Raw genomic sequence first — 45,679 nt, 5'->3', positions numbered from 1 at the left:
TCTCCGGAGCGCGCCGCGGCGCTGTGGGCGGGGGGGGGGGGGGGGGGGGCGGGCGCCCCCCGCGCCCCCCGGCCCGGGGGGGCCCCCCCGGGGGGGGGGCGGCGGGGGGGGGCCCCGCCGCTCACGTATGCGTTGGCCCATTCCACTGACGCCCCGCAGCTCCCGGGCCGGGCCCGGGAAGGCTCCTGGCGGTGCTGCCCCGACATGCGAAATCCCGTCCGGGTCAGGTGTTTGACGGCACGTGAGGCAAACCCATGGTCTCGGCCGACCCCGGGGCTTACCCTCGGGTTCTCCCGCACGGCCGCGGCCTGGCCGATTCGCGCTCCACCGGGCAGGCCCTGGCACACCACCGTCACACCGCCCCGACTCGGGCCGGCTTGAGGAGGCCGTTTTGCGAGGATCCGCACCGGAAGGCGCGCCGAGAACCCGCCACTTGGCGCTGCGCAGACCCGCCACCGCCGTCGCGGCGGCGGCGCTGCTGCTGCCACTGGTCTCGGCGGCCCCGTCCGCGGGCGCCGGGCAGCCCCCGTCCGCCGCGCTGCAACGCGCCTTCGACGACGCCGCCGCGCGCTACCACGTGCCGCGCAGCGTCCTGCTGGGCGTCTCGTACCTGGAGTCCCGCTGGGACGCGCACGGCGGCGCGCCCAGCGTCTCCGGGGGCTACGGCCCGATGCATCTGACCGACGCCCGGGCGGCCGTGGCGGGTGCGCCGGAGTTCAGTGCGGACGCCGAGGACGCGCGGGGCGATGCGGCCCGGCCGCGCCGGACGGAGCCGGCGGCGCGGCGGGCGGTGCTGCCCGCCGAACTCCCGGCCCGCTTGCGGACGTTGCCGCGGGCCGCGCGCCTGGCGAAGCTGCCGGCGGCGAAGCTGCGGACCGACCCGGCGGCGAACGTGCTGGGCGGCGCCGCGCTGCTGGCCGCCACCCAGCGCGAGCTGGGGCTGCCGGCCAGTGCCGACCCCGCCAAGTGGTACGCGGCGGTGGCCCGCTACGGCAGCGCGGACGACGCGGCGAGCGGCGCGGCCTTCGCCCGGGACGTCTTCGACGTGATGCGGCACGGGCAGGCCCGCACCACGGACGCGGGGCAGCGGGTCGCGCTGGCCGCCGCGCCCCGGCTGACCGCGGACGCCGCCCAGGAGAAACGTCTCGGCGGGGCCGCCGTGCGGCGCGCCTCGGCGCGCGGTTCCGGTGGGGCGCTGGAGTGCCCGTGGACGGTGGCCTGCGAGTCCTGGCCGGCGCCGTACGAGCAGTACGACAACGGGGCCAACTACGGCAACCACGACCTGGCCGACCGCCCCAAGGAGCAGCGGATCGACACCCTCGTGATCCACGACACCGAGGGCTCCTGGGAGACCACGCTCCGGCTGATCAAGGACCCCAAGTACGTCTCCTGGCACTACACCGTCCGCTCCTCGGACGGGCTGATCGCCCAGCACGTGCCCACCAAGGACGTGGCCTGGCACGCGGGCAACTGGTACGTCAACTCGCACTCGATCGGCATCGAGCACGAGGGGTTCCTCGCCGCGCCGGACGCCTGGTACACGGAGGCGATGTACCGCACGTCGGCGCGGCTGGTGAAGTACCTGGCGAAGAAGTACGACATCCCGTTGGACCGGCAGCACATCCTGGGCCACGACAACGTGCCGGGCACGATCCCGTCGACGATCCCGGGGATGCACACCGACCCCGGCCCGTATTGGGACTGGGCGCACTACTTCGCCCTGTTGGGCCGGCCGTTCAAGCGGACCGCGGGGTCGCACGGCGGGCTGGTCACCATCCGCCCGTCCTACGACGCCAACCGGCCGGTCTACACCGGCTGCGAGAAGGCGGGTGAGCCGTGCGCGGAGCACGGTTCCACGGCGGTGCGGCTGCACACCGCGCCCAGTGAGAGCGCGCCGCTGGTGCAGGACATCGGGCTGCACCCGGACGGATCGGCGACCACGACCGGGGTGAACGACACCGGGGCGCGGGCCTCTACGGGGCAGCGGTTCGCGGTGGCGGGCCGGTCCGGTGACTGGACGGCGATCTGGTACCTCGGGCAGGAGGCGTGGTTCCACAACCCGCGCTCGCACCCGACGGCGGTGAACGCCAAGGGTCTGGTCGCCACCCCGAAGGAGGGTCGATCGGAGATCCCGGTCTACGGGCGGGCCTATCCGGAGCTGTCGGCGTATCCGTCGCAGGTGCCGGTGCAGGCGGTGACCCCGCTGCCGTACAAGCTGCTCGCGGGCCAGAAGTACGCCGTCGGCGGGCGGGTGCGGTCGGACTACTTCTTCTCGCCGACCTTCGACATCACCAAGCACGCGGTGGTGCGGGGCGACGACGTCTACTACGAGATCCAGCTCGGGCACCGGGTCGGCTATGTGCGGGCGGCCGATGTGGAGGTGCACTCCTCGCGGTCGTAGCCCGGGAGGGCCGGGACGCGCACGCGCCCGGTGGTCGGCCGTGGGGCCGTCCGCCGGGCGCGGGTCCGTGCGCCGTCGGTCGTGCCGGGTCAGCCCTGCTGGAAGAGCTCCGCGGGCAGCGGCTTGAGCAGTGCGTAGAGGTCGTCGGTGATCGGGCGGTCCCAGCTGGCGATGGTGACCAGCACGCCGTCGCTGCGGTCGAACTGCACGCAGGAGATGCGGCTCTCGGAGCACTTGATGCGCTTGACGATCAGGAGGTTGTCCTGGTGCATCACGGGGGTGTCCTCGGTCTCCACGACCGTCACCGGCTCGTCGTTCTCAAGCGCCGCGAGGAGCTGGGCCACCTCGAAGGGGACCTGCCCCTCCTCGCACTCGCGCGCCGGCGAGCCCTCCGGGAGGTTGCCGATGATCATCGCCGGGCCGCGGCCGCCGAACAGGTCGTAGCGGAGGAACACGCCCTGGCAGCTCCCGTCGGGCGCGGGCAGCAGCCCGGCCCCGAGATTGCCGGGCCAGTCCCCCGGGTCCATGGCGAGTACGTCGAAGTCTGGACCGGCGGGCGTGGCTGCGCTGCGGCGACGGAGGAAGGACATGTCGCCATCGTACGTGGCCCGGCACGCCGGGCGGCGCGGACGTCGGGCCGGTGCGGGGGTGGTCATTCGGCGACGGTTCCGGTGGGGTCGGCCCCGTCCTGACGGCGGCGCCGGTGGTGGCGGGCGACCCGGGCGCGGTTGCCGCAGGACGGCTTGCACCACTCCTGGCGGGCGCGCTCCTTGACGAAGTAGCGCACGCAGCGCGGGGCCGGGCAGGCCCGCAACCGGTCGCGGTCCGGGCCGCCGAGGAAGGCGAGGGCGGCCCGGGCCAGGGTCGCGGTGAGCCGGTCGGCGGCGGGCGGGGTGCCGGTCGGGAGGTGGCGCAGGACGGGGGGTGCGTCGGGCTCCCAGGTGAGGCGGGGGGCGGTGGGGACCCGGGCCGCGGCGGCGTTGAGCCGGGCCAGTGCCGCGTCCTCGGGGAGCAGCCGGTGGGCGTCGGCGGGGCTGGGCGGGTTGGGGCGGATCGCGCGGGCGAACAGCGAGCGGACCGCGGCCCGGAGCTCGCGGACGGCGGTGAGCAGGGCCTCGTCCGCCGGGGGCGGGCCGTCGGCGGCGCAGTCCAGGGCGTCGGTCCGGTCGCGGAGCCAGGCGGCGAGGCCGGCGGTGTCGGCCAGGTCGTCGGCGACGCCGTCGTGTCCGTCGTGGCGGATGGTGACGGCGAGGTCCAGGGCGAGCCGCGTTGCGTCCATGAAGCTAATGGTACGGTCGCGCGCAACCATTAATCACCCGAGGGGGAAGCATGGCCGATCTCCGTCAACTGCTGCGCGACCTGCCGGTGTTCGGGGGCGAACTGCCCACCTTCGACACGGTCGCGACGCCCGACGATCCGGTGGAGCTGTTCACCGCGTGGCTGCTGGGCGCGATCCGGGCGCAGGTCCCCGAGCCGCACGCGATGACGGTCGCGACCGCCGACGCGGACGGCACCCCGTCCGCCCGGACCCTGATCCTCAAGGACATCGACGCGGCGGGCTGGCGCTTCGCCGCGCACGACGGCAGCGCCAAGGGCCGGGAGTTGACCGCCCGCCCGTACTGCGCGCTGGCCTTCTACTGGCAGCCCCTCGCCCGGCAGGTGCGGGTGCGCGGCCCGGTGGTGCGGGAGGACGCGGAGCGGTCCGCCGCGGACTTCCTGGCACGGAGCCCGGAGGCGCGCGCCGAGGCCCTGGTGGGCCGGCAGAGCCGGCCGCTCGCGTCGCTGGCGGAGCGGGACGCCGCGGTGGCCGATGCCGCTCAACGGCTGGCGCGCGAACCGGGGTTGGTGCCGCCCGAGTGGACGCTGCACACCGTGCGGGCGGAATCGGTGGAGTTCTGGCAGGGCTCCACGGACCGCAACCACACCCGGCTGCGCTACCGCCGCACCGACGGCACCTGGACGAAGGAACTGCTGTGGCCGTGACGGCCGCGCGCCTCAACTACTGGCGGGCGGGCCTTGGTTCGTTCCCCGAGGAGGTGTGGGAACGGCCGGACTGCGAGGTGCTGATCCTGGCCGACAACCGCCTCACGACGCTCCCGGCCGGGCTCGGTCGGCTGCGTCGGTTGCACACCCTCGACCTCGGCCACAACGCGCTCACCGCGCTCCCCGCCGAACTCGGTGCACTGTCCGGGAGCCTGACCCGCTACCTCTACGTCCACGACAACCGGCTCACCACCCTGCCGGACGCACTCTGCCGGCTGGACCGGCTGGGCTACCTCAACGCCGGGGACAATCCGCTGGGCCGACTGCCGGCCGGGCTCGGCGAGATGGTCGGGCTGGTCGAACTCCGGTTGCAGCGCATCGGGTTGACGGAGTTGCCGGCGTCGGTGGGGCAACTGTCCCGACTGCGGGAGCTGTGGCTGGGCGGCAATGCGCTGACCGGGCTGCCGGAGGGGGTCGCGGAGCTCGGCGCGCTGCGCGTCCTGGAGCTGCGGGACAACGCGCTGCCGCAGGTCCCCGGGGCGCTGCGCGGGTTGTGCCGGCTGCGCCGGCTGGACCTGCGCGGCAACCGGATCGGTGAACTGCCGTACTGGCTCGCCGCGTTGCCGTCCCTGGAGAAGCTGGACCTGCGGTGGAACGCGGTGGACGACGCGGCCGCGCCGGTCCGGGCCCTGCGGCAGCGGGGGTGCGTGGTGCTGACCTGACGGCCCGGCCCGCGCCGCGGCGGCGGGGGCCGGCGCCGGTGGCGACGCGTCGGCGGGGCTCAGGTCAGGTCGAACTCGCCCTCGCGGGCGCCGAGGACGAAGCCGCGCCACTCGGCGGGGGTGAAGATCAGCGCCGGTATCTCCGGGCTGCGGCCGTTACGCATCGCGATATAGCCCTCGACGAAGGCGATCTGGAGATCTCCGCCCACGCCCCGGGTGCTCGATTGCCACTCGGCGCGGGACAGGTCGAGTTCCGGCCTGGTCCCGCCCGCGAGCCGCTGGTCGGTGATGCTGTCGGCCACGTATCCGCTCCTCCCGATCGTCATCGGTGGCCAGGGTAACGACTGATCCCCGGGGCGGAACAGGGGACGTGCGACGGGTGCGGGACGTCAGGTGGTGGGGGCTTCGGCACCCACCAGCCACATGGAGAAGAACTGCGAGCCGCCCCCGTAGGCGTGGCCCAACGCCCGTCGGGCGCCGTCGACCTGGTGCTCGCCGGCCCGCCCGCGGACCTGGAGGGCGGCCTCGGCGAAGCGGAGCATGCCGGAGGCGCCGATGGGGTTGGTGGAGAGCACCCCGCCCGAGGGGTTGACGGGCAGGTCGCCGTCGAGCCCGGTGACCCCGGACTCGGTGAGCTTCCAGCCCTCACCCTCGGCGGCGAAGCCGAGGTTCTCCAGCCACATCGGCTCGTACCAGGAGAACGGGACGTACATCTCGACGGCGTCGATCTGGCGGCGCGGGTCGGTGATCCCGGCCTGCCGGTAGACGTCGGCGGCGCAGTCCTTGCCGGCCTGCGGGGAGACGAAGTCCTTGCCGGCGAAGAGGGTGGGCTCGCTCCGCATCGCCCCGCCGTGCACCCAGGCCGGCGGATGCGGGGCCCGGGCGGCGCCGGTGCGGTCGGTGAGGACCATGGCGCAGGCGCCGTCCGAGGAGGGGCAGGTCTCGGAGTAGCGGATCGGGTCCCAGAGCATCGGCGAGGACTGGACCTTCTCCAGGGTGAGGTCGTGCTCGTGGAGGTGGGCGTAGGGGTTCTTCAGGGCGTTGCGGCGGTCCTTGTAGGCGACGAGGGAGCCGACGGTGTCCGGGGCGCCGGTGCGCCGCATGTACGCGCGGACGTGCGGGGCGAAGAACCCGCCGGCGCCGGCCAGCAGCGGCTGTTGGAAGGGGATCGGGAGGGACAGGCCCCACATCGCGTTGGACTCGGACTGCTTCTCGAAGGCGAGGGTGAGGACCGTGCCGTGCACCCGGGCGGCGACGAGGTTGGTGGCGACCAGGGCGGTGGAGCCGCCGACCGAGCCGGCGGTGTGCACCCGGAGCATCGGCTTGCCGACGGCGCCGAGCGCGTCGGCGAGGTAGAGCTCCGGCATCATCACCCCCTCGAAGAAGTCGGGGGCCTTGCCGATCACCACCGCGTCGATGTCGGCCCAGCCCAACTCGGCGTCCTCCAGGGCCCGTTGGGCGGCCTCCCGGACCAGGCCGGCGATCGAGACGTCGCGCCGGGCGGCGACGTGCTTGGTCTGACCGACGCCGACGACGGCCACCGGCTCCTTCGCGGTCGCTGCGTTGCTCATCGCTCCCCCTCCAGGACGGCGACCAGGTTCTGTTGCAGGCACGGGCCGGAGGTGGCGTGCGCCAGGGCGCGGTCCGCCTCGCCGCGCTGGACGGCGGCGGCGGCCGCGCCGAGCCGGATCAGGCCGGCGGCCATCATGGGGTTGGCGGCCAGCGCGCCGCCGGACGGGTTGATCCGGACCGTGCTGCCGGGCGCGTCCAGCCGCAGCGCGCGACGCAGCACGACCTCCTGGGAGGTGAACGGGGCATGCAGCTCGGCGAGTTGGACGGGGGCGTCGAAGGCGCCGGCGTGTTCGGCGGCGAGCCGGGTGGAGGGCGAGTCGGTGAGGTCGCGGACGCCCAGGGCGTGCGCCTCGATGCGGTGGTCCAGGCCGCGGATCCAGGCGGGGCGGTCGGCCAGCCGGCGGGCGGTGTCGCCGGCGGCGAGGATCACCGCGGCGGCGCCGTCGACGACCGGCGGGCAGTCGCCGGTGCGCAGCGGCCCGACGACCTGCCGGCCGGGGGCGGCGTCCGGGCGGTCATCCCGGCTGCGCGCGCCGATCGCGGCCAGTTCGCGGGCGTCGGTGTGGCCGGCGTCGAGCAGCGCCTGGGCCTGGAGGGCGGCGAGCGCCACGGAGTCGGGCCAGAGCGGGGCGACGTAGTACGGGTCGAGTTGGCGGGTGAGGACCTCACGCAGGTCGCCGGGCGAGGACTTGCCGTACGCGTAGACCAGCGCGGTGTCGGCCTCGCCGGTGAGGATCTTGACCCAGGCTTCGTGGAGCGCCCAGGCGCCGTCCATCTCCACGTGGGACTCGGCGATCGGCGGCCAGGCGCCGACGCCGTCCAGCGCCATGGTGAACGAGAAGGCGCGTCCGGCGAGGTAGTCGGAGGAGCCGGAACAGGTGAAGTCGATGTCCCGGGCCTTCAGGCCGGTCTGCGCGAGGACGTCGTGCAGCACCGGCATCAGCATCTCGACCTCGGAGGTCTCGGCACTGTCCGGGGCGTGCGCGCTCTGTCCGAAGGCGACGACGGCGACCTCGCGCACCGGGCCGCGCACTGGCTCGGGCATCAGATCAGCTCCTTGTAGCTGTCGTAGTCGGCGTCGGGTTCGCCGGTGGGGCGGTAGTGGTCGGGGAATCGGGCGCCCTCGGTCCAGACGGGCTCGACCCGCAGCCCCATCCGCACCTGGTCGTAGGGGATGCCGCCGATCCGGGCGTGCAGCGCCAAGTCGGCACCGTCCAGGGCGATATGGGCGTAGACGTAGGGCACCTCGATGTCGAGGTTGCGCGCCTTGATGTTGACGATGCAGAAGGTGGTGACGGTGCCGCGGGGGCCGACCTCCACCTGTTCGCCGGTGGCGACCCCGCAGGTGGGGCAGGCGCCGCGGGGCGGGACGTAGACCTTGCGACAGGCCGGGCAGCGCTCCCCGAGGGTGCGCCGCTCGGCGAGCGCCTGGATGTACCGGGACTGGGCGTGTCCGGGCGCGTAGGTGTAGTCGAGCCGGGCCGGCGCGGTGATGCCGGTCACGGGCTCGTCGAACTGCCCGATGCGCGGGGCCGATTGCTGCCCGGCGTGCGGGACTGGTTGCTGCCCGTCGGCGGCCGCGCGCCCACCGCCTTCGGGAGTTCCCCCTGCGGGAACGTCTCCTACGGGAGCGCCTCCCTCGGGAGCGCCCCGGCCGGGATTCCCCCCGTCGGGAGTCCCCCTGCTGGGAGCTCCCCCGCCGGGATCCCCCTCCCCGGGAATACCACCCCGCCCGTCCACGTTGTGGCCCCGCAGGGGGCCCGCGCCACCCCTACGGGATCCGTTCGCCCCCTCCCTAGGTGCCCCGACCATCGCGTCGGTCACCTCACCCGCCGCCCCGTCCGCGGGCTCGAAGCAGGCGATGTCGGTGATCGCCCCGGTGCGTTCGGCGGCCCAGCGGATGCGGACCCGCATGCCGGTGCGCACGGCGTCCGGGCCGGGCGCGGCCAGGGCGTGCAACAGGGCGGTGTCGGCCCCGTCGAGCCGGACCAGGACCCAGGCGAAGGGGTCGGCCAGCGGCTGGCCGCGGCGCGGGGACGGGTTCCAGGCCCAGGTGGTGACGGTGCCGGTCGGGGCGACCTCGACCAGGTCGCGGAGCTCGTCGGCGGTGACCGGGTCGTACTCGACGGGCGGCACCACCACCCGGCCGTCGCGGGCCCGGACGCCGAGGACGGTGCGCTCGCGCAGCCCGGTGAGGAAGGCGCCGACGACCGGGCCGAGCGAGCGGGTGAAGGGGAATTCCACGACGAGCGGCGCGGTGAGGACCTCTGACATGGGGACTCCTCGATGGGGTGGGATCAGGCGCGCCGGAAGACCGGGGGGCGCTTCTCGGCGAAGGCGCGGGAGCCCTCCTTGGCGTCGGCGGTGTCGAAGATCGGCCAGCCGCGGGCGAGTTCGGCGGCGAGCCCGTCGGTCTCGGTCATCCCGGCGGTCTCGTAGACGGACGCCTTGACGGCCTCGACGGCGAGCGGACCGCAGGCGTTGATCCGCTCGGCGATCTCCAGCGCCTCCTCCAACGCGGTGCCGTCGGGGACGACATGGCCGATCAGGCCGATCCGGGCCGCCTCGGCCGCCGGGTAGGGCCGGCCGGTGAGCAGCATCTCCAGGGCGTGGGTGCGGGGGATCTGGCGGGGCAGTCGGACGGTGGAGCCGCCGATGGGGAACAGGCCGCGCCGGACCTCGTAGAGGCCGAAGGTGGCACCCTCGCCGGCGACCCGGATGTCGGTGCCCTGGAGGATCTCGGTGCCGCCGGCGACGCAGTGGCCCTCGACGGCGGCGATGACCGGTTTGCGCGGGCGGTGGTGACGCAGCATGGCCTTCCAGTGCAGATCCGGGTCGGCGCGCAGCCGCGCGCGGTACCCGTCGCCGGTCAGTCCGCCGCCGGCCAGCGCCTTGAGGTCCATGCCGGCGCAGAACGAGCCGCCGGCGCCGGTCAGCACGATCGACCGGATCCGGTCGTCGGCGTCGGCGGCGAGCCAGCCGTCGTACAGGCCGACCAGCATCGGCAGGGAGAGCGCGTTCCTGGCCTCCGGCCGGTTGAGGGTGAGCACCAGCGTCGCGCCGGTGCGCTCCACGGTGAGGTGTTCGGTGGCCGCATCCTCCGGCCGAGCCGGTGCGGTCGCGGCGTGTTCGGTCCCGCCCATTCGGTCCTCCCGTCTCACGACGTAGAACAGGTTGCAGTAGCCGGACGGCGAGTTCAAGGCTTTTCTGACGACCAGTCAGTTTTCTTGGTCCGGACCCCTTCCCTGCGTTCGGCTACGGCGCTCTAATGACCGCCGAGCCGACGCCGCCCGGTCTGGAGGAGCCATGGAGTACAACCTCGCCGACCTCTTCGAGTCGATCGTCGACACCGTCCCGGACCGCGAGGCGTTGGTATACCTTGACCATCCGGGCACCGGCGCCGAACGACGTTTGACCTACGCGGAGTTGGACCGGGCTGCCAACCGCCTGGCCCACCACCTCGCCGACCGCGGCATCGGCCCCGGCGACCACGTCGGACTGCACCTCTACAACGGCGTCGAGTACCTCCAGTCCGCCTACGCCTGCCTGAAGCTCCGTGCCGTGCCGGTGAACGTCAACTACCGCTATGTCGAGGAGGAGTTGGTCTACCTCTACCGAGACGCCGATCTGGTGGCGCTGGTCTTCGAAGCGGAGTTCACCGACCGGGTCGCGGGGGCGCTGCCGAAGGCGCCGAAGCTGCGGCACCTGGTACGGGTCGGCACCCCGCCCGCCGGCGCCGCCGAACCGGCGATCGCGCCGGTGCCACTGGCGGAGGCCGAGGCGGCCGGCTCCCCCGCCCGCGACTTCGGGCCGCGCTCCGCCGACGACCGCATCGTGATCTACACCGGCGGCACCACCGGCATGCCCAAGGGCGTGGTCTGGCGCCACGAGGACATCTTCTTCTCCGGGATGGGCGGCGGCGCACCGACCGGCGAACCGGTCGCCCGCCCACAGGAGTTGGCCGAGCGGGTGGCGGCCGGCGGCGAGGGCCTGGTGTTCTTCCCGACGCCGCCGCTGATGCACGGCACCTCGACGCTCACCGCGTTCATCGGCTTCCACTTCGGCCAGAAGGTCGTCGTGCACCGCAGGTTCGCGCCGGAGGAGGTGCTGCGCACCATCGAACGGGAGCGGGTCACCAGCGTCTCCCTGGTGGGTGACGCGATGCTGCGCCCCCTGGTGGACGCGCTCGCCGGCCCGCTCAAGGGGACCGACTGCTCGTCCCTGTTCAGCGTCAGCAGCTCGGGGGCGATCCTCTCCGACACCGTCCGCGCCCAGTTCGCCGCGCTGGTCCCGAACGCGTTGCTGCTGAACAACTTCGGCTCCTCGGAGTCCGGCTTCAACGGCACCGCCACCGACGACTCGGGCCCCGACAAGGGCTTCCGGCTGAACGTCAACTCCCGTACGGCGGTGGTCGATCCGGCCACCCACCGACCGGTCGCGCCCGGCGAGGTCGGCCGGCTGGCGCTCCGCGGCCATGTGCCGCTCGGCTACTACAACGACGCGGCGAAGACCGCGGAGACGTTCTTCGCGGCGGACGGGGACCGCTGGGTGCTGCTCGGCGACATGGCCACCGTCGGCGCGGACGGTGTGGTCACGGTGCTGGGTCGGGGCTCGCAGTGCATCAACTCCGGCGGGGAGAAGATCTATCCGGAGGAGGTGGAGCAGGCCCTGAAGGCGCATCCGGACGTCTATGACGCGCTGGTGGCCGGCGTCCCGGACGACCGCTGGGGCAGCCGGGTCGCCGCCGTCGTCCAACTCCGGCCGAACGCCGGCCCGTTGGACCTGGGCGGCATCCAGTCCCACTGCCGGACCCGGCTGGCCGGCTACAAGATCCCCCGTCAGGTCGTCTTCACCGACCGGATCCAGCGGTCACCGAGCGGCAAGGCGGACTACCGGTGGGCGAAGGCGGTGGCGGCGGGGGAAAGGGAGGCGTGAGGGGCAAGGGGCCCGAAGGGGACCATTTCCCCAACCAGCCGGCCCCGGCCGCCTGTCCACCCCCGCCCGTCTTCCTCACCGCCCGCCGCCCGCCGCCCGCCGCCCGCGTCGGCTATCCTCCGCACACCGACCGCAGCGAACGGGCCAACCCGGCCGCGTGCAGCAGGTCCAGCCGGCGCTCGTCGCCCACCCGCAGCGCGGCGAGCGCCAGCCGCGGCCCGCAGCCCGGCGCCGTACGGGCCCGCGGGGACGCGGCGACGGCCCGCACCAACTCCCCGTTGAGGCGGTTGATCTCCTGACGGACCCGGGCGAGATCCGGGCGGGTGGTGGGCGCGTGCGCGGGGTCCGCGCCCCAGCGGCGGTACAGCCCCCGCTGGACCAGCTTGTTCGCCTCGATCTGGTCCCGGAAGATCCGCACGGTCGCCTCCGGGTCGGCACCCGCCTCGCGGGCCTGCGCGGCCACCGCGGCCAGCACCTCCCGCTCCCGCGCCGGATCGTCGATCGGGCTGCCGGTGCCCCACTTCGCCGCGGCCACCAGGTCGGCGGTGGCCAGCCGTGCGGCGGAGAGGGCGGCCAGCGGCCGGAGGTGATCGGCCGGTGACGGCGCGGGCGCGGCGGCACGCACCGGGTCGGCGGCCGGCCGCGGTGCGGCGCCGGCGGGCACCGCGGCGGCGCTGCCGGACCCGACCCCGACCCCGGCGAACAACACCGCCGCGGCGCTCCCGGCGAGCAACGCACGGCGCATCGAGATGATCACCTGCACATCGAGCCTTCCGTCGAAACCGTTCACCGAACCCTCTGTCGCCTGTGCCGAACCGCGGCCGAGACGACCACCGCAGCCCTCAGGGAACCGCTCGTCGAGCCGTTCCTCCCGACGTCGAGCGTTCGTCGATCCGTGCACGAGCCGCTCGCGGAACCGCGTCCGCCGCCATCATGAACACTGGCCAGTCATACGGTAGTTGACCCACGTCAACCCCGCAGGAAGGACGTCACCGCCGCCAGGTACTCCCCCGGTCGCTCCTCGTGGACGAGGTGGCCGGCGCCCTCGACGGTGACCAGGCGGGCGTCGGGGATGGCGTCGGCCACCTCGACGAGGTGGCGTTGGGGGATGTGGCTGGTGGAACCGCCGGCGATCACCAGCGTGGGGGCGGTGATCGCAGAGAGGGACGCCCGCCAGTGCGGCGCGGGGGCGTTCCGCTCGGCGACGGCGGCGACCTTGGCCTGCCAGTCGAAGGCCGCGGGGCCGGGCGGCGGCGCGGGGACCCGCTGCGGCGGGTCGGCGGGGACCGGCGGGGCCGGTTCCTCGGCGATCAGGCGGGAGACCAGGGCGGGGCGGTGGGCGGCCAGCAGCAGGGCGGTGGTGCCGCCCAGCGAGTGGCCGATCAGCGCGACCGGGCCGAGGTCGAGCGCCTCGACGAAGCCGATCGCGTCGTCCCGCCAGCGCTCGAAGCCGTACTCCCCCGGCCAGTCGCTGCGGCCGTGCCCGCGCTGGTCGAGCGCGAAGACCCGGTGCGTGGTGGCCAGTCGGCCGACCACCCCGCGCCAGTCCTCACCGTCCTCGCCGAGGCTGTGCAGCAGGACCGCCGGGGGCGCGTCCGCCTCGCCCCACCCGCGGTACGCCAACCGAACGTCACCGACCTGCACCTTCCGTACGTCACCCATGCGCGAGAAGCTACCCGCGGGTCGTCCGCGGCACGCCCCTTGACGTGCCCGCCGCGCGCTGATTACTTGGTTCCGCAATCGCGGCTACCGAATGATCGGTAGGGAGACGAGGCGGTGAGATCCATGCCGGAAGCGGCGACGGACAGCGGGACGGGCGACGGGGTCTGCGGGACCGACTGGTGCGACGACGCGGAGCGGCTGTCGGCGGACGCCCTGCACGCGCTCCAACTCACCAGGCTTCGCGCCTCGTTGCAGCACGCCTACGACCACGTCCCCTTCTACCGGACGGCGTTCGACCGGGCCGGCATCCGGCCCGAGGACTGCCGCACGCCGGCGGACCTGGCCCGCTTCCCGTTCACGGTGAAGGACGACCTGCGGGCGCACTATCCGTTCGGCATGTTCGCGGTGCCGAAGGAGCGGGTGCGGCGGCTGCACGCCTCCAGCGGCACCACCGGGCGACCCACGGTCGTGGGCTACACCGAGCGGGACCTGTCGAACTGGGCGGATCTGGTGGCCCGTTCGATCCGTGCGGCGGGCGGCCGACCAGGCCACACCGTCCATGTCTCCTACGGATACGGGCTGTTCACGGGCGGGCTGGGGGCGCACTACGGCGCGGAGCGGCTCGGCTGCACCGTCGTCCCGGCCTCCGGCGGGATGACCAGCCGTCAGGTGCAGCTCATCCAGGACTTCCGCCCCGAGATCATCATGGTGACGCCGTCGTACCTGCTCACCCTGCTCGACGAGTTCGAGCGCCAGGGCATCGACCCCCGCACCACCTCGCTGAAGGTGGGGATCTTCGGCGCCGAGCCCTGGACGCAGGAGATGCGCCGGGAGATCGAGGAGCGGTTCGCCCTCGACGCGGTGGACATCTACGGACTGTCGGAGGTGATGGGGCCCGGCGTGGCGCAGGAGTGCGTGGAGACCAAGGACGGGCTGCACATCTGGGAGGACCACTTCTATCCGGAGGTGGTCGATCCGCTCACCGGCGAGGTGCTGCCGGACGGCGAGCACGGCGAGTTGGTCCTCACCTCGCTCACCAGGGAGGCCATGCCGGTCATCCGCTACCGCACCCGGGACCTGACCCGGCTGCTGCCCGGGACCGCCCGCCCGGCCTTCCGCCGGATGGAGAAGATCACCGGGCGCAGCGACGACATGATCATCCTGCGCGGGGTCAACCTCTTCCCCGCACAGGTCGAGGAGATCGTGCTGCGCACCCCCGGCGTCGCTCCCCACTTCCAGCTCCGGCTGACCCGCGAGGGCCGGCTGGACCGGCTGACCGTGCGCGCCGAGGCCCGGCCGGACGCCACCGCGGACGACCGCGCGGCCGCCGCCGACCGGATCGCCCGCGGCGTCAAGGACGGCATCGGGGTCACGGTCGCGGTGGAGATCGTCGATCCGGAGACGCTGGAGCGCTCGGTGGGGAAGTTCAAGCGGATCGTGGACGCCCGCGGGGACGGCTGACGGCGCCCCGAACCGTCGCCCCGGGCAGCTCTCCACCCCCCGGCCTTGCCGTTGCCGTCCGTCCCGCCCTACCGCCCGTCATCAGGCCGTCTTGGGCTCCCCCTTGAGCAGCGCGAAGGGCGCGCCGGCCGGGTCCATCACCATCGCCAGCCGGCCGATGCCGGCCGCGTCCATCGGCGCGATCAGCGGTGTGGCGCCGAGTTGGGTGGCGGTGTGGTACATCGCGTCGCAGTCGGTGACGCCGAAGTACGGGTGCCACTCCGACGTCGAGCCGGCGTCCAGATGCATCTGTTGGAGCTGGAGGATGCCGCCGTGCGCGGTGTCGTCCCCGCTGCCGGCGCCGGGCGCGGAGGCGACGCTGTAGAGCAACTCCCCGCCCATCGTCATGTCCTGGTAGGTCCAGGCGAACACGCTGCGGTAGAAGTCCTGGGCCGCGGCGGCGTCGGTGGTGTAGAGCTCCGTCCAACACAGGGTGTTCGGCTCCATGACCGCTTCCAGTCCCTTGACGTCGCCCGGCTGCCAGACCGCGAAGTCGGCGCCCGTCGGGTCGGTGAACGTGGCGAGCCGGCCGGCGGTGAAGACGTCCATCGGCGCGGTCCGGACCCGGCCGCCGGCCTGCTCCACCGCCTTGCTGGTGGCGTCCGCGTCCGCGGTGAGGAAGTACGGCGTCCAGGCCGGGCCGGCGCCCTCCTCCTGGCAGGGGCCGACCGCACCGACCGTCTTGCCGTCGAGTTGGAAGAAGCCGTAGCCGCCGGCTTCCGGGCCGGCCGACTGGAAGGTCCAGCCGAACAGCGCGGCGTAGAACGCCGCGGCGGCGTCGACGTCGGGGACGCCGAGGTCGAGCCAGTTCGGTGCGCCGGGGACGAAGCGGGTCGTCAACATGGGGTACTCCGATCACGTGCTGGTCAGTGCCGGTTCCCAGCATGGCAGCGGGCACTGACAGTCGCCCTCCGCGCGCCGCTCAGCGGGTGCCGAACCGCTCGCGCAGCGCCCGCTTGAGGACCTTGCCGCTGGCGTTGCGCGGCAGCGCGTCGACGAACACCACGCGCTTGGGCACCTTGAACGGCGCCAGGCGGGCCCGCGCCGCGGCGATCAGCTCCGCCTCCCCCACCGCGTCGCCCCCCGCCGCGCCGTCCCCGTCGCCGGTACGCCGGACCACCACCGCGGTCACCGCCTCGATCCACCGCTCGTCCGGCAGCCCGACGACCGCGACCTCGGCGACCTGCGGGTGCGCGTAGAGCACGTCCTCCACCTGGCGCGAGGCGACCAGCACGCCACCGGAGTTGATGACGTCCTTGACCCGGTCGACGACCGTGAAGTAGCCGGCCGCGTCCCGGACGGCCAGGTCCCCGGAGTGGAACCAGCCGTCCCGGAACGCCTCCGAGGTCTCCTCGGGCTTCTCCCAATAGCCCGTGCAGAGCTGCGGCGAGCGGTAGACCACCTCGCCCGGGGTGCCGTCGGGCACCTCCCGGCCGTCCCCGTCCACCACCCGCGCCTCGACGAACAGCACCGGGCGCCCGCAGGAGTCCATCCGCCCCTCGTGCTCGTCCGGTCCGAGGACGGTGGCCAACGGGCCGATCTCGCTCTGGCCGAAGCAGTTGTAGAAGGCGAGGTGCGGCAGCCGGGCGCGGAGCCGTTCCAGTACGGGCACCGGCATGATCGAGGCGCCGTAGTACGCCTTGCGCAGCCCGTCCAGGTCGCGGGTGCCGAAGCCGGGGTGGTTGGCGAGCCCGATCCAGACGGTCGGCGGGGCGAACAGGCTGTCCGCCAGGCCCGCTTCCACCAGTGCGAAGAGCCGCTCCGGAGCGGGCCCGTCCAGGAGGGTGTTCTCCGCCCCCACCGCCAGATAGGGCAGCAGGAAGACGTGCATCTGGGCGGAGTGGTAGAGCGGCAGCGAGTGGACCGGACGGTCGTCTTCCGTGAGGTCGAGGGCGACGATCGCGCTGGTGTACTCGTGCACCAGCGCCCGGTGGGTCATCATCGCTCCCTTGGGGAGGGCGGTGGTCCCGGAGGTGTAAAGGAGTTGGACGAGGGCGTCCTCGGCCGGCGCGGGCAGCGCCTCGCCGTCGGCCGGCTCGCGGTGCCGCGGCAGCCGCTCCAGCAGCCCGTCCGGCGCGCCGTGCAACGGGACGGCGCGCACCGCGTCCGGCAACCGGGGCGCCAGCGCGACGTCCGTGAGCACCAGGGTGCTGCCGGACTGCGTGAGCAGGTAGTCCAACTCCTCGCCGGTCAGGGCGTGGTTGACCGGGACGTGGACCAGGCCGGCGCGGGCGCAGGCCAGGAAGCCGATCAGGTAGGCGTCGGAGTTGTGCCCGTAGGAGGCGACCCGGTCCCCCGGGCGCAGCCCCTCGGCGCGCAGCAGTCGGGCGGCGGCGGTGACCGCGTCGTCCAGTTCGCGGTAGCTCCAACTCCGTTCGCCGTAGCGGACCGCCGTCCGTTCCGGCACCCGGCGCGCGCTGCGCCGCAGGATCCCGTCGACCGTGTTGCCGCGCGCGTCCCTCGCATCCGTCATGCGGCGATCCTGGGGCGCGCCCGGATGCCCGGTCAAGGCACCGCGCGCCGCCCGGTGGCCCGCGGCGGTCCGCAACGGCCCCGGCCGCCCCGGGGGTCACCGGCTCCCGGTCACACGGCCCGCTCCCGGCCCTCCCAATACGGGGCGCGCAGCCGGCGCTTGTAGAGCTTGCCGTTGGGGTCGCGGGGCATCGCGCTGGTGAAGTCGACCGAGCGGGGGCGTTTGTAGCCGGCCAGGTGGCGGGCGCAGTGGTCGAGGAGGGCGGCGGCCAGTTCCGGGCCGGGCCGGTGTCCCTCGGCGGGTTCGACGACCGCCTTGACCTCCTCGCCCCAGTCGTCGTGCGGGATGCCGAAGGCGGCGGCGTCGGCGACGGCGGGGTGGGCGAGCAGCGCCGACTCGATCTCGGCCGGGTAGATGTTGACCCCGCCGGAGATGATCATGTCGATCTTGCGGTCGCGGAGGAAGAGATAGCCGTCCTCGTCGAGGTAGCCGAGGTCGCCGACGGTGAAGAAGTCGCCGATGCGGTTCTTGCGGGTCTTGCCCTCGTCCTTGTGGTAGCTGAAGCCGCCGGTGGTCATCTTCATGTAGACGGTGCCGAGTTGGCCGGCCGGCAGGCGGTTGCCGTCGTCGTCGAAGACCGCCAGTTCGCTGATCGGCCAGGCCCGCCCGACCGTGCCGGGCTTCTTCAGCCAGTCCTCGGCGGTGGCGAACGCGCCGCCGCCCTCGCTGGCCGCGTAGTACTCCTCGACGCAGCCGCCCCACCAGTCGATCATGGCGCGTTTCACGTGGTCGGGGCAGGGCGCGGCGCCGTGGATGGCGTGCCGCATGGACGTCACGTCGTAGCGGCCGCGGACCTCTTCCGGGAGCGCGAGCAGGCGGTGGAACTGGGTGGGCACCATGTGCGTGTGGGTGCACCGGTGGCGCTCGATCAGCCGGAGCATCTCCTCGGGCGTCCACTTGTCCATCAGGACGACGCGGTGGCCGATGTGCAGGGCGGCGCCGGCGAATTGCAGGACCGCGGTGTGGTACAGCGGCGAGCAGACCAGGTGGACGTTGTCGTCGAACGGCCGGATGCCGAAGATGGCGAGGAAGCCGCCGAGGTAGGTCTCCTCGGGCGGTTTGCCGGGCAGCGGGCGGCGGATGCCGCGCGGGCGGCCGGTGGTGCCGGAGGTGTAGTTCATCACCCAGCCCAGGGTCCGGTCGGCCGGCGCCGACTCCGGTTGCCCGTCCAGGAGTTGGGCGTAGGGGCGAAATCCGGCCACAGTGCCGACCGCGTACCGCCGTTCCGCGGCCAGCCCCGCCTCGTCGGCCGCCTGCCGGGCCGCGTCGCCGAACCGCTCGTGGGCGATCAGCACCTTGGCCCCGGAGTCGGCGACGATCCAGGCGATCTCCGGGCCGACGAGGTGGTGGTTGACGGGGACGAGGTAGAGGCCGGCCTGGGCGGCGGCGAGGTGGGCGGTGAAGAACTCCACGCCGTTGGGGAGGACCACGGCGAAGGCGTCGCCGCGCTCCAGGCCGGCCGCGCGCAGCCCGTGGACCAGCCGGTTGGTGGCGGCGTGCAGCCGGCCGGCGGTCCACTCCTCGCCGTCTGGGGCGATCAGGACCGTCCGGTCGGGGTCGGCGGTGGCCTGGGCCCAGAAGCCGTTGGGGGTGTCGGTCATGGTCGGGTCCTCTCAGGCGTTGGCGGGTCGGCGGCTCAGGCGCGGCCGGCGATCCGGTCGATGCGGTCGACGGCCCGCTCGAAGCCGCGGGTGAGGTCGTCGAAGACGGCCCGCACGCTGCGTTCACTGGTCATCCGGCCGACGATCTGGCCGACCGGGGTGCCGAGCAGCGGCTCGACCTCGTGCCGCTGGATGCGGGAGTTGGCCTCGGCGACCAACAGGCCCTGGAGCGGCATCGGGAGGGTGCCGGGGCCCTCGGGGTCGTCCCAGGCGTCGGTCCAGGCGGTGCGGAGCTGTCGGGCGGGCTTGCCGGTCAGGGCGCGGGAGCGGACGGTGTCGCCGGGTCCGGCGGCGAGCAGCTTCGCGGTCAGCCGCCGGGAGTGCAGATCGGCCTCCTCGGTGGTGAGCCAGATCGAGCCGAGCCAGACGCCCTGGGCGCCCAGGGCGAGCCCGGCGGCGATCTGCTCGCCGGTGCCGATCCCGCCGGCGGCCAGCACCGGCAACGGGTCGACGGCCGCGACCACTTCGGGGGTGAGCACCATGGTGGCGATCTCCCCGGTGTGCCCGCCGGCCTCGTACCCCTGGGCCACCACGATGTCGATCCCGGCGGCCTTGTGGTGCCGGGCGTGCCGCGGGCTGCCGGCCAGCGCGGCGACCCGGACGCCGTGCGCGTGGGCGCGCTCGACGATGTCAGCCGGCGGGGAGCCCAGCGCGTTGGCGAGCAGCCGGATCGGGTAGTCGAAGGCGACGTCGAGCTGGGTGCGGGCCACCTGCTCCATCCACCCGGTGATCCGCCACCCGGACGGCTCCCCCGCCGGCAGCGGCGGCACGTCGTACTTGGCCAACACCTCCTCGACGTACCGGCGGTGCTCCGGCGGGATCATCGCCTCCACGTCGGCCTCGGTGACGCCCTCCACCTTCGTGGCGGGCATCACCACGTCCAGCCCGTAGGGCAGCCCGTCGGTGTGCTCCTGCATCCAGTCCAGATCGCGGGCCAGTTCACCGGGCGCGGTGTAGCGGACCGCGCCGAGCACCCCGAACCCGCCGGCCCGGGTGATCGCCGCGGCGACCGCCGGAAACGGCGTGAACCCGAAGACGGCGTGCTCGACTCCCAGCGCGTTGCTCAACTCCGTCTGCATGGGCGCAGGATGCCGCACCCCACCGCACGAGGGAAGAGACTTTCTGACGCTACGTCAGAATTCCGTGCGGGGCCGCGCCCCTCACCCCTCCTCCAGCACCGCCCTCGCCGCGTTGTGCCCCGGGATGCCGCTGACGCCACCGCCGCGGAGCGCGCCGGCGCCGCAGAGCAGGATGGCGGGGTGGTCGGTGGCGACGCCCCAACGGGCCGCGGGGGTGGCCGGCGTCTCGGAGTCGTCGGCGTACGGGAAGGCCAGCTCGCGGTGGAAGATGTTGCCGCCGGGCAGGCCGAGTTCGCGGTCGAGGTCGAGCGGGGTGCGGGCCTCGATGCAGGGGCGGCCGTCGGCGTCGTGGGCCAGGCAGTCGGCTAGCGGTTCGGCGAGGTGCGCGTCGAGTTGGGCGAGGGTGGCGGCCAACAGCCGGTCGCGGGTGGCGTCGTGGTCGGTGGCGAAGAGCCGGGCGGGGGCGTGCAGTCCGAAGAGGGTGAGCGTGTGGTAGCCCGCGCGGACCAGGTCGGCACCGAGGATGGAGGGGTCGGTCAGCGAGTGGCAGTAGATCTCCGAGGGCGGGGCGGCGGGCAGGTGGCCGGCCGCGGCCTCCCGGTGGGCGGTCTCCAACTGGCCGTAGCCCTCGGCGACGTGGAAGGTGCCGGAGAACGCCTCACGGGGGTCCACGTGCGGGTCGCGGAGCCGCGGCAGGCGGGTGAGCAGCATGTTGACCTTGAGCTGGGCGCCCTCGGCGGGCGGCGGCGCCTGCTCGCCGAGGAGCGCGGCCAGTTCCCGCGGGGCGGCGTTGACCAGCACCCGGCGGGCGCCGATCGGGCCGCCCTCGGCGGTGCTGACCTCCGCGGTCCGGCCGTCGGTGGCCAGCCCGGTGACCGGGCAGCCGGTGACGATCTCCGCGCCGGCCCGGCGGGCGGCGTCGGTGAGCGCGTCGGTGAGCGCGCCCATGCCGCCGAGCGGGACGTCCCAGTCGCCGGTGCCGCCGCCGATGACGTGGTAGAGGAAGCAGCGGTTCTGACGGAGCGTGGGGTCGTGGGCGGTGGCGAAGGTGCCGATCAGCCCGTCGGTGAGGACCACGCCGCGCACCAGGTCGTCGCGGAAGGTGGCCTCGATCAACTCGCCCAGGGGACGTGCGAAGAGGGCGTGCCAGGTGGCGTCGTCGTCGATCCGGGCGCGCAGCGCGGAGCGGGTGGGCAGCGGCTCGGTGAGGGTGGGGAAGACCCGCTCGGCGAGCCGGCGGGTGGTGCCGTAGAACTCCTGCCAGGCGGTGAACTCGCGGTCGGAGCCGGTCAGTTCGGCGAACGAGGCCCGGGTGCGGGCCTCCCCGCCGCCGACCAGCAGGCCGGCGGGGCGGCCGTCGCGCGCGGTCGGGGTGTAGGAGGAGACGGTGCGCTTGCGGACCGCGAAGCGCAACCCGAGGTCCTGCACGATCTTCGGCGGGAGCAGGCTGACGAGGTAGGAGTAGCGCGACAACCGGGCGTCCGTCCCGGCGAACGCCCGGGTGGAGACGGCGGCGCCGCCGGTGTGGTCCAGCCGCTCCAGGAGCAGCACGCTGCGGCCCGCGCGGGCGAGGTAGGCGGCGGCCACCAGTCCGTTGTGCCCGCCGCCGACGATGACGACGTCATAGGAAGTCCGTTCCGGCATGCCCCTTGGTAGCACGCGGGATCGATGGCCGCCAGGGAAGCGCCCGGGGGCAGCGGAATGAATCATCTGTTCCGATCGGTGCGGCTTCTTGACCAGCACGCACGGCGCTTCTAGCGTCCCGGCGTGCGCCGCCCTGGAACCGTTCACCCGGCCGTACACCACGGCCGCCCCACCCACCACGTGAGGTGACTCGTGTCCCATCCGTCGGCATCCCGTATCGGCCGCACCCTCACCGGACTCACCGCCGTCGCCGCCTGCTCGGCGGCGTTGCTCCCCACCACCGCCACCGCCGACCCCGTCCACGCCCCGGGCGCCCAACTCGCGTCCGGTTACCCCAATCTCGCCCCGACGCCCCCGATGGGCTGGAACAACTGGTCCTACTACCAATGCGGCGGCCTCAACGAGAAGGTGGTCCTGGACAACGCCCGGGCACTGGTGCGCAAGGGACTGGCGCACCAGGGCTACCGCACCGTCACTGTCGACGACTGCTGGATGACCAAGCAGCGCGGCCCCAAGGGCGAACTGGTCCCCGACCGGACGAAGTTCCCGCACGGCATGGGCTACGTCGGCCAGGAACTCCACAAGATGGGGCTGAAGTTCGGCATCTACGAGGACGTCGGCACGCTGACCTGCGGCAAGTACCCGGGCAGCCTGGGCCACTTCGCGCAGGACGCCCGACTGTTCGCGAGCTGGGGGGTGGACTATCTCAAGGCCGACGGCTGCAACGTGCCGGTCGCCAAGGGGCAGAGCAAGGAGCGGGCCTTCCACGACCTCTACGCACAGCAGAGCCGGGCGCTGCGGGCCACCGGGCGGCCGATCACCTTCTCCGTCTCCGCACCCGCCTACTTCCAGTTCTCCGGTGACGCGGTCTGGCACCGGGTCATCAAGTGGTCGGCGCAGTTGGGCAATCTGTGGCGGGGCGGCGCGGACATCGCGGTGCAGCAGAGCACCTCGGCCGCGAAGTGGAAGTCCATCCAGGGCAACTTCCGCTACAACGCCAACCTCGCCGACCTCCAGCGCCCCGGCCGCTGGAACGACCCCGACTTCCTGCTGGTCGGCGACCCGGGGCTGCCGCGGAACGAGATGCAGAGCCAGATGTCGCTGTGGGCGGTGATGGCCGCGCCGCTGATCTCCAGCACCGACCTCGGCAGGCTCTCCCCGCAGGCGCAGGCGATCCTCGGCAACCGCGAGGTGATCGCGGTCGACCAGGACCCGCTGGGCGTCCAGGGCCACATCGTGCAGCAGGACGGCGACGCGGCCGTGCTCAGCAAACCGCTGCGCAACGGCGATCGGGCGATCGCGCTGTTCAACGGGGGCAGCACCGCCCGCACGCTGTCCCTCACGGCGTCCTCGGCCGGCCTGCCGGCGGCGAGCTCCTACCGGCTGCGCGACCTGGTGACCGGCCGGAGCGGGCGGACCGCCCGGACCATCGTCGCCCGGGACGTCCCGCCGCACGCCACGGTCCTCTACCGGGTCCGGGCGGAACGCTGACCCCCGCACGGCCCCAACGGCCCGGCGCGTCCGGGCCGTTGGGGCCGTGCACTACCGCCGGCGTCCGGCGCGCTCCCGGCGCAGCACCGCGATCCGGCGGTAGAGGGCGGCCGCCTCGTCCGTGCGGCCCAGCCGCTCCAGGCACTGGGCCTCCTCTCCGCGGCTGGCCAGCGCGTCGAGATGGGCCGCGCCCAGGCTCCGTTCGCGGGCGTCGGCCACCGCGCGGTAGGCGTCCAGCGCCTCGGCCCAGCGGCCGAGCCGGCCCAGCGCCACGGCGACCTCCCGGCGGCTGGCGAGGGTGTCGGGGTGGTCGCCGCCCAGTACCCGGGCGCGGGCCGCGGCGACCTCACGGGCCTCGGCCAGCGCCTCCGTCCAGCGGTCCAGCCGCCCGTAGTTGACGCCCAGGCCGTGCCGGGTGCGCAGGGTCTCGGGGTCGTCGGGGCCCTGGGCGCGGGTCCGGGCGGCGATCAGCTCGCGGTAGTGGGCCAGCGCCTCCGCGCTGCGGCCGAGCCGGCCCAGGGCAACCCCGGTCTCGTAACGGGCGGCGAGGGTGTCGGGATGGTCGGGTCCGAGCGCGACGGCACGCCCCGCGGCCACCCCCTGGTAGGCCGTCAACGCCTCCGGCCACCGCCCCAACCGGCCGGCCACGCAGGCCAGTTCCCAACGGGTGGTGAGGGTGTCGGGGTGCTGGGCACCGAGCACCCGGGTACGCGCCTCGGCGACGTCCCGGGCGGCGCTCCGGCCCTCCTCCAGCCGGCCCAGTCGGCACAGGCCGACCGCGACGTGGTGGCGACAGCCGAGGGTGTCGGGGTGGTCGGGGCCGAGCAGCCGCTCCCGGCCGGCCAGCACCTCGCCGTAGCGCTCCTGCGCCTCGAAGTGGCGGCCGGCGCGGGCCAGCGCGTGGCCCAGCGCCAACCGCTCGGCCAGCGAGGCGAGCAGGGCGTGGTGGTCGACGGGCGGCGCGGGCCGGTCCGGGCCGAGGGCCGGCGACGCCTCGCCGCGCAGCGGGTCGCGGGCGACGGTCCAGGCGTCGGTGAGGATCGCGGCCGCGGTCTCCGCCAGGGTGCGGCGGGGCGGCCGGAGGCCGGCGGACGGGGCGCCGGCGGTGATCCCGCGGGCCCAGGACGGCAGCCGCGGGGCCGGGACCGTCAGGTCGTCCGGCTCGCGGTCGGTGCCGCGGTGGGCGCGCCGGTGGCGGGCGTCGGCGAGGCGCTTGGCCAGTTCGTCGGCGTCCCGGGGCCGGTCGTCCGGCTCCTTGGCGAGCAGGTCGAGGATGATCTGCTGGTACTCCTCGGGGAGGTCGGGCCGGACCGTGCGCGGCGGGGCGGGCGGGGTGTCCCGGTGGCCGACCAGCACCGCCCAGGCGTCGCCCTGGGCGAACGGCGGGGCGCCGGTGGCGATTTCGTAGAGCACGCAGCCGAGCGAGTACAGGTCGCTGCGGTGGTCGACGGTGCCGCCGCCGATCTGCTCGGGCGACATGTAGTGCGGGCTGCCCATGGCGACGCCGGAGCCGGTCAGCCGGGCGGTGAAGCCGATGTCGTGACCGAGGCGGGCGATACCGAAGTCACAGATTTTGACCGTGCCGTCGGCGATCCGCACGATGTTGGCCGGCTTCAGGTCGCGGTGCACCACGGCCTGTTCGTGGGTGTAGGCGAGCGCCGCGGCGATCTGCTCGGCGATCTCGACCAGGTCCGGGACGGGCAGCGGCTGACGCCGGTTGTCGTCCAGGAGTTGACTGAGGTTACGGCCGTTGAGCAGCTCCATGACGATGAAGAGGATGCCGTCGTCCTCGCCGAAGTCGTGCACGACGGTGATGCCGCGGTGCTGGAGCGCCGCGGCCACCCGGGCCTCGCGTCGGAAGCGCTCCCGCAGCACCCGTAGGAAGCCCGCTTCCTGGCGCTGTCCCATGGGCTTGAGGCACTTGACGGCGACCTGGCGGCCCAGCGCCTCGTCCCGGGCCCGCCACACCTCCCCCATTCCGCCGCGTCCGATGGTGTCGAGCAGCCGGTATCGCTCCCGGACGAGCCTGTGCTCCGCCATTCCTCTCGCCGCCCCCCGCTCCCACGTTCAGCCGCGTGGATCCCCCGGTGTGTCCTGCCCGTCCAGTATGGCGGCGGAGTCGCGCAGCTTGAAGGTTCCCGGCCGCGTGCCGGGCCCGAGCCTGGCCACGGCCCGTAGGACGTGTCGCGGCGGGAGCTGCCAACGGACGGTGGGCGGCACCGCCCGCAGCAGCCGGCCGGCGGTGCGCAGTCGGCGGGCGGCGGTGGCGGGCGGGGGCGCCGGCCGGCCGTACAGACGGTGCGCGTAGCCGGGCAGCGCCGCGTACGCCAGCCCCGTCACCGGCCGCCAGAGCAGGGCGCGGGCCGGGACGAGCGGGGCGGCGACCGGCGGGCGCCGCAGGAAGGCGTCGACCTGGCGTGCCTCGGGGGTGAGCGCCAACTGCGGCCGGACCCGGGCGAAGTAGGCGTCGAGCGCGGCCCGGTCGCCGGGGACGGTGTCCGGGTCGAGGCCGACGAGGCGGGCGGCGGTGCGCTGTTCGTCGAGGTAGCGGTCGGCCTGCCGGTCGGTGAGCGGGTAGCCGGAGCGGCGCAGCACCTGGAGGTAGGAGTCCACCTCGGCGCAGTGCACCCAGCGCAGCAGCTCCGGTTCGTCGATCCGGTAGCGGGCGCCGCCGGCCGGGTCGGTGGCGGTCAGCCGGCGGTGCCGGGCGCGGACCGCGGAGCCGGCCCGTTCGGCGGCGTCGGTGGTGCCGTAGCTGAGCGTGCCGACGAAGTCGGCGGTGCGCATCAGCCGGCCCCAGGCGTCGCGCCGGCCGCGCTCGTTCGGTTGGAAGGCGGCGGAGTTCTGCAGCACGCCGCGGACCGCGCGCGGGTGCAGCGCCTGGAGGTAGAGCGCCCGGACACCCGCGATCCACATCATCGGGTCGGCGTGCAGTTGCCAGGTCACCGAACGGGGACCGAACAGGCCGGGGTCGCCCGCCGTCACCGGGCCTCCCGTAAGCCGGTCACCGTCGCACCCGCGGCATGCCGAGGCCGATCCAGGAGATGATCTCGCGCTGGATCTCGTTGTTGCCGCCGCCGAAGGTGAAGATGACGGCGGAGCGGTAGCCGCGCTCCAGTTCGCCGCGGAGCACCGCGCCCGCCGAGCCCTCGGTGAACGGCCCGGTGGCGCCGGCCACTTCGAGCAGCCAGGCGTAGGCGTCCCGGCGGGCCTCGGAGCCGTAGACCTTGACCGCCGAGGCGTCCTGCGGGGTGAGCGTGCCGTTCTGGAGGGCGTCCACCATGCGCCAGTTGAGCAGCTTCATGGCCTCCAGCCGGGCGTGGGTGCGGGCCAGCCGGCCGCGCACCCAGCCGAGGTCGATGACCCGGCGGCCGTCGGTCAACTTGGTGCCGGCGGCCCACCGTTGGACGTCGTGGAACGCCCGGATGGCCATGGTGCCGTGCGCGGCGAGGGTGACGCGCTCGTGGTTGAGCTGGTTGGTGATGATCCGCCAGCCCTGGTTCTCCCGGCCGACGCGGCGGGAGGCGGGGACGGTGATGTTCTCGTAGTAGCTGGCGGTGGTGTCGTGCGAGGCAAGCGTGTTGATCACGGTGCAGGAGTAGCCGGGGTCGCTGGTGGGGACCAGGAGCATGGTGATGCCCTTGTGGGGCGGAACACCCTCCTCGACGGGGGCGGTGCGGACGGCAAGCCAGACCCAGTCGGCGGTGTCGCCGTTGGTGGTCCAGATCTTCTGGCCGTTGACGACGTAGCGCCCGCTCTCCTCGTCGCCCTCGCGCACCGCGCGGGTCCTGAGGGCCGCCAGGTCGGTGCCGGCGTCCGGTTCGCTGTAGCCGATGGCGAAGTCGAGCTCGCCGGAGAGGATCCGGGGCAGGAAGTACGCCTTCTGCTCGTCGGTGCCGAACCGCATCAGGGTCGGGCCGACGGTGTTCAGCGCCATGAGCGGCAGCGGCACCCCGGCCTGCGCGGCCTCGTCGAAGAAGATGAACTGCTCCATGGGGGTCAGCCCGCGCCCGCCGTACTCCTTGGGCCAGCCGACGCCCAGCCAGCCGTCGGCGCCGAGCCGGCGCACCGTCTCGCGGTAGAAGCGCTTCTGGGCGGCCGGGTCGGCGTACCGGACGTGGGCGTCGTCCGGCACCAACGCGCCGAAGTACGTGCGCAGTTCGGCGCGCAGCCGCTGCTGTTCCGGGGTGTATTCCAGGTGCACGGCCCCTCCACCAGTCGTCCGGTCCGGTCCTCCGGTCGTCGGGGCCGCCGACTCTCTGACGGCCCGTCGGATTCCGGGGTCGGGGGGCACAGTAGAACGCGTTCCAGTAATTCGGAAGGGCGGCGACCGTCCGGACGCCGGTGCGCGAAGGGCCCGGCGCGGCCCCGGACGGGCCTGCGCCGGGCCCGTTGCGGACCTCCGGCGGGCGGGCTCAGCCGGCGTGCTTGGCGGCGTCGCTCGGCTTGACGCGGTTGGGCCGACCGTCGTTGCAGTACTTGACGAAGCCGGTGTTCGCCACGTGCTTGGCCGAGATCCAGGTGCGCCGGCTCCCCCGGATCAGGTACCAGACGTCGTTGCCGCGGATGTTCTGGGCACGGACCTTGCAGACCAGGTAGACCCGGGTGCCGTTGCGGAAGTAGCCCTGCGACGCGGAGTCCGTGCTGGGGTACTCGCGCTCGTTCATCCCGCGGCCCGCGCTGACGGTGCCGTAGGCCGAGCCCGGACCGGTCTGCGGCCGGACGCCCTGGACCTGCGGCTGAAAGCTGTCGGCCTGCGGCTGGGGGATGTTGATCTGCGGCTGGGGCCCCCTGGGCTGGGGGTGGGGCTTCGCCTGGGCCGGAGCCGCTACGAGCAGCGTCGCCCCCAGAGCGACAGCCGTGGTGAGTGCGCCCGCACCGGCTGCGAGCTTCTTGCCTCGGGCCACGAGGTTGTCGGTCGTGGACATAGGGGTCTCCTGTTCTTGACGCGCAAAGGCTTGACGCGCAATGCCACCCATTGGCGCATTGCGGACATTACGCGCAAACCCCCCAAGAAATGTGGTGAAACGACGACTTGGCGGCCGATCGTGTGAGGCCGTGTGGGGCCGGTGGCCGAAGGAAATCACCCGTCCCCCGGCGCGCCGGTGCGGGCGGTCAACCCTCGGTACCCGCCTGGTGGATGCCGAAGACGGCGCCCTGCGGGTCGCGCACCATCGCGATCCGCGGCCCGTCCGGCACGTCCGTCGGCGCCATCAGCAGCGCGCCCCCGGACTCGGCGGCCCGCGCCGCCGTGCCGTCCACGGACTCGACCGCGAAGTACGGCAGCCAGTGCGGCCGGACGTCCTCCCGGTCGCGCGCCTCCACGGTGCTCATCCCGCCGAAGTCGGCGCCGCCGATGCCCCATTGGGCATAGGCGCCGTGGGATCTGACGGTCCATCCGAAGACCCGGGTGTAGAAGGAGACCGCGGACTCGGCGTCGCCGGTGGCCAGTTCCACCCAGCCGAGCGAGCCGGGCTCGTTGAGCAGCTCGGCGCCGGCGAAGGGGCCGGCCTGCCAGAGCGCGAAGGCCGCGCCCGCCGGATCGGCCAGCACCGCGAAGCGGCCGAGGTCGGGGACGTCCCGCGGGGGCACCAGAACCTTGCCGCCGGCGTCGGTGGCGGCCGCGGCCAGCGCCTCGGCGTCGCGGGTGGCGAACGTGACGGTCCAGGCGGTCTGTTGGCCGGGGGCGTAGAGCGGGGTCGCGGCGGCGACCCGGGCGTCGCCCGCGGAGAAGAGCGTGTAGCCCTCGGCCTCGGCACCCGAGGCGGTCGCGGCGTGCCAGCCGAAGACCTGGCGGTAGTACACCGCGGCCGAGGCCACGTCCGAGGTGCCCAGCTCCACCCAGCACGGGGCGCCGGGCGTGGGCTCGGTGATCTTCACGCGCTGCTCCGTCCCTCTGCGGCGGGGCCGGCGCGGCCCCGGTTCGTGCTGCCGATCGTCCGACGGCCGGATACCGCCCGCAAGCCGGCGACGGCGGGCGGGTCAGGACCCGTGCGGGTGCAGATGACGGCGGCGGAACAGGCGGTGGGTGGGGCGCGGGGCGTCCGGGGCGAGGGCGGCGTCCAGGTCGGCCGCGGCGGTCTGGGCGGCCGCCGCGGAGCGGGGGAAGAGGTCCGCCTCGTAGGCGCGGACCGCGTGGTCCGGGTCGGTCTGCCAGGTGTGCGCCTCGACCAGGTGCCGGGCGAGCTCGCAGCCGTCCTGGAGGGCCAGGTCGGCGCCCGGGCCGGAGAGCGGCGTCATCAGGTGGGCGGCGTCGCCCAGCAGCGTCAGGCCGAGGGCGTGCGGCCAGGTGTGCGGCACCGGCAGCGCGAACAGCGGGCGGTTGACGAACCCGTCGTCGCTGTCCCCGAGGAGGGCGCGCAGCCGGTCGTGCCAGCCGTCGAAGGCGGCCAGCAGGGCGGATCGGACCGCCTCGGTGTCGGTGGTGCGCACGCCGGCCGTCCGCGCCCAGTCCTCGGCGCCGCGGAAGGCCGCGTAGACCCGGACCCGGCCGTGGGCGTCGCGCCGGGCGATCAGCCCCTTGCCGCCGGACAGCGCCATCATGGTGCCGCGGCCGACCAGTTGGGCGGCGTCCGGGTGGCGCGCGTCGACGTCGTCGAGCCCGGTCTCGACGAAGGTGACGCCGGAGTAGTGCGGGGTGGCGTCGGACAGCCCCGGCCGGACCCGGGACCAGCTTCCGTCGGCGCCGATGACCAGGTCGAAGGTGGCGGTCTCGCCGTCGTCGAAGACCGCTTGGTGGCGGCCGCCGCCGCGCGGGTGCAGGGTCCGCAGGTAACGGCCCCAGCGGACGGTGCCGGGCGCGAGGGAGTCCACCAGGAGCCGGCGCAGGGCGCGCCGGGCGATCTCGGGGCGCTCCTGCGTCGTGCCGGGCTCCGGGGCTTCGCAGTGCAGCACCGCGCCGGTGTGGTCGAGCAGCCGCGCCTCCAGTCCGGCGGGGTGGGCCAGCGCCCGGAACTCCTGCTCCAGGCCGGCCGCGCGCAGCGCCGCCCGCCCGGTCGCCGCCCGGAGCTCCAGGGGGCCGTCCGGCACCGACCCGACCGGGCCGAGGTCCCGCTCGTAGACGGTGACCGGCACGCCGTGGCGCTGGAGCACCCGGGCGCAGACCAGCCCGCCCGGACCCGCCCCGATGATCGCGATGTGGAAGGTGCTGGCGGGCATGGCGCGGCGCTCCTAGGGTGCTCCTCGGTCCGCGGTCCGTCCCCGGTACCGGGACCGCCCTCGCTACCAGAGGAGCACAGCCGCCCCGAAAGTGCGATCGGGCCGGTGGGCGGGCCGGAAGGGTCCGGTGCGGGAGCCAATGCCGCAGGACCAACGAACCCTCCGACAAGGGCTGTTGACGCGGCCCGCCGTGGCGAGCACCCCGGGTGCCGTCGACCGGATCACGCGCGCGGCCCGGCGGCGGGGCGCCCCGCCGAGGAACACCGGAGGTGGTCGCCATGGCGGTCCTCACAGCGGTCGCCGCAAGGGTCGTCGCGGCGTCGACGGGGGCGTCGGGGATCCGGGGACGGGGCGGCGGCGAGTCGCGTCGCCACCGTCGACGGTGGCGGTGGCGGGCCGCGACGGCCGGTTCACGTCGGAGGGCGGCGGGCCCCGGACCGGCGGAGGATGGAACCACCAGGAGGGAGGGTCGCCAGGATGACGACGGAATGGACGGGCAACGGGCCGGCGCCCGTGCCGAGTACACCGCGACCGGTGCCCCGCGATCCGGGACCGCTCGACCCCGACCGGGAGCCGGCGGCGGAGCCCGAGCCGGAGCCCGGGGAGTCGCCCGGCACCCGGCCCGACGAGCACCCGACCCCCACGGAACCGCCCGACTGAAGACCTCCCGGCACCGACCGCGGCCGGGCCCGCCGGCCGTCCGGTTGCAGCGCCCGCACGCCCGGCGCAAGGTGGAGCCACTCCGGTTCCGGGCGCGCTCTCGACGCGCCGGTCGGCCGCCCGGGTACGCCGGGCCGACGTCGGGAGAAGACGGAAAATGTTGCTTCCGGACAAGTCCGTGCTCGCCTCGCTGCTGCGGCGCTACCGCGTCTGCGAACGGGTGGTGCTCGCCGATCCGCACGACCCGGTGGCCCGGCGGCAGTTGGAGGACCTGGCGTACACGCTGTGCGTGCTGATGGGCCGGCGGAACGTCCACGAGGCGATCATCGAGGGCGAGCGCTACCTCGCCGAGGGCCGGACCGTGCCCCGCACCGCCGAACGGCACCACGGCTAGGACCCGCCCGCTCCGCCCCGGCGGAGCGGTCCGGGAGGTGGGCGCGGGGCCGGCCTCCTAGCATGGAACGGCATCGCACCGCACCACGAAGGCGGCCCCCATGCGCCCCACCGCGAAGTTCTCCCTCAGCTTCGGCCTGGTCACGATCCCGGTGGCCGCGTACAACGCCACGGACAGCTCCGCCTCGGTCAGCTTCGTGCGGATCCACACCGCGGACGGCGGACGGGTCCGCAACCAGCCGGTCTGCTCCCTGGAGGGCACCGAGGTCTCCCCCGACGAGATCGGCCGCGGCTACCGCACCGAGGACGACACCGTCGTCCCGTTGACCGACGAGGACCTGGACGCGCTGCCGCTGCCCACGGCCAGGACCCTGACCATCCTCGCCTTCGTCGCCGGCGGCGACATCGACCCGCTCCAGCTCGGCAAGGGCTACTACCTCGGCGTCGACGGGCCCGCGGCGGCCAAGCCCTACGCCCTGCTGCGGGACGCCATGGAGCGGCACCAGCGGGTGGGGCTCGGCAAGATCGCGCTGCACGGGCGGGAGTCCCTGGCGATGATCCGGCCGATGGGCGACCTGCTGGTGATGCAGGTGCTGCTGTGGCCGCACCAGATCCGCCCGATGACCGGGGTGCTCCCGGAGCGGGAGGTGAAGGTCGCCGCCAACGAGGTGCGGGCCGCGGAGACGCTGATGGACTCGTTCGGCGAGCTGTCCGAGGAGGACGTGCACGACCACTACCGGGAGGCGCTGGAGGAGATCGTGGCGGCCAAACTGGCGCACCGCGAGCCGGAGTTCGAGGCCGGCGGGGAGCCGCCAGCGGGTCAGGTGATGGACCTGATGACCGCCCTCCAGGACAGCGTACGGGCCGCGAAGCGGGCGCGCGGCGAGACCGACGAGGAGGGCGGGGCGGGCGGCGGCTCCGGGCCGTCCGGCCGCTCCGCGACGAAGACCGCGGCCCGGAAGGCCACCGCCGGTCGCGCCGCCACGGGCCGCGGCCCGGCGAAGAAGGCGACCACCCCAGCGACCACCCCAGCGACCGCCACGAAGACGACCGCCGCGAAGCAGGCCGCCCCGAGGAAAGCGACCGCGAAGAGGGCGGCCACGGAGGGCGCTTCCACTGCGGGGCGGAAGGCGGCCGCCGACAGGGGTTCCGGGGCGAAGAAGACGGCGGGTGCGGCCCGGAAGACGACCGCCGGCCGCGGGCGGAAGGCGGGCTGAACCGCCCTCGTTCCCGGGCGTGCCGGTCAGCGGCAACCCGTGCCGCCCGCCGGCAGCACCCCGTCCAGCAGGAACGCGTCCACCCTCGCCAGCACGCACGGGTTGCCGGAGGTGTACGCGGCGTGCCCCTCGCCGTGGTACGTCAGCACCACGCTGCCGTTGCCCAGCGCCCGGGCCATGTGCGCGGCGCCGTCGTACGGTGTGGCGGGGTCGCCGGTGGTGGCGACGAGCAGGGCGGGCGGCGCGTCGTGGGCGGCCACCTCCCGGGCGGCGTCGTCGCCCGGGACCGGCCAGCCGTAGCAGTCCAGCAGGGTCGGGGCGATGTCGGGGCCGAACAGCGGGGACGCCTGGGTGAGTTCGCGCTGGGCGCGGGGGTAGTCGGCGGGGCCGTAGCGCTCGGAGGTGTCCCGGCAACTGATCGCCCGCAGGGCCAGTTGGTCCTGCGGCGGCATGTTCACCGTCGCGCTGCGCCCGGGGAGCGCGCCACCGTACGAGCCGCGCCCCTTCGCGCCGCTGCCGCCGCTACCGCCACTGCTGCCTCCGCTTCCGGTGCCGCTGAGTTGGAGGATCCCGGAGGCGTCGCCGGCGCGGAGTTGGGTCAGCGCGTCCCGGAGGGCGGGCCAACTGGCCCGACTGTAGAGGGACTCCCGCAGGGCGTAGACGTAGGCCGTCCCGTCGACCGTGGTGCCGTGCACCTGGAGCGGGCGGTCGGTCAACGTGTGGTACCAGTCGGTGAGTTGGCGCCGGGCGGCGTCGGGGTCGGCGCCGAGGGGGCAGCCCTTGATACGGACGCAGTCGGCGGCGAAGTCGTCGAGCACCCGCTGGAAGCCGCGGGCCTGGGCGACGGCGGTCTGCCAGGTGTTGGCGGTCGGGTCCTCGACGGCGTCCAGGACGAGCCGGCCGGCGTTGCGGGGGAAGGTGTGGGCGTAGACCGAGCCGAGCCGGGTGCCGTAGGAGAAGCCGAGGTAGTTGAGCCTGCGGTCGCCGACGGCGGAGCGCAGGAGGTCCATGTCGCGGGCGACGCTGACGGTGCCGACGTACGGCAGCAGCGCGCCGGAGTAGCGGCCGCACGCCTCGTTGATGCGGCGCTCGTTGGCGGCGAGGGCGTCCGCGCCGCTGCCGCCGACCGGCGTGTAGCCGGTGCCGCAGGAGATCGGGTCGGTGTGGCCGGTGCCGCGCGGGTCGAAGCTCACCAGGTCGTAGCGCTGCCCGAGGTGCGCGAAGGCATCGCTGTTGCTCATGAGGTAGTTGACGCCCGAATCGCCGGGGCCGCCGGGGTTGATGACCAGTGAGCCGAGCCGCTCTCCGGGGCCGGTCGCGGGCAGCCGGACCAGTTGGACGCGCAGGGTGCCGCGGTCCGGGTGGGCGTAGTCGAGCGGGACCTCCAGCCGGGCGCACTGGAACCGGTGGGCCGCGCCGGACGGTGGTGCGGAGCCGCCCGGGGACGCGGCGGTGTCGGGGAAGCCCGCGGGGCAGGTCTGCCAGTCGGGCCGCTGCGCGGCGAAGCGCGTGAGGTGGGGGCCGCCGTCGGACGGCCCCTGGGCGGCGGCCGGCAGCGGGGCCGGGACACCCACCAGGGCGCCGGTCAGCACGCTCGCCGCCAGCACCGCGAGGGTTCCGCGAACACCCGGCATACCCCGAGGGTAGGACCCCACCCCCGGGGCGGCGACCCGGCCGGGAACGGGCAGGGAACAGGCCGCGACCAGGCCGGGAGCGGGCCCAAGTCGCCGTTGAACACACCTCTCATCATTGAACACTTCGTTTACAACATTCCCTTGACAGCGGATGGTGTCGCCCCGCATCCTGACGCCATGTCATCGACGTCAGAGCAGTCAGCCTCGTCCACCGATCCCTTCACTCCCCCGGATCCCGGGCAGGCGCGGGCACATCGGGCCGCAGCCTCGCTGTTCCGGATCGCCGAGCGGCACGCCGGCAGCGACGAGCAGCGCCGGCGCCAGGTCCACCCGGCCGTGCTCGGTCCCCACGAGGCCGTCCGGCTGGTGTCGTTCCTGCTCAGCGGGGCGGCCCAACTCCACGACGGGGAGCCGGAGGTGGACCAGGCCGACGTGACCGCCGCGCTCAGCCTGGTGCCGCTGGTGCGCGGGGAGATGGACGAACTGGAGGCCGGGCTGCTCCAGATGGCGCGCGGGCGCGGGATGACCTGGCAGGAGATCTCCTTCGGCCTCGGGCTCGGCACCCCGCAGGCCGCCCGCCAGCGCTACGAGCGCCTGGTCGGCCGCACCGCCGACCCGTCGGCGGACTGAGCGGTGCCGGATCCACTGCCGGCGCTGCCCGCCGGCTACCAGGGCCGGCCGGCGAGCGCCGGCGACATCGACGCCCTGCACGCCCTGGTCACGGAGTGCGAACGCGCGCTGCACGGCCGGGCGCAGACCGACCCCGGCGGCATCGCGGCCGACCTCAACCGACCCGGCCTGATACCGGAGTGGGACACTCTGGTGGTCCACCGGGCGGGACGGCTGGCCGCCCGGGCCTGGGTGAACCGGCGGTCCGAGGTGGACGTGCATCCCGCGCACCGGGGCCGCGGGCTGGGGGCCGCGCTGCTGGACTGGACCGAGGCGCGGGCCCGGCGGGCGGGGAGCGAGGCGCTCGTGCAGACCGTGCCGGACGCCGACCGGCCCGCCGTGGCGCTGCTGCGCTCCCGCGACTACCAACCGCTGGTCACGGCTTGGGAGTTGACGTACGCGATGGCCGAGGAGCCGGCGGTCCCCGGGCCCCCGGCGGGCGTCACGGTCCGGCCGTTCGGCTCCGGGGACGCGCGGGCGGCGCACCGACTGGTCGAGGACGCGTTCGCCGAGTGGCAGCCGCGCCGCCGGTCCTACGAGGAGTGGGCCCGGCACACCGTCGACCGGCCGGCCTTCGCCGCCGACTGTTCGGCGGTGGCGCTGGTCGACGACCAACTGGTCGGCGCCGTCCTCGCGTTGGACCTGCCGGACGCGGACGGCGGCTATCTCGAACAGGTCGCCGTCCGCCGCGACCACCGCAACCGGGGCATCGCCCGGCTGCTGCTGCGCCAGGCGTTCCGCGCCTTCCACCGGCACGGCCGACGGAGCTGCGCGCTGTGGACCCACTCGGACACCGGCGCGCTCGACCTCTACCTACGGGTGGGCATGACGGTCAGTCAGAGCTCCACGGTCTTCCGGAAGGAGCTCGGGCGGAAGGGGCCGGTCCGGTAGGGGCTCGTGCCGTGGGCGCGCATCCGCACGGCGTCCGACGGGAGGCGCCGCGCGACCGCTGAGACGCGCCGCCACCCTCCCGTCGGCTACTCCGGCGGCGCGGTCGACTCCGCCCAACTGGGCAGCCACAGCTCGCCGTCGGGCCGCTTCGGGTGCAGTCCGGCGAGGTGGTCGCGGAGCGCGGCGAGCCCGGGATGCGGGTTGTCGGCGCGCCAGACCAGGGAGTGCGGGTACACCGGGATCGGGTCGCGCAACGGGATCCGCCGCAGATCGTGGCCGGCGGGCCAGACCAGCGGGGTCCGTTCGCCGAAGATGCTCACCAGCGTCGTGGAGTCCGCGATGGCGTCGAGGAGGGCCTCCACGCCGAAGTTGGGCCCGATGGTGTCGACGGTCAGGCCGAACGCGGCGGCGAGGTCGTCGTAGTAGGCGCCCCACTCCGTACCGGGGGCGTTGCCGGGCATCCAGATGCGGTGGCCCGTGAGGTCGGGCAGGGCGACCGACGGGGCGGTGGCGAACTCGTGGGCCGGCCCGACGCACAACTGGAGCGGCTCGTCGAACACCGGCACCGACCGGACGTCGTCGGGAAGTTGCCGGCCCGGCATGGTGACGGCCCGGAAGGCGGCGTCGATCGCCCCGCTGTGCACGGCGGCGACGGCCTCGTCGGCGTCGAAGAGCGTGACGACGTCGAGAGCCGTCCCCGGGTGGGCGCGGTGGAAGGCGCGCAGCAGTCCGGCCGGGGCGACCCGCCGGCCGATCACATCGACGCGCAGGGCGCGGCTGCCGGGCCGGACGGAGGCGGCGGCCCGCTCCTCGGCCCGGAGCAGGGCGCGGGCGTGCGGCAGGAACGCCTGCCCGTCGATGGTGAGGCCGGCGCCGCGCGCGGTGCGGGTGAACAGCCGCACCCCGAGCTCCGCCTCCAGGGCGCCGACGCGCTTGGAGACGGCCTGCTGGGTCAGCGAGAGGTCCACGGCGGCCTTCTGGAACTGGCCCGTCTCCGCGACCGCGACGAAGGTGCGCACGGCGTTGAGGTCCACGGCGCCCACCCTAGCGCCACAGCGGATGGTTGTGGCTCGTCGGGCCGTTGGTTGTTTGATCTGCCGGGCCGGTGCTCGCTTTGATGGCGGTCGTCAACGGGGCTCCCGGGCCGGACGGCGGCAAGTTGCGCGCATGTGCTGGTCAGATGGGTGTCGGGGCGGTGGTGGGCGGGGCGCGGAGCAGGTACCCCGTCCTCGTCGGTGCGCGGTGGCATGGCGACGGCATGCACAACGTGTGGTTGTTCACAAGATCGACATCGCCCCCGCTCCCCGTTGCGCAGACGGCCATCCCTGAGGCCCGCACCACGGTTCCGGCCGGGTGGGGCCGCCCACTCGTCCCGGAGGTGACGCAGTCGTGCCGGATTCCTTCGTGCATCTGCACAACCACACCGAATACTCGATGCTGGACGGCGCGCAGAAGCTGCGGCCGATGTTCGGCGAGGTCGCCCGGCAGGGGATGCCGGCGATCGCCATGAGCGACCACGGCAACATGTTCGGCGCCCACGAATTCCAGCAGGTCGCACGGGACTTCGAGGGGATCACGCCGATCATCGGCATCGAGGCGTATGTGGCGCCCTCCTCGCGGTTCGCCCGGAAGCAGGAGTTCTGGGGGCCGGGCGGCCGGCGCGCGGTGAGCGACGACGGCGAGGGGTCCAAGGACGTCTCCGGCGGCGGCCGCTTCACCCACATGACGATGTGGGCACGGGACGTTCAGGGGCTGCGGAACCTCTTCTGGCTCTCCACGCAGGCCAGTTACCAGGGCCAGTTCCCGGCCGGCAAGCCGCGGATGGACCGGGAGCTGATCGCGCAGCGGCCCGAGGGGATCATCGCCACCACCGGCTGCCCCTCGGGCGAGATCCAGACCCGGCTGCGGCTGGACCAGTACGCGGAGGCGAGGGCGGCCGCCGGCGCGTACCAGGAGGTCTTCGGGCGGGAGAACTACTTCCTGGAGCTGATGGACCACGGACTGGACATCGAGCGCACCGTCCGGGCCGATCTGCTGCGGCTGGCCCAGGAGTTGGCGATCCCGCTGCTGGCCACCAACGACGCGCACTACGTCACCGAGGACCAGGCCGACGCCCACGACAACCTGCTGTGCATCGGCGTCGGCAAGAACAAGAACGACCCGGGGCGCTTCCGCTTCAACGGCTCCGGCTACTACCTGAAGTCCGCCGCCGAGATGCGCCGCCTCTTCGCGGAGCTCCCGGAAGCCTGCGACAACACCCTGGCCGTCGCCGAGCGCATCGAGTCCTACGACGCGGTCTTCGACTACGCCGACGAGATGCCGCGCTTCCCGGACGTACCCGAGGGCGAGACCCAGGAGTCGTGGCTGCGCAAGGAGGTCCTCAAGGGGCTGGTGATGCGCTATGGCGAACCGGTCCCACGGAACGTGCTGGAGCGGTTCGAGACCGAGATGGCGGTCATCGGCCCGATGGGCTTCAGCGCGTACTTCCTGGTCGTGGCGGACATCTGCCGGCACGCCCGGGAGAACCGGATCCCGATCGGCCCGGGCCGCGGCTCGGCCACCGGCTCGCTGGTCGCCTACGCCACCCGCATCACCGAGCTGTGCCCCCTGGAGCACGGCCTGCTCTTCGAGCGCTTCCTGAACCCGGAGCGGATCAACCCCCCGGACGTCGACCTCGACTTCGACGACCGGCAGCGCGACCGGATGGTCCGCTACGTGACCGAGAAGTACGGCGACGCGTTCACCGCGCTGGTCAACACCTTCGGCAGGATCAAGGCCAAGAACGCGATCAAGGACTCCTCGCGCATCCTGGGCTTCCCCTACTCGCACGGCGAGCGGATCACCAAGGCGCTCCCGCCGGACCAGAACGGCACGTCCGCCCCGCTGGACGCGGTGTTCGACCCGTCCCACCCCAGGTACGCCGAGGCCGGCGCGATCCGGCAGCTCTACGAGGCCGAGGCGGAGGTGCGGCAGGTGATCGACACCGCCCGCGGGGTGGAGGGGCTGACCCGCGGCACCGGCGTGCACGCGGCCGCGGTGATCCTGTCCAAGACCCCGTTGACCGACCGCATCCCGCTGCACATGCGGGCCGCGGACGGCGCGCGGATCACCGGGTTCGACTACCCGTCGTGCGAGGCGATGGGCCTGATCAAGATGGACTTCCTGGGGCTGCGGAACCTCGGGGTCATCGACCACGCCATCGCGAACATCCGCGAGAACCGGGGCGTCGGGCTGGCCACCGTCGACCCCATGGACGGCGACCCGGCGACCGTGCTGATCCCGCTGGACGACGCCAGGACCTACCAACTGCTCGCCGAGGGCAACACGTTCGGCGTCTTCCAGCTCGACGGCGGCGGCATGCGGGCCCTGCTCAAGCTCATGGCCCCCACCCGCTTCGAGGACATCGCGGCGGCCAACGCCCTCTACCGTCCCGGCCCGATGGCCGCCAACGCGCACACCAACTACGCCCTGCGGCAGAACGGCAAGCAGGTCCCCACCCCGATCCACCCGGAGCTCAAGGAGGCCCTGGAGCCGATCCTGGGCTCCACCCACCACCTGCTCATCTTCCAGGAGCAGATCATGGCCATCGCCCGGCAGTTGGCCGGCTACACCCTGGGCGGGGCGGACATGCTGCGCCGCGCGATGGGTAAGAAGAAACCGGAGGTGCTGGCCGCGGAGTGGGAGAAGTTCCACGGCGGCATGCGGGACAACGGCTTCTCCGACGAGGCGATCCGGGCTCTGTGGGACGTGATGCTGCCCTTCTCCGGCTACGCCTTCAACAAGTCCCACACCGCCGGCTACGGCCTGGTCTCGTACTGGACCGCCTACCTCAAGGCCAACTACCCGGCCGAGTACATGGCCGCCCTGCTCACCTCGGTCGGCGACGACAAGGACAAGGCCGCCGTCTACCTCGCCGACGCCCGCAAGAACGGCGTCCGGGTCCTCCAGCCCGATGTGAACGCCTCCGTCGCGGAGTTCACCGCCGTCGGCGACGACGTGCGCTTCGGGCTGCGGTCCGTCCGCAACGTCGGCGACGGCGTCATCGACGCGATCGTCGAGGCCCGCCGCCGGAAGGGGAGGTTCACCTCGTTCTCCGACTTCCTGGCCAAGGTGGACCTGCCCGCGCTGAACAAGCGGGCCGTGGAGTCGCTGATCAAGGCGGGCGCCTTCGACTCGCTGGGCCACTCCCGCAAGGGCCTGACCGCCGTCCACGAGGACGCCGTCGACGCGGTCATCCCGGTGAAGAAGGCGGCCGGCTTCGGCCAGGACGACCTGTTCGCCGGCCTCGGCGGCGCGGGGGTAGACGGCCCCGCCTTCGGCCTGGACTTCCCCGTCGACGCGGCGGAGTGGCCGCGCCGCCAACTGCTCGCCACCGAGCGGGAGATGCTGGGCCTCTACGTCTCCGCCCACCCGCTGGACGGCGCCGAGCACCTCCTCGCCGCCGCCCGGGACTGCCCGGTCGCCGAACTGCTCGGCTCCGGCCGGACCACCGGCGACGTCCGACTGTCCGGGCTGATCACCGGCGTCCAGCGCAAGGTGACCAAACAGGGCAACGCCTGGGCCGTCGTCACCCTCGCGGACCGGGACGCCGCCGTCGAGGTGCTGTTCTTCCCCGCCTCCTACCCACTGGTGCAGCACGCGCTGGTCGAGGACACCGTCGTCACCGTCCAGGGCAGGATCGAGGACCGCGACGGCACCCTGAACGTCTTCGGCCGCGAACTGGGCGTCCTGGACGTCTCGTCGGCCGAGCACGGCGGGCGGCCGCCGGTGCGCCTGGCGTTCCCCGCGCACCGGATCAGCGAGCGCGGGGTGCGCGAGCTGCGGCGGATCCTCGGCGACCACCCGGGCGAGAGCCCGGTGCGGCTCAGCGTCCGCGGCGCCCGGCGGACCACCGTCTACGCGCTGGGCGCCACGGTGAACGCCGCCACGCTGGCCTCGGACGTGAAGGGCGCGTTCGGCGCCGAGGCGTGGGCGGGGCTGGCATGACGCCCGACACCGGCCGGCCGACGACCGTGACGCTGCGGCTGCCCGGCTCCGCTCCCCCGCCCTGCCCGCGCTGCCGCGCCCCGGTGCTGCTGGTGGCGCGCCATCCGCACTCCTGGCACAACCGGTCCGGGGCGCGCGTCGAGGGCCTGCGGGAGAGCGTGTTGTGCGGCGACTGCGACGCCGGGGACCCCGCGGCGGAGGGGTTGTTGGCGGTCGTGTCGGCGGTACTGGCGGAGGCCGGGGACGGCGCCGACGCGCCGGCCGCGGTCGCCTCCGAGGCGCTCGCCTCCGGCGCGTTCGCGGCGCACCTGGAGACCTGGCTGACGGCCGTGCGCCATCGGGCGCCGGACCCCGCCGCGTTGGCCGCGGAGGAGGCCCGGTGGCGGGCCGGAGAGCTCTAGGGCAAGGCGCCGGCCCGCCACCGCGCGACGGTGACGGGCCGGGGGGCGACGGCTGGCCGACGGGCCTAGGGCGCTTCTGACGGATCTCCGCGGCGTCGCGGCGTCTGGCACGCACGCACCAGACGCCGCTCCTTCCTCCACGGAGATCCGTCAGAAGCGCCCTAGCGGGGGTTGAAGACGACGCTGGCGAAGCGCGCGCCCGAGGGCGCCACCTTGCCCGGGGCGAGCTGCGTCTTCTGTCCCGTGCAGTGCTTGCCGGTGTAGACGGCCACCGGCTGCTTCAGCGCGTTGCGGGCCCCGCGGGCCTCCTGGCTCATGTCGAGGCACCGCTTGTCCGGCGGGTTCTGGAGCGAGTACGCCTTGCCGCCCGGTCCCAGCCAGGTGAACGTCCCGCTGGAGGCGAGCGCCGCGCCGGCGGGGAGGGCGAGGGTCAGGGCGAGCCCTCCGAGACCGACGGCTAGTGGACGGAACAGTCGCATGATGACGTGCCCTTCGTAGGAGGCGGGAACTACCGACGCCAGGACCAACGGCGGGCCGGCGGGAAGGAAACGGTTCGGCGGTCCGTTCAGGGGGCCGGTGCGGGGCCGTCCGTTTCGAGGGGGGCTCGCCCCACGGCACTCGGCGGCACGGCACGGCACGCCAGTGCGACGTCCGATTTCCGCCGGATTCCGGTGCCGGAAGGGAGCAGAGTGGGCCCCGAGACCAGAACCACTCCCGAGGGCCCGCCATGACCACGCACCGCACCGCGCACCACCGCCCCCCGGCCCGGCAGTCGGCCGCCGATCGGACACCGAGGAGGCACGGATGACCACCGACGCCGTCACCGACACCTCCGTCGACACCGCCGCCGACGCCGCCGTCGAGGGCGTCCGGCGGCGGGTGGCGGGGGCCGACTGGACCGCCGTGGCCCAGGAGTTGGACGAGCTCGGCTGCGCCCTCACCCCGCGGCTGCTCACGCCGGAGCAGTGCCGGGAGATCGCCGGCCTGTACGAGCGGACCGACGCCTTCCGCACGACGGTGGACATGGCCCGGTACCGCTTCGGCTCCGGCACCTACCGCTACTTCACCCACCAACTGCCGCCACTGGTAGCGGCGTTGCGCGCGGCCCTGTACCCGCCGCTGCTGGCCGTGGCCCGGGACTGGAGCGCGCGGCTGGACCGCCCGGCCCCCTGGCCCGACGACCTCGACGCCTGGCTGGCCGCGTGCCACGAGGCCGGGCAGGACCGCTCGGCGCAGATCCTGCTGCGCTACGAGCCGGGCGATTGGAACGCCCTGCACCGCGACGTCTTCGGGGAGATGGTCTTCCCCCTCCAGGTCGTCATCGGGCTGGACGCGTACGGCACGGACTACACCGGCGGCGAGTTCCTGCTCGTCGAGCAGCGCCCCCGGGCCCAGTCCCGGGGCACCACGGTGCCGCTGCCGCAGGGGCACGGGCTGGTGTTCACCACCCGGGACCGGCCGGTGCGCTCCAAGCGGGGCTGGTCCGCGGGCGCGATGCGGCACGGAGTGAGCACCCTGCGGTCGGGCCGCCGCCACGCGCTGGGCCTGGTCTTCCACGACGCGTCATGACGGCGGCACGCCAAAGCGGGTACCGGCTGGTGGGGGCCGACGGGCTGCCGTACTGCAGCCCGGTGCCCGGCACGCTCGGCGGGCACCGACGGGCCCGGCTGTACGGGCGGTTGGACTGCCCCTCGGCGCAACGGGCGCTGGCCCGCGGCGGATACGTCCGGGACCGGGTGTTCTTCGCCGACGAGGCCACCGCGCGCGCCGCCGGTTACCGGCCGTGCGCGGTGTGCCTGCCCGACGCCTACGCCCGGTGGAAGGCCGCCCGCGCCGGTACCGAGACCCGACCGGACGGCGGCGCCCACGAGCACCCCAGCCCCGGAGCCCCCTGATGGACCACCCCCGCCGCCCCGACGGGTTCCCCGACGTCGCCGACTCGCCCCGCTCCCCCCTCCTCGGCCCGGCCGAGCGCGCCGCCTACGGCGAGCTGCCGGCCCCCGCCCCGCACACCCCCGCCGAACTCGCCGCTCTCATGGGGCTGTTGACCGCGCCGCGGGCCCGGATCGGAAGCGTGGTGGTCGGGCACGGGCGGGACGCCGCTTCGGTGGCCTCGGCCGCGGCCCTCGCCGAAGCCTGGGAGGCCCGCGGCGGCGTCGTCCTGGCGGCGGTCGACTGGCCCGAGACGGCGGCCTCCTGGCTGCGCCCGGCCCGCCGGCTGACCGCCCAGCGCCCGGACGCCTGGGTGATCGCCGCGGCCCCGCACGGCTTCGTGCAGTTGGCCCGCCGGCTGCGGCACAGCACCGACTGGGACCCCGCCCGCAGCTACGCCTTCGCCGGGCTCCACGACCCCCGCGTCCCGGCCCTGGCCGGCCCCGGAACGCTCCACGGACTGCGCGGCGCGCTGCCCGACGGCGGCACCTGGGAGGTGCGCGGCGACTGGGTCGTCGGCTTCCCGGCGCGCGCCGAGGGGTGAGGCGAGTGCACCGGGGCCGCTACAAGCGGGACACCCGTCAGTCCCCGCCGAGGCGGCGCGCCCCGGTGGTCGCGAGGACGACGCACCTCAGGGCCGCGGCCACCGCAACCGTCATCGTCGGCTGCCCGGCGGCCGGTTCGCCGCGGTCGCGCAGCGCGCCCATGAAGTCGAAGAGCGGCAGCCCGTTGGCGACGGAATACCACAGCGGTACATAGACGGCCTGGAAGGGGCGGTGGGTGCGGCTGAGCGTGCCCAGGGCCATCGCCAGCGAGCGGATGAGCAGCGCCGGTGACGTGGTGCAGCAGCCGCGTCGTGATCTGCGGGCTGATCAGGCTGTCCCGGCCGTCGCCGCCCGCACCGCCTCGACCAGCAGCGCCGGCCCGGAACGCTTGAGGACGAACCCCGAGGCGCCGCACCGCAGCACGGGATGGACGTATGCGTCGAGATCGAAGGTGGTGACGATGACGACCCGGACCGGGTGTGGGAAGGCGGGATCGACCAGCCGACGGGTCACCTCCAGGCCGTCCATCCGCGGCATCCGGATGTCCACCGGCGCGACGTCCGGGGCGCGGGCGCGCGCCAGTTCCACGGCCTCCACGCCGTTCGTGGCCTCCCCGACCACCTCGATGTCGGCCTGGTCCGTCACGATGCGCCGCATGCCCCGACGCACCATCTCCTCATCGTCGGCGAGCAACAAACGAAGAGTCACGGTCGGGAATCCTGCCGCGTGTCGACGGGAACGGGCGGGCCGTTCCGCGCCCGACGCGGGGGCCGGGCTGGTGCCCGACCCCCGCGCCCGATGCGGCTACGCCGTACGTCGCGCTCTGTCGTTCAGTGGCCCAGTGTCGTCAACACCGCCTGTGCCATGGCCCGTTCGCCGGTGGCGTTGGAGTGCAGCGGCGCGGCGGGCGAGGTCGGCAACAGGCCCTCGATCCAGGGGGACGCGGAGCAGGCGTCGTGGCCCTTGGTCGGGCCGAAGGTGTCGACGTAGCTGGCGCCCGCGGCGGTGGCGGCCTTGGCCACCTTGGTGTTGAGTTCGCCGAGGACGGAGCGCAGGAAGCGGAGATCGCCGGTGGTGGCGGGCATCTTGCCCAGGCACCTCGTCGGGTCGTCGGGGAGCACGGCCGGGTAACCGACGACCACCACTTTGGCGTTGGGGGCCTTGGCGGACAGCTTGCGCAGGCCGTCGGTCAGCCGGGTCGCGGCGGAGTCGAGCCGCTTGTCGAGCGTGTCGCCGTAGAAGTTCCTGCACGGCGTGCCGAACGGGTTGGTGACGGACAGCCCGATGCAGGCGGCCACGACATCGACGAAGCCGACGTCGGAGGTGCCGAGGTCGTTGCCGCCGAGGGTGAGGGTGACCAGGGACGTGTCGGGTGTGACGGCGTCCAGTTGGGGGCCGTTGACGACGATCCCGACATCGGTCTGGCGCGTGGTGAGCGCGCTCACCTTGGCGCCGGCGCAGGTCCTGTCCGCGTACGAGGACGGGGTGAGGGCCGCGGCGACGAGGTGTCCGTAGTTGTGGTCGGAGCGCAGGCACAGGCCTGCGGACTGTCCGGGGACGCCGGCGCCGGCGGCGTAGGAGTCCCCCAGCGCCACGTACCTGCCGGTACCGGTCGGGGTCGCGGCGTGCGCGGAGGCCGGGAGGGCGGCCGTGGTGAGGGTCGAGGCGAGGAGCGCGGCGCCGGCCAGTAGGGACGGGGTGCGCTTGGTGCTCCTGGTGCGTGTCCTGCGGGGTGTGGCGGCTCTGGGCACGGTTCCTCCTTCGGGAGGCAGCACGGGGAAAACGGTCCGATACCGGCCGGTAACGTCCTCGTATCGTGGCGTTCGAAAACCTCAGGGGCCATGTGCCGACGCACAGCACCACACCCGCCCCTGTTGTCCCAGGGCACAACCGACCCCCGCCCCCGGACCGCCCTTTGTAACCTGCGGGAATGAGCCGCACCCCCGACGCACCCCCCGAAATCGCCCCCGTAGCGGCTTCGTTGCTGACCCGCTCCGAGGAACTGGGCAC

At 74.1% G+C, this 45,679-nt stretch carries 41 protein-coding genes and 1 pseudogene; 16 read left to right on the top strand and 26 right to left on the bottom strand.

Features of this window, described 5'->3' with window-relative positions; all coding sequences use genetic code 11:
* Nucleotides 1–391: 391 nt before the first annotated feature.
* On the top strand, nt 392–2,401 hold the full coding sequence (locus tag ACIQU6_RS36520; RefSeq protein ID WP_403486034.1) for an N-acetylmuramoyl-L-alanine amidase: 2,010 nt from the start codon (nt 392–394) through the stop codon (nt 2,399–2,401).
* Between the two features lie 89 nt (nt 2,402–2,490).
* Here ACIQU6_RS36520 and ACIQU6_RS36515 read toward each other — a convergent pair whose 3' ends face one another.
* Together ACIQU6_RS36515 and ACIQU6_RS36510 are read right to left on the bottom strand one after the other, a co-directional pair.
* Entirely contained in the window at nt 2,491–2,991 is a 501-nt protein-coding gene (locus ACIQU6_RS36515) for a hypothetical protein (RefSeq protein ID WP_274917296.1), read from the bottom strand.
* A gap of 62 nt (nt 2,992–3,053) precedes the next feature.
* On the bottom strand, nt 3,054–3,680 hold the full coding sequence (locus tag ACIQU6_RS36510) for a CGNR zinc finger domain-containing protein (protein ID WP_403486033.1): 627 nt from the start codon (nt 3,678–3,680) through the stop codon (nt 3,054–3,056).
* Nucleotides 3,681–3,730: 50 nt separating this feature from the next.
* Between ACIQU6_RS36510 and ACIQU6_RS36505 the strand changes: the two genes are divergently transcribed.
* Together ACIQU6_RS36505 and ACIQU6_RS36500 are read left to right on the top strand one after the other, a co-directional pair.
* Nucleotides 3,731–4,384 carry a pyridoxal 5'-phosphate synthase gene (locus tag ACIQU6_RS36505; RefSeq protein ID WP_403486032.1) on the top strand — a complete coding sequence of 218 codons (654 nt, stop codon included), beginning with the start codon at nt 3,731–3,733 and terminating at the stop codon, nt 4,382–4,384.
* Entirely contained in the window at nt 4,381–5,106 is a 726-nt protein-coding gene (locus tag ACIQU6_RS36500) for a leucine-rich repeat domain-containing protein (protein WP_403486031.1), read from the top strand. Before ACIQU6_RS36505 ends, ACIQU6_RS36500 begins: the two co-directional genes overlap by 4 nt.
* A gap of 59 nt (nt 5,107–5,165) precedes the next feature.
* On the opposite strand, the gene ACIQU6_RS36495 is transcribed toward ACIQU6_RS36500, so the two are convergent.
* The 5 genes from ACIQU6_RS36495 to ACIQU6_RS36475 all read right to left on the bottom strand — a co-directional run bounded on the left by ACIQU6_RS36495 (nt 5,166) and on the right by ACIQU6_RS36475 (nt 9,821).
* Entirely contained in the window at nt 5,166–5,408 is a 243-nt protein-coding gene (locus tag ACIQU6_RS36495) for a DUF397 domain-containing protein (protein WP_274917295.1), read from the bottom strand.
* 87 nt (nt 5,409–5,495) lie between these two features.
* Nucleotides 5,496–6,677, bottom strand: coding sequence for a thiolase domain-containing protein (locus ACIQU6_RS36490; RefSeq protein ID WP_403486030.1), 1,182 nt, complete (start codon nt 6,675–6,677; stop codon nt 5,496–5,498).
* Nucleotides 6,674–7,723 (bottom strand): thiolase domain-containing protein, encoded by a 1,050-nt coding sequence (locus tag ACIQU6_RS36485; protein WP_403486029.1) that lies wholly within the window; start codon nt 7,721–7,723, stop codon nt 6,674–6,676. Before ACIQU6_RS36485 ends, ACIQU6_RS36490 begins: the two co-directional genes overlap by 4 nt.
* A complete protein-coding gene (locus ACIQU6_RS36480; RefSeq protein ID WP_403486028.1) occupies nt 7,723–8,952 on the bottom strand; it encodes an OB-fold domain-containing protein in 1,230 nt (409 codons plus the stop codon). Before ACIQU6_RS36480 ends, ACIQU6_RS36485 begins: the two co-directional genes overlap by 1 nt.
* Before the next feature lie 23 nt (nt 8,953–8,975).
* A complete protein-coding gene (locus ACIQU6_RS36475; RefSeq protein ID WP_403486027.1) occupies nt 8,976–9,821 on the bottom strand; it encodes a crotonase/enoyl-CoA hydratase family protein in 846 nt (281 codons plus the stop codon).
* A 163-nt stretch (nt 9,822–9,984) separates the two neighbouring features.
* Here ACIQU6_RS36475 and ACIQU6_RS36470 point away from each other — a divergent pair, with 163 nt between their 5' ends.
* Complete coding sequence (locus ACIQU6_RS36470; protein ID WP_403486026.1) at nt 9,985–11,613, top strand: acyl-CoA synthetase; 1,629 nt, start codon at nt 9,985–9,987, stop codon at nt 11,611–11,613.
* A 112-nt stretch (nt 11,614–11,725) separates the two neighbouring features.
* Here the strand turns inward: ACIQU6_RS36470 and ACIQU6_RS36465 are convergent, their stop codons facing one another.
* Together ACIQU6_RS36465 and ACIQU6_RS36460 are read right to left on the bottom strand one after the other, a co-directional pair.
* Nucleotides 11,726–12,358: a chorismate mutase gene (locus ACIQU6_RS36465; RefSeq protein WP_403486036.1), complete on the bottom strand. Its 633-nt coding sequence runs from the start codon at nt 12,356–12,358 to the stop codon at nt 11,726–11,728.
* A gap of 224 nt (nt 12,359–12,582) precedes the next feature.
* Nucleotides 12,583–13,275, bottom strand: coding sequence for an alpha/beta fold hydrolase (locus ACIQU6_RS36460; protein WP_403486025.1), 693 nt, complete (start codon nt 13,273–13,275; stop codon nt 12,583–12,585).
* Nucleotides 13,276–13,398: 123 nt separating this feature from the next.
* On the opposite strand from ACIQU6_RS36460, the gene paaK reads away from it, so the two are divergent.
* Nucleotides 13,399–14,736 (top strand): phenylacetate--CoA ligase PaaK, encoded by a 1,338-nt coding sequence (gene paaK / locus ACIQU6_RS36455; RefSeq protein WP_403486035.1) that lies wholly within the window; start codon nt 13,399–13,401, stop codon nt 14,734–14,736.
* An 81-nt stretch (nt 14,737–14,817) separates the two neighbouring features.
* Here paaK and ACIQU6_RS36450 read toward each other — a convergent pair whose 3' ends face one another.
* The 5 genes from ACIQU6_RS36450 to ACIQU6_RS36430 all read right to left on the bottom strand — a co-directional run bounded on the left by ACIQU6_RS36450 (nt 14,818) and on the right by ACIQU6_RS36430 (nt 21,692).
* Complete coding sequence (locus ACIQU6_RS36450) at nt 14,818–15,618, bottom strand: VOC family protein (protein WP_403486024.1); 801 nt, start codon at nt 15,616–15,618, stop codon at nt 14,818–14,820.
* 79 nt (nt 15,619–15,697) lie between these two features.
* A complete protein-coding gene (locus ACIQU6_RS36445; protein ID WP_403486023.1) occupies nt 15,698–17,248 on the bottom strand; it encodes a fatty acyl-CoA synthetase in 1,551 nt (516 codons plus the stop codon).
* Between the two features lie 110 nt (nt 17,249–17,358).
* The gene (locus tag ACIQU6_RS36440) at nt 17,359–18,909 is read right to left on the bottom strand and encodes an acyl-CoA synthetase (RefSeq protein ID WP_403486022.1); all 1,551 of its coding nucleotides are present in this window, start codon (nt 18,907–18,909) and stop codon (nt 17,359–17,361) included.
* Between the two features lie 35 nt (nt 18,910–18,944).
* Nucleotides 18,945–20,048, bottom strand: coding sequence for an NAD(P)H-dependent flavin oxidoreductase (locus ACIQU6_RS36435; RefSeq protein WP_403486021.1), 1,104 nt, complete (start codon nt 20,046–20,048; stop codon nt 18,945–18,947).
* An 81-nt stretch (nt 20,049–20,129) separates the two neighbouring features.
* Nucleotides 20,130–21,692 carry a phytoene desaturase family protein gene (locus ACIQU6_RS36430; RefSeq protein WP_403486020.1) on the bottom strand — a complete coding sequence of 521 codons (1,563 nt, stop codon included), beginning with the start codon at nt 21,690–21,692 and terminating at the stop codon, nt 20,130–20,132.
* Nucleotides 21,693–21,884: 192 nt separating this feature from the next.
* On the opposite strand from ACIQU6_RS36430, the gene ACIQU6_RS36425 reads away from it, so the two are divergent.
* Nucleotides 21,885–23,183: a glycoside hydrolase family 27 protein gene (locus ACIQU6_RS36425; RefSeq protein ID WP_403486019.1), complete on the top strand. Its 1,299-nt coding sequence runs from the start codon at nt 21,885–21,887 to the stop codon at nt 23,181–23,183.
* Between the two features lie 51 nt (nt 23,184–23,234).
* Here ACIQU6_RS36425 and ACIQU6_RS36420 read toward each other — a convergent pair whose 3' ends face one another.
* From ACIQU6_RS36420 to ACIQU6_RS36395, 6 genes are all read right to left on the bottom strand, one after another.
* Complete coding sequence (locus ACIQU6_RS36420; protein ID WP_403486018.1) at nt 23,235–25,223, bottom strand: tetratricopeptide repeat protein; 1,989 nt, start codon at nt 25,221–25,223, stop codon at nt 23,235–23,237.
* Nucleotides 25,224–25,250: 27 nt separating this feature from the next.
* Complete coding sequence (locus ACIQU6_RS36415) at nt 25,251–26,168, bottom strand: oxygenase MpaB family protein (RefSeq protein ID WP_403486017.1); 918 nt, start codon at nt 26,166–26,168, stop codon at nt 25,251–25,253.
* A gap of 19 nt (nt 26,169–26,187) precedes the next feature.
* Nucleotides 26,188–27,387 carry an acyl-CoA dehydrogenase family protein gene (locus ACIQU6_RS36410; protein ID WP_403486016.1) on the bottom strand — a complete coding sequence of 400 codons (1,200 nt, stop codon included), beginning with the start codon at nt 27,385–27,387 and terminating at the stop codon, nt 26,188–26,190.
* 211 nt (nt 27,388–27,598) lie between these two features.
* Nucleotides 27,599–28,111 (bottom strand): SH3 domain-containing protein, encoded by a 513-nt coding sequence (locus ACIQU6_RS36405; RefSeq protein WP_403486015.1) that lies wholly within the window; start codon nt 28,109–28,111, stop codon nt 27,599–27,601.
* Between the two features lie 187 nt (nt 28,112–28,298).
* Nucleotides 28,299–29,063, bottom strand: coding sequence for a VOC family protein (locus ACIQU6_RS36400; RefSeq protein ID WP_403486014.1), 765 nt, complete (start codon nt 29,061–29,063; stop codon nt 28,299–28,301).
* Between the two features lie 102 nt (nt 29,064–29,165).
* On the bottom strand, nt 29,166–30,341 hold the full coding sequence (locus ACIQU6_RS36395) for an FAD-dependent oxidoreductase (protein ID WP_403486013.1): 1,176 nt from the start codon (nt 30,339–30,341) through the stop codon (nt 29,166–29,168).
* Nucleotides 30,342–30,818: 477 nt separating this feature from the next.
* Here ACIQU6_RS36395 and ACIQU6_RS36390 point away from each other — a divergent pair, with 477 nt between their 5' ends.
* The 3 genes from ACIQU6_RS36390 (at nt 30,819) to ACIQU6_RS36380 (ending at nt 32,611) form a co-directional block, all read left to right on the top strand.
* Nucleotides 30,819–31,001 (top strand): hypothetical protein, encoded by a 183-nt coding sequence (locus ACIQU6_RS36390; protein WP_403486012.1) that lies wholly within the window; start codon nt 30,819–30,821, stop codon nt 30,999–31,001.
* Between the two features lie 157 nt (nt 31,002–31,158).
* Nucleotides 31,159–31,395 carry a DUF5133 domain-containing protein gene (locus ACIQU6_RS36385; RefSeq protein WP_403486011.1) on the top strand — a complete coding sequence of 79 codons (237 nt, stop codon included), beginning with the start codon at nt 31,159–31,161 and terminating at the stop codon, nt 31,393–31,395.
* Between the two features lie 100 nt (nt 31,396–31,495).
* Nucleotides 31,496–32,611: a Ku protein gene (locus ACIQU6_RS36380; RefSeq protein WP_403486010.1), complete on the top strand. Its 1,116-nt coding sequence runs from the start codon at nt 31,496–31,498 to the stop codon at nt 32,609–32,611.
* 26 nt (nt 32,612–32,637) lie between these two features.
* Here the strand turns inward: ACIQU6_RS36380 and ACIQU6_RS36375 are convergent, their stop codons facing one another.
* On the bottom strand, nt 32,638–34,245 hold the full coding sequence (locus ACIQU6_RS36375) for an alpha/beta hydrolase (RefSeq protein ID WP_403486009.1): 1,608 nt from the start codon (nt 34,243–34,245) through the stop codon (nt 32,638–32,640).
* A gap of 177 nt (nt 34,246–34,422) precedes the next feature.
* Between ACIQU6_RS36375 and ACIQU6_RS36370 the strand changes: the two genes are divergently transcribed.
* Both ACIQU6_RS36370 and ACIQU6_RS36365 read left to right on the top strand, forming a co-directional pair.
* The gene (locus ACIQU6_RS36370) at nt 34,423–34,875 is read left to right on the top strand and encodes a DNA-binding protein (RefSeq protein WP_403486008.1); all 453 of its coding nucleotides are present in this window, start codon (nt 34,423–34,425) and stop codon (nt 34,873–34,875) included.
* A gap of 3 nt (nt 34,876–34,878) precedes the next feature.
* A complete protein-coding gene (locus ACIQU6_RS36365; RefSeq protein ID WP_403486007.1) occupies nt 34,879–35,805 on the top strand; it encodes a GNAT family N-acetyltransferase in 927 nt (308 codons plus the stop codon).
* Nucleotides 35,806–35,891: 86 nt separating this feature from the next.
* Here ACIQU6_RS36365 and ACIQU6_RS36360 read toward each other — a convergent pair whose 3' ends face one another.
* On the bottom strand, nt 35,892–36,839 hold the full coding sequence (locus ACIQU6_RS36360) for a LysR family transcriptional regulator (protein WP_403486006.1): 948 nt from the start codon (nt 36,837–36,839) through the stop codon (nt 35,892–35,894).
* Between the two features lie 355 nt (nt 36,840–37,194).
* On the opposite strand from ACIQU6_RS36360, the gene dnaE reads away from it, so the two are divergent.
* Nucleotides 37,195–40,791: a DNA polymerase III subunit alpha gene (gene dnaE, locus ACIQU6_RS36355; protein ID WP_403486005.1), complete on the top strand. Its 3,597-nt coding sequence runs from the start codon at nt 37,195–37,197 to the stop codon at nt 40,789–40,791.
* Complete coding sequence (locus ACIQU6_RS36350) at nt 40,788–41,192, top strand: DUF6300 family protein (protein WP_403486004.1); 405 nt, start codon at nt 40,788–40,790, stop codon at nt 41,190–41,192. Before dnaE ends, ACIQU6_RS36350 begins: the two co-directional genes overlap by 4 nt.
* Before the next feature lie 161 nt (nt 41,193–41,353).
* Here ACIQU6_RS36350 and ACIQU6_RS36345 read toward each other — a convergent pair whose 3' ends face one another.
* Complete coding sequence (locus ACIQU6_RS36345) at nt 41,354–41,671, bottom strand: hypothetical protein (protein ID WP_403486003.1); 318 nt, start codon at nt 41,669–41,671, stop codon at nt 41,354–41,356.
* 325 nt (nt 41,672–41,996) lie between these two features.
* Here ACIQU6_RS36345 and ACIQU6_RS36340 point away from each other — a divergent pair, with 325 nt between their 5' ends.
* The 3 genes from ACIQU6_RS36340 to ACIQU6_RS36330 are packed head-to-tail and all read left to right on the top strand — an operon-like array spanning nt 41,997 to nt 43,668.
* Nucleotides 41,997–42,761: a 2OG-Fe(II) oxygenase gene (locus ACIQU6_RS36340; protein ID WP_403486002.1), complete on the top strand. Its 765-nt coding sequence runs from the start codon at nt 41,997–41,999 to the stop codon at nt 42,759–42,761.
* A complete protein-coding gene (locus ACIQU6_RS36335) occupies nt 42,758–43,087 on the top strand; it encodes an Ada metal-binding domain-containing protein (RefSeq protein WP_403486001.1) in 330 nt (109 codons plus the stop codon). Before ACIQU6_RS36340 ends, ACIQU6_RS36335 begins: the two co-directional genes overlap by 4 nt.
* Nucleotides 43,087–43,668 carry a hypothetical protein gene (locus ACIQU6_RS36330; RefSeq protein WP_403486000.1) on the top strand — a complete coding sequence of 194 codons (582 nt, stop codon included), beginning with the start codon at nt 43,087–43,089 and terminating at the stop codon, nt 43,666–43,668. The genes ACIQU6_RS36335 and ACIQU6_RS36330 overlap by 1 nt, the downstream gene beginning before the upstream one ends.
* A gap of 37 nt (nt 43,669–43,705) precedes the next feature.
* Here ACIQU6_RS36330 and ACIQU6_RS36325 read toward each other — a convergent pair whose 3' ends face one another.
* The 3 genes and pseudogenes from ACIQU6_RS36325 to ACIQU6_RS36315 all read right to left on the bottom strand — a co-directional run bounded on the left by ACIQU6_RS36325 (nt 43,706) and on the right by ACIQU6_RS36315 (nt 45,420).
* Entirely contained in the window at nt 43,706–43,930 is a 225-nt protein-coding gene (locus ACIQU6_RS36325; protein WP_403486037.1) for a hypothetical protein, read from the bottom strand.
* A 10-nt stretch (nt 43,931–43,940) separates the two neighbouring features.
* Nucleotides 43,941–44,377: pseudogene (locus ACIQU6_RS36320) on the bottom strand (response regulator transcription factor); the annotation flags it as partial.
* Nucleotides 44,378–44,499: 122 nt separating this feature from the next.
* Nucleotides 44,500–45,420: an SGNH/GDSL hydrolase family protein gene (locus ACIQU6_RS36315; RefSeq protein WP_403485999.1), complete on the bottom strand. Its 921-nt coding sequence runs from the start codon at nt 45,418–45,420 to the stop codon at nt 44,500–44,502.
* Between the last annotated feature and the right edge of the window lie 259 nt (nt 45,421–45,679).

This window comes from Streptomyces sp. NPDC090442, assembly GCF_044769405.1.
Taxonomy (GTDB): Bacteria; Actinomycetota; Actinomycetes; order Streptomycetales; family Streptomycetaceae; genus Streptomyces.
This window is presented reverse-complemented; position numbering and strand designations above follow the sequence as displayed.

Coding starts and splice junctions, on each gene's coding strand:
- ACIQU6_RS36370 (WP_403486008.1), top strand. CDS start 34,423: ATGTCATCGACGTCAGAGCAGTCAGCCTCGTCCACCGATCCCTTCACT.
- ACIQU6_RS36490 (WP_403486030.1), bottom strand. CDS start 6,677: ATGAGCAACGCAGCGACCGCGAAGGAGCCGGTGGCCGTCGTCGGCGTC.
- ACIQU6_RS36405 (WP_403486015.1), bottom strand. CDS start 28,111: ATGTCCACGACCGACAACCTCGTGGCCCGAGGCAAGAAGCTCGCAGCC.
- ACIQU6_RS36510 (WP_403486033.1), bottom strand. CDS start 3,680: ATGGACGCAACGCGGCTCGCCCTGGACCTCGCCGTCACCATCCGCCAC.
- ACIQU6_RS36350 (WP_403486004.1), top strand. CDS start 40,788: ATGACGCCCGACACCGGCCGGCCGACGACCGTGACGCTGCGGCTGCCC.
- ACIQU6_RS36430 (WP_403486020.1), bottom strand. CDS start 21,692: ATGCCGGAACGGACTTCCTATGACGTCGTCATCGTCGGCGGCGGGCAC.
- ACIQU6_RS36440 (WP_403486022.1), bottom strand. CDS start 18,909: ATGACCGACACCCCCAACGGCTTCTGGGCCCAGGCCACCGCCGACCCC.
- ACIQU6_RS36465 (WP_403486036.1), bottom strand. CDS start 12,358: ATGCGCCGTGCGTTGCTCGCCGGGAGCGCCGCGGCGGTGTTGTTCGCC.
- ACIQU6_RS36325 (WP_403486037.1), bottom strand. CDS start 43,930: ATGGCCCTGGGCACGCTCAGCCGCACCCACCGCCCCTTCCAGGCCGTC.
- ACIQU6_RS36470 (WP_403486026.1), top strand. CDS start 9,985: ATGGAGTACAACCTCGCCGACCTCTTCGAGTCGATCGTCGACACCGTC.
- ACIQU6_RS36335 (WP_403486001.1), top strand. CDS start 42,758: ATGACGGCGGCACGCCAAAGCGGGTACCGGCTGGTGGGGGCCGACGGG.
- ACIQU6_RS36445 (WP_403486023.1), bottom strand. CDS start 17,248: ATGACGGATGCGAGGGACGCGCGCGGCAACACGGTCGACGGGATCCTG.
- ACIQU6_RS36340 (WP_403486002.1), top strand. CDS start 41,997: ATGACCACCGACGCCGTCACCGACACCTCCGTCGACACCGCCGCCGAC.
- ACIQU6_RS36450 (WP_403486024.1), bottom strand. CDS start 15,618: ATGTTGACGACCCGCTTCGTCCCCGGCGCACCGAACTGGCTCGACCTC.
- ACIQU6_RS36485 (WP_403486029.1), bottom strand. CDS start 7,723: ATGCCCGAGCCAGTGCGCGGCCCGGTGCGCGAGGTCGCCGTCGTCGCC.
- ACIQU6_RS36435 (WP_403486021.1), bottom strand. CDS start 20,048: ATGCAGACGGAGTTGAGCAACGCGCTGGGAGTCGAGCACGCCGTCTTC.
- ACIQU6_RS36390 (WP_403486012.1), top strand. CDS start 30,819: ATGACGACGGAATGGACGGGCAACGGGCCGGCGCCCGTGCCGAGTACA.
- ACIQU6_RS36505 (WP_403486032.1), top strand. CDS start 3,731: ATGGCCGATCTCCGTCAACTGCTGCGCGACCTGCCGGTGTTCGGGGGC.
- ACIQU6_RS36515 (WP_274917296.1), bottom strand. CDS start 2,991: ATGTCCTTCCTCCGTCGCCGCAGCGCAGCCACGCCCGCCGGTCCAGAC.
- ACIQU6_RS36475 (WP_403486027.1), bottom strand. CDS start 9,821: ATGGGCGGGACCGAACACGCCGCGACCGCACCGGCTCGGCCGGAGGAT.
- ACIQU6_RS36345 (WP_403486003.1), bottom strand. CDS start 41,671: ATGCGACTGTTCCGTCCACTAGCCGTCGGTCTCGGAGGGCTCGCCCTG.
- ACIQU6_RS36395 (WP_403486013.1), bottom strand. CDS start 30,341: ATGCCCGCCAGCACCTTCCACATCGCGATCATCGGGGCGGGTCCGGGC.
- ACIQU6_RS36460 (WP_403486025.1), bottom strand. CDS start 13,275: ATGGGTGACGTACGGAAGGTGCAGGTCGGTGACGTTCGGTTGGCGTAC.
- ACIQU6_RS36420 (WP_403486018.1), bottom strand. CDS start 25,223: ATGGCGGAGCACAGGCTCGTCCGGGAGCGATACCGGCTGCTCGACACC.
- paaK (WP_403486035.1), top strand. CDS start 13,399: ATGCCGGAAGCGGCGACGGACAGCGGGACGGGCGACGGGGTCTGCGGG.
- ACIQU6_RS36385 (WP_403486011.1), top strand. CDS start 31,159: ATGTTGCTTCCGGACAAGTCCGTGCTCGCCTCGCTGCTGCGGCGCTAC.
- ACIQU6_RS36380 (WP_403486010.1), top strand. CDS start 31,496: ATGCGCCCCACCGCGAAGTTCTCCCTCAGCTTCGGCCTGGTCACGATC.
- ACIQU6_RS36330 (WP_403486000.1), top strand. CDS start 43,087: ATGGACCACCCCCGCCGCCCCGACGGGTTCCCCGACGTCGCCGACTCG.
- ACIQU6_RS36375 (WP_403486009.1), bottom strand. CDS start 34,245: ATGCCGGGTGTTCGCGGAACCCTCGCGGTGCTGGCGGCGAGCGTGCTG.
- ACIQU6_RS36480 (WP_403486028.1), bottom strand. CDS start 8,952: ATGTCAGAGGTCCTCACCGCGCCGCTCGTCGTGGAATTCCCCTTCACC.